The sequence below is a fragment of the Flavobacterium proteolyticum genome (assembly GCF_015223105.1).
Taxonomy (GTDB): Bacteria; Bacteroidota; Bacteroidia; order Flavobacteriales; family Flavobacteriaceae; genus Flavobacterium; species Flavobacterium proteolyticum.
Genome location: NZ_JADFTZ010000001.1, coordinates 1,211,101 through 1,265,745 on the forward strand (window position 1 = coordinate 1,211,101; position 54,645 = coordinate 1,265,745).

Here is a 54,645-nt window from a genome sequence, read left to right on the forward strand (position 1 = left end):
GTCCAAAAAGTAATGGTAGAAGGAAAAGATTTCTTTGATGGTGATACGAAATTGGCAACTAAGAATATTCCAGCAGACGCTTTAGATAAAATCCAAGTTTTACGAAATTACAATGAGGTTTCTAACTTAAAAGGTTTAGAAAATAACGAGGAAAGTATTGCTTTGAACATCAAATTGAAAGAAGGGAAAAAGAACTTCTGGTTTGGAGATATGACAGCTGGAATTGGTGTTGGGATGGATGATGCTCGTTATATCGTGAATCCTAAATTGTTTTATTATAATCCTAAATACAGTTTAAATGTTATTGGTAATGTGAATAATATTGGAGAATTACCATTAACAGCTCAAGATTATTTCAAATTTACAGGAGGTTTCAAAAATATGATGCGAAAAGGAGGTTCTTCTTTTAATGTTGTGTCTAATGATTTAGGAATTATGGGACTTCGTAATAACCAAGCAGCTAATATTGAGTCTACTTTTGGAGCGGCTAATTTTAGTTTTAATCCTTCAAAAGCTTGGACATTAAGTGGTTTTGGAATTTTATTAGGAAATAAAACGGAAATTGAAAACAGAACAGTTTCTAATCGTGTAGATAATTTACCAGATGGAACGTCTCAAACGATTACAGAAACTCGTGAAGATTTCACAAGACAAAAAAGTAATCAAGTTTTGTTTAAATTGAGTTCGAGTTATGTGCCGTCTGAAAAAAAACATTTTGATTACGATGCATTAATTAAGATTTCTGACCAAAAAGAAAATACAAGTGTTTTTTCTAGCTTGTTGTCGGATATTTATACAGCAAAAAAACAAAATCCTTTTTCAATAAATCAAAATCTTAATTACTACTATACGTTAAGTGATAAGCACGTTTTTGGTTTTGAAATGCAGCATTTGTATCAAAATGAAGATCCATTTTATAATGCTAACCTTGAAACTTTACCTTTTGCACCTTTGTTAACAGGTTACATAAATGAAGGAGCAGGAGTAAGAGACGATGTAACTCAGAAACGTTTTGTTCAAACAAATAAAGTAGATACAAAATTTGATTATTATTACATGTTGACTCCAAAAAGCAACATCAATTTAACTTTAGGAAACACCTATTCGTATCAAAATTTTGATTCGTCTATTTTTCAGATTTTGAATAATGGTACTCAGAATAATTTAACAGATGCAAGCACAGTGAATAATGTTAATTATGCATTTAACGATGTGTTTTTAGGATTACATTATAAATTCATGACCGGAAAGTTTACTTTTAATCCAGGATTTAGTGTGCATCAGTTTAATACTAATGATCAACAACTTGGAACATCAAACAAGCAGTCTTTCAATAGAATTTTACCAGATGTATATGCGTTATGGCAAATTAAAAAATCAGAAACATTGACTTATAATTATTCTTTAACAAACAATTTTACAGATATCAACAAGTTAGCTCAAGGTTACGTGTTTTCAAATTACAATAGCTTATTTAGCGGAAATAGATTCTTAGAAAACTCTACTTCTCAAGTACATTCATTACGTTATTTTAAATACAACATGTTTAACTTCGAAAATATCTTTGCTAATATTTCGTATACAAGACAATTAGAAGGTATTAAAAACAGAGCATTGTTGGTTGGAGTAAATCAAATTTCATCAGCTGTAAATATCAACTCTTCTTTCCCTGATGAAACTTTATTGGCTGCTGGGAATTACGGGCGTTCTTTTGCTAAATATTATAAAGCAAATGCGAGAGTAGGGGTAAATTGGTCAAAATTTAATAATATTAGAGTTTTTCCTGATTCGGATTCTGATCCAAATAATAATCCAACGAAAATTCAAACTACAGAATCTGTCTCACAAAGCTATGGTTTGAGTTTTTCAACAAATTATAAAACTTTGCCAAACTTAACATTAGGATATAATTTTACTGTTAATGATAATTTTTCTGATGTAATTTATGTGGATAGTCCAACAGTTACTTTGGAATATTTTTTCCTTGATGCATTTTCATTTGTTTCGGAATATTCTTATTATCACAACCGAAACAAATCAAATACTATTGATAGTGAATACGATTTCTTAACTGCAAGTTTAATGTATCAAAAGAAAGATAGTAAATGGGAATGGAAACTTTCAGGAACCAATTTATTAGATACTAAATCGTTAGACACTAACAGTTTTAGTCAGCTAGGAGGAACGAGTACTTTTTCAAGTTATAGAGTACAGCCAAGATTTGTAATTGTTAGTTTGAAATACAGATTATAAACTAAATAAAAAGTCCCGAAATATTTCGGGACTTTTTATTTAGTTAAGTTTCTCTTCAATTGCTTTTAGCCTTTTTTCTAAAGCTTCGTTTTTTTGTTTTTGGAGTTCTAATTCTAGTTTTAATGCTTCAATTGTTTTTTGTTGTTCTTGTATTGATTTTACTATTGGAACAACAAATTCAGCATAACGTAAACTATAAAAATCATTTTTGTTTTTTGGTACATCAACACCACTAAAATCATAGTTGACTTTCTTAGCCGTTTGTTCCACTTCTTGAGCTATAAATCCTGAATATCTAATGTTGTTGTTTTGACTTTTTGGGTCAATAGCTTTAAAATTATAATTATAAGTAACTGGTCTTAGATTTAAAATAAAATCTAATCCTACAACATTATTTTGTATGTTTTCTTTCAAGCGTCCATCTGATAAATTAGACCATCCAACAGCTCCGCCAATGCTGGTAATGTCAAAATTACCAAATCTAATTTGATTGTCACCTGAAACATATGTATTATATCCAATTGCGGTTGAATTGTTGTAATCTCCTGAATTATAAGCATTATAGCCAATAGCTGTATTGTAATTTCCTGAATTATTTGAAACCAACCCGTTGTTTCCGATAGTTGTATTAAAAGAACCATTGTTGTTGGATAAAGAGTTGTTTCCCAAAGAAATATTGTGGTTTCCAGAAGTATTATTTAACAACGCATTGTAGCCTAAACTTATATTGTTTTCTCCTATATTGTTGTTTTTTGAAGCATTTCTACCAATACTAGTGTTGAAACTTCCTGTTGTATTGTTTTCCAATGAATTTGCTCCAACAGCTATATTATTATTTCCAGTAGTATTTGATTTTAAAGCGAATTCTCCAAAGCCAGAATTGTAATTTCCAGTATTCGCATATAAAGATTGGTTTCCAAAAGCTGAATTTCCTATTCCAACAGTTGAGCTAAACAAAGCATTGTTTCCAAAAGCACTATTGTTGCTTCCTGATATGTTGTTGTATAAACTATTAAAACCAATAGCGGTATTATTTGAGCCAGAATCGTTATTATATAAAGAGTGGCTTCCTAATCCAGTATTCTGATTTCCTGTTTTTGATTTATATAAAGAGAAAGCACCAATAGCAGTATTCTGAAAGCCAATAGTGTTGTTGTTTAAAGAATTATTCCCAATTGAAGTGTTTTGATAACCTGTGGTGTTGAAACTTAAAGAGGCTAGTCCTACTGCAACATTGTTATTTCCTGTAGAATTAGCAGTTAAAGTGTAAGAGCCAATACCAGTGTTGTTGTTTCCACTAGTATTTGTGTAAAGTGAGTAAGTTCCGATGGCAACATTATAACTTCCATTGCTGTTGTTGTATAGACTATTAGTTCCTAAAGCAGAATTTTCATTTCCTGAAATATTCATCAACAATGAATTTGATCCAATTGAAGTGTTTGAATTTCCTGTAGTATTATTGTTTAAAGAATATATTCCTACTGCTGTGTTGGAATTCCCAACAGTATTGTTTGTCATGGTTTGAGCTCCCATTGCGCTGTTAGAATAACCTGTGGTGTTGTTTTTCAAGGTGTTAAATCCAACAGCCGTGTTTGAATTTCCATTAGTAGTACTGCTTAATGAAAAACTTCCAAAAGCAGTGTTGTTTGAACTACTCCCTACAGGTCGGTAAGAATTATTTCCAAAAGAAGTGTTGTTGATGGCTATAATTCCTGAATGATTGTTGTTTCTTCTAAAAATGAAATCTGTATTATCTTTTGTTCCGATATAATTGTTGCTTGGGTTGGTGTTTGTGTTTCCATTTATCAACCAAACATTTTTTGTGTTTGTTACAGAACTCCATGAAGTAGTATTGTTATCCCAATAATAAAAACCAGGTGCGTTATTGACAACAGTTGTTGTAAGGTAAATTAATAAACCATTTTGATCGCTTGTTGGATTAATAGCAGGGAAATTGTTAACTCTTGGAATCAGAATTCCATCCGTGTTTGAGGGTGAGTTAATATCACTAGCTACAATATCTAAGGTAGATTTTGGATTTGTAGTATTAATTCCAATTTGTGAAAAAATGGAGAAACTATTTAAAAAAATAACAAAAAAGAATATTTGTATAGGGGTTTTCATTAAAAATGAATTTTTCGCTAAAGTATAAAATCTGCAAATAAAAAACCCACTTATTTAAAAATAAATGGGTTTAACTATTTTGTATTCAGCAGATTCTTAGATATTGAAAGCAGCTTTTACTTTGTCTACGAAATCTAATTTTTCCCAAGTAAATAACTCAACTGTTACTGTTTTAGATTCACCACCTGGAGCTGTAAACGTTTTGGTTACAGTTTCAGGAGTTCTTCCCATATGTCCGTAAGCAGCAGTTTCACTATAAATTGGATTTCTTAATTTCAAACGTTGCTCGATAAAGTAAGGACGCATGTCAAAAATACTTTCTACTACTTTACTGATTTCTCCGTCTGTTAAGTTTACTTTTGCAGTTCCGTAAGTGTTTACGTTGATTGATGTTGGTTCAGCAACTCCAATTGCGTAAGAAACTTGAACTAAAATTTCATCTGCAACACCAGCAGCCACTAAGTTTTTAGCAATATGACGTGTTGCATAAGCAGCAGAACGGTCAACTTTAGATGGGTCTTTTCCAGAGAAAGCACCACCACCGTGAGCTCCTTTTCCACCATAAGTATCTACGATAATTTTTCTTCCTGTTAAACCAGTATCACCGTGAGGTCCTCCAATTACGAATTTTCCTGTTGGGTTAATGTGGTATTTAATAGCATCATTGAATAAATGTGCGTATTGAGGATTTTTAGCGATTACTCTTGGAATCAAAATTTCGATAATATCTTTTTTAATTTTAGCTAACATCGTTGGTTCATCAGCAAAATCATCGTGTTGTGTAGAAACTACAATAGCATCAATACGAACGGGTTTATTGTCATCAGAATATTCTAAAGTAACCTGAGATTTAGCATCCGGACGTAAGTAAGTGATTTCATTATTTTCTCTTCTTAAATCTGCTAATTCTTGAAGAATTTGGTGTGATAATTTCAATGCTAACGGCATGAATTCAGCAGTTTCATTAGTAGCATAACCAAACATCATTCCTTGGTCACCTGCTCCTTGTTCTTCTTTGCTTGCTCTATCAACTCCTTGGTTAATATCAGCAGATTGTTCGTGAATTGCAGATAAAACACCACAAGAATTCGCTTCGAACATATATTCGCTTTTTGTATAACCAATTTTCTTGATTACATCTCTTGCGATAGTTTGTACATCTAAATACGTGTTTGATTTAACTTCTCCAGCTAAAATTACTTGACCTGTTGTAACTAATGTCTCACAAGCTACTTTTGACTCAGGGTCAAATGCTAAAAAGTTATCAATTAATGCGTCTGAAATTTGATCCGCAACTTTGTCAGGATGTCCTTCACTCACTGATTCTGACGTAAATAAATAAGCCATAATAAATTATTTTTAAATTTTAAGCGAGGAAAAATAATTGCAGGTAGTGCCTAAAGGAGTAGTAATTACTGCTTTAGCATTTTTTAATGAGGTTGCAATCAGTTCAAATTTTTCCTCTTAGTTTTCGGATGCAAATGTATGAAATGAAATTGAATTCCAAATGATTGTTAACTTTTTTTTATTTTATTCATTTCGAAATTACAAATAGAGGTTTCTTTAGAAATATTTTTGGATTAAAATTCATTTTTAATGAAAAATATTCTAAATACTTATTATTATATAACAAAATTTAGAAAAATAATCTATTTATTTTTTTATTGTAGAAAATAAATCTAATTTTGCCCTGTCAAACTAAAAGAAATAAAAAATGAACTTTACAATGTGCAATATGTGTATGATGATGTGGAACAATCCGCAGAGGAAACCTATTGCATAATTTTAAAAGTAAATTAATTCAATATAACCTCTGTCGAAAGCAGAGGTTTTTTTTATTTCTAAAAACACATCAAATATGAAAATAGCCATTTACAATCCAAGACGATGTTGTCGAATGTGTAGCTGAATCAAACTCAGTAATATCCAAAATACAGTTAAAAACACAATAACATCAAAATAAAAATATCATGAGCACAAATAAATTCGCAACAAACGCTTTACACGCAGGACACGACACAACTAAAAACGCAGGAACAAGAGCGGTTCCAATTTACCAAACCACATCATACGTTTTCAATAATTCTGATCACGCAGCCAATCTTTTTGGTTTAGCCGAAGCTGGTTTTATTTACACAAGATTAAATAATCCAACAAACGATATCCTAGAACAACGTTTAGCTAAATTAGAAGGCGGAATTGGAGCTGTTGTAACTGCATCTGGAACCGCAGCAATTTCAACTGCTTTGTTGACGTTGTTAAAAGCTGGCGACCATATCGTAGCTTCAAACAGTTTATATGGCGGAACTTATAATTTATTAAATGTGACTTTGCCAAGATTAGGCATCACAACAACATTCGTAGATCCATCAAATCCTGACAATTTCTTAAATGCTGTGCAAGAAAATACTCGAGTGTTCTTTGCTGAAAGTTTAGGAAATCCAAAATTAGATGTACTTGATTTAAAAGCCATTTCAAAAGCCGCACAAACCTACAAAGTGCCTTTTATTGTAGATAACACAGTGGCAACACCCTTTTTGCTGAACCCAATCGAACACGGAGCCAACATCGTAATTCATTCCTTAACCAAATACATTGGTGGAAACGGAACTTCGCTTGGAGGTGTCATCATCGATGCAGGAAATTTTGATTGGAGCAACGGGAAATTCCCAGAATTCACAGAACCTTCAGCAGGTTATCACGGATTAAAATACTATGAAGTTTTAGGTGCTGCCTCGTTCATTGCAAAAGTTAGAATCGAAGGTTTACGCGATTTAGGTGCTTCTTTGAGTCCATTCAACGCATTTCAAATAATTCAAGGTTTAGAAACGTTGGCTATCCGAATCAAAAAGCACAGTGTAAATGCTTTGGAATTAGCTAAATGGTTGCAAAAACGTCCAGAAGTAGCTTGGGTAAATTATCCAGGATTGATTTCTTCAAAATATTATGATTTAGCCCAACAATATTTGCCAGAAGGACAAAGTGGTATCGTAACTTTTGGATTAAAAGGTGGTTATGAAGCAGCTAAAAAAGTAGCTGATGAAACCCAATTTTTCTCATTGTTAGCGAATATTGGCGACACAAAATCACTGATTATTCATCCAGCAAGTACAACGCACCAACAATTGTCAGAAGAACAACAAATTACAACTGGAGTAACGAAAGATTTGATTCGTTTATCCGTTGGATTAGAAGATATTGAAGACTTGAAAGCCGATTTAGAAGGTGTTTTCGAAAAATTGCCAGTTCAAAATTTAGTTTAGGTTTTTGTTTGTTTGAAGGCTGCCGATAGACCTACCTAAAGGCAGTCTTTTTTTTAAAAGAATGATGAGTACAATTCAAAAAATAGTGTTCCAAAATGTTCCGTTGCAAAATAGAGTAGTGCAATCCAAAGTGATTTTGTCCTATCAACTGTTCGGACAACCCGTTGGTTCAGCTCCTTTGGTGTTAGTGAATCATGCATTAACTGGAAATTCGCAAGTTATTGGAGAAAACGGTTGGTGGCAATCGTTGATTGGTGAGAGTAAAATTATCGACACCAAAAAATATGCGGTTTTAGCTTTCAATATTCCCGGAAACGGCTATCAAGATGTAGAAAATTTGATTGAAAACTATCAAGATTTCACCACTTATGATATTGCTAATTTGTTTTGGAAAGGAATCGATTCATTTAAAGTGAATCAAGTTTTTGCTATTATAGGCGGAAGTTTAGGCGGAGCAATTGCTTGGGAAATGGCAGCGATTCGACCAAAAGCAATTGCAAATTTAATTCCGGTTGCAACAAATTGGAAAGCTTCTGATTGGTTGATTGGAAATGTGTTAACACAAGATTTGATTCTGAATAATTCTAAAAATCCAATTCACGATGCTAGAATTCACGCCATGTTATTGTATCGAACACCTGAATCATTCCAAGAAAAATTTCACAACAAATTGCAAAATTCGGATGGATTGTTTCAAGTAGAAAGTTGGTTGTTGCATCACGGTGAAAAATTGCAAAATCGATTCCAACTTTCGGCATACAAACTCATGAATTATTTATTGAAAACTACTGATATTTTTAAAAACAAAAATAAATCGGAAGTCATTAAAGGCATCACGTCAAACATTCATCTAATCAGTGTGGATACCGATTACTTTTTTACGGCAAACGAAATTAAAACCGCTTTTCAGGAAGTCAAAAACTACAAAAACAATGCATTTTATCACGAAATCAAATCCATTCACGGACACGATGCTTTCTTGATAGAATTTGAACAACTAAACAACATACTAAAACCTATATTTAATTAAGATGAAAATATTAAAATTTGGAGGAAAATCATTAGCAAACGGAGAAGGATTGCAAAAAGTAATTCAAACAATTGCTCAAAAATATTTCAATAACGAGCCCATTGCAGTCGTAGTTTCGGCAAGAGGAAACGCAACAGACGAATTGGTAATTCTACTAAAAAAAGCACAAGCCAACATCAATTTTCAAGCGGATTTTGAGCAATTTAAAAAATACCAATTGGAAGGCTTGAAAGAAAACATATTTGAAGAAGAATTCTCAGTTTTGCAGAAATTGTTGGAAGGCGTTTCGCTTTTAGGAGATTACAGCGATAAAATTAAAGATCAAGTCATTGCGTTTGGCGAAATTTTATCCGCAAAATATGTCTCTTACGTTTTAAACGAAAACAGCATCAAAGCACAATTCACCGATTCACGTCAACTAATAAAAACTGATATTAACTTTGGAAATGCGCAACCAATAGATGCCGTTTCAAAACGAAACGTATTAGATTATTTCGAGAAAAACACCGATAAAGTCAACATCGTAACAGGTTTTATTGGTTCAACGTTACACAACGAAACTACTACTTTAGGAAGAAACGGAAGTAATTACACCGCTTCCCTATTAGCGAATTATCTAAACGCCGAAGAATTTCAAAATTACACACACGTAGACGGAATCTTTACCGCAAACCCTGATTTAGTGGCTGATGCAAAAAAAATCGAGCGATTATCGTTCAACGAAGCGAATGAGTTAGCGAATTTTGGAGCGCAAATTTTACATGCCAAAACCATCATTCCTTTGGTAGAAAAAAACATTCCATTGCGAATTTTAAACACGTTCAATCCAGAAAACGATGGCACATTAATTACTTCGGAACAAACAAATGAAGGCATAAAATCGCTTTCAGTTTTGACAAATGTGTCGCTGATTAATTTAGAAGGAAGAGGTTTGTTAGGAAAAACTGGTGTTGATGCAAGAATTTTCCGTGTGATGGCTGAAAACGATATTAGTGTTAGTATTATTTCGCAAGGTTCTTCAGAAAGAGGAATTGGTTTGGTGGTAAATTCCGATAAAGCATCAAAGGCTTTGGTTGGTTTAGAAAAAGAATTTGAAAACGATTTTTACACGAAAGATGTCAATAAAATTTCAGTTAACGATAACATTGCTGTGATTTCGATTATTGGGCAAGATTTAACGAATTTCCACAAACCCTACACGGCTTTAATCCGAAATAAAATCACGCCAATTTTGTTGAATAACACGGTTACAGGAAGAAATATCAGTTTGATAATTAGTCAAGATGAATTTAAACGTGCTTTAAATGTGATTCATGGTGAAATTTTTGGAGTAGCAAAAAAAATCAACATTGCTATTTTCGGTCACGGAACGGTTGGCGGAACTTTGATTTCCCAAATTTTAGAATCGGCAAAAAATATCGAAAAACGAAAAGGAATCAAGTTGAATGTCTTTGCGATTGCGAATTCAAAGAAAGTGTTATTCAATAAATTCGGAATTAGCGAAAATTGGAAAGCTACTTTAGAAGACAAAGGTCAAGATTATAAAGTAGAAGATGTTATCGCTTACGCCAAAGAACATCATTTAGAAAATTTAATCGCCATTGACAACACAGCAAGTTCAACTTTCATTGAAAATTACATTTCATTGGCTGAAAATAGTTTCGATTTGATTTCTTCAAATAAAGTTGCAAATACAGTAAGTTATGATTTCTATAAAAAACTACGAAAAGTATTGAAAGACAATCAAAAAGAATATCTGTACGAAACCAATGTTGGTGCAGGATTACCTTTAATTGACACAATAAAATTACTGCATTTGTCAGGTGAAAACATCACTAAAATCAAAGGTGTTTTCTCTGGGACATTAAGTTATTTGTTTAATAATTTTTCAGTTGAAAACAAGAAATTTAGCGAAGTATTACAAGAAGCTATCGATAAAGGTTTCACCGAACCCGATCCAAGAGAAGATTTAAACGGAAACGATGTGGGACGAAAATTATTAATCTTAGCGCGCGAATTAGATTTGCAAAACGAGTTTGAAGAAATCCAAATTCAAAACTTAATTCCTGAACCTTTGCGCGAAGGAAGTGCAACTGATTTTCTAAAACGTTTATCAGAATTAGACGGAATTTACCAAAACATCAAAGATGCTCAAGGTCCCAACGAAGTCTTACGTTACATTGGCGAATTATCAGGCGATTTGCATCAAGATAAAGGAAAATTAGAAGTGAAATTAATTTCGGTTCCAGCCAATTCTGCTTTAGGTTCGTTAAAAGGTTCGGATTCTATTTTCGAAATATACACCGAATCTTATGGCGAGCAACCTATCGTAATTCAAGGCGCTGGAGCCGGAGCATCCGTAACTGCAAGAGGTGTTTTTGGAGATATTTTACGCTTATCCGAAAAAAAATTATAACCACTCAAACTCAAAACCTGCAAGATGTAAAAGTCTTGTGGGTTTTACACTTAAATGAACTTAAACTATTCTTCATAAGTGAAGTAAAACTTAAATGAGTTATATGTTAAAAACAAACAAAACCATGAGTAACCAAAATTTAGGATTAGAAACCCAAGCCATCAGAACGCAATTAGAACGCACACAATATTTAGAACATTCCGTTCCGTTATATTTAACTTCCAGTTTTATTTTTGAAGATGCCGAAGATATGCGCGCTTCGTTTGCTGAGGAAAAAGAACGCAATATTTACAGCCGATTTTCCAATCCCAACACATCCGAATTTGTAGAAAAAATTTGTTTAATGGAAGGGGCAGAAGACGGTTACGCTTTCGCAACAGGAATGGCAGCGGTGTATTCAACTTTTGCCGCTTTATTGAATTCGGGTGATCATATCGTTTCAGCGAGTAGTGTTTTCGGTTCGACACATACTTTGTTTACCAAATATTTTCCAAAATGGAACATCGCCACTTCGTATTTCGATGTCAACCAACCAGAAACGATTGAAAATTTCATCCAACCAAACACGAAAATTCTTTACGCAGAATCACCAACCAATCCAGCGGTTGATATTTTAGATTTAGATTTATTGGGAAAAATCGCCAAAAAACACAATCTGATTTTGATTATCGATAATTGTTTTGCCACACCATACATCCAAAATCCAATTCAATTCGGTGCCGATTTAGTGATTCATTCCGCCACCAAATTAATCGATGGTCAAGGAAGGGTTTTAGGTGGAGTAACCGTTGGACGTTCTGATTTAATTCGTGAAATTTATTTGTTTTCCCGAAATACTGGTCCGGCCTTGTCGCCTTTCAATGCTTGGGTGTTGTCAAAAAGTTTAGAAACGTTGCCGGTTCGTATCGAAAAACATTGCGAAAACGCTTTAAAAGTGGCCGAATTTTTAGAATTTCATCCTAATGTAGCTTCAGTGAAATATCCGTTTTTGAAATCGCATCCGCAATATGATGTCGCAAAAAAGCAAATGAAATTAGGAGGAAACATCGTAGCTTTCGAAATCAAAGGCGGAATTGAATCGGGAAGAAAGTTTTTGGATAAAATCAAACTATGTTCGTTATCTGCGAATTTAGGAGACACACGTTCGATTGTTACGCATCCAGCTTCCACAACTCATAGTAAGTTGACTGAAGAAGAACGATTAGCAGTAAGTATTACTGATGGTTTGGTACGCGTTTCTGTGGGTTTGGAAACAGTTCAAGATGTAATTAACGACTTAAAACAAGCGTTAGAATAAAAGTTTTTAAGATATTTTACAGATTTATATTCTGTTTAAAATTATTAATTTAGAATGTAAATCTATAAATAATCTTTTTTTAATGAAATTTTAGAAAATATTTCATTATTTCAATTTTGTCACTACATTTGCAGTGTTCATAATTATAGTGTTTGTTATCACGAAAGCTGGAGGGAATAGACCCTGTGAAAGCTTAGCAACCCTACACTTGTAGAAGGTGCTACATTCTATTCCGATTTTATCGGAAGCAGATAACGTTAGAATTGCTCTCCAACTTTCTACGGTAACAAATTAAGTTAATCAAGAAAAATTAGGTAATTAGCCTTTGCGAGAGAATACAATGTCAAAAATTCAAGAAGAAATCAAAAAACGAATTCTCGTGCTCGATGGAGCTATGGGAACGATGTTGCAACGTTATAAATTTGAAGAAGAAGATTTTAGAGGCGAACGTTTCAAAGATTTTCCACATCCCTTAAAAGGAAACAACGATTTACTTTCCATCACCCAACCAGAAGCAGTAAAATCAGTGCATCGCGCTTATTTTGAGGCGGGTGCCGATATTGTAGAAACCAATACTTTTTCGGGAACGACTATCGGAATGGCGGATTACCACATGGAAGATTTAGTCTATGAATTGAACTTTCAATCCGCAAAAATCGCTCGTGAAGTTGCGGATGAATTTACCGATAAACCAAGATTTGTAGCAGGTTCAATCGGCCCAACAAACAGAACAGCATCAATGTCGCCAGATGTAAATGACCCTGGATTTCGAGCTGTAAATTTTGACGATTTAAAAATTGCCTACAAACAACAAGTCGAAGCGTTAATCGATGGTGGTTGCGATTTACTTTTGGTAGAAACCATTTTTGATACGTTAAATGCGAAAGCTGCTTTGTTTGCGATTGAAGAAGTAAAAGAAGAACGCAATATCGATATTTCAGTAATGGTTTCAGGCACAATTACCGATGCTTCTGGAAGAACACTTTCAGGACAAACAGTGGAAGCTTTTTTGATTTCGATTTCGCATATTCCATTGTTGAGCGTTGGGTTTAATTGCGCTTTAGGAGCCGACCAATTAAAGCCGTATTTGAAACGATTAGGAAATAACACCTCGTTAAATATTTCGGCACATCCCAATGCAGGTTTGCCCAATGCCTTCGGACAATACGATCAAACTCCGGAAGAAATGCAACAATTAATCCGTGAGTATTTACAGGAAAATTTAGTGAATATAATAGGTGGATGTTGCGGAACAACGCCAGAACACATCAAATTAATAGCTGAGGTAGCAAAAGAATTCAAACCACGCACCGTAGAGAAAACGCATGCGTTTTCTCAATAATTGATTTTTATCAATTATCAAATATGTAAAAAATGAAAAACAGTACAATAAAAATACAATTCGAAACATTTTTACAGTCGCAACGATGTTGGGTTTGCCAATACGTTAGCAACAGTAAAACCTTTTGGAAGGATGTTGCGAAACATTATAAAAGAATAAGTAATGAGTTATAATTCCGATAAATATTTAAAATTATCAGGTTTAGAACCTTTGATTGTAACTCCAGAAACCAATTTTGTAAACGTTGGAGAACGAACAAATGTTACAGGTTCTAGAAAATTTCTTCGATTAATTAAAGAAGAAAAATATGATGAAGCCTTAGATATCGCTCGTGCTCAAGTAGAAGGTGGTGCGCAAATTATCGATGTCAACATGGATGAAGGAATGTTAGATGGCGTTTATGCGATGACCAAATTCCTAAATCTAATCGCAGCCGAACCCGATATTGCACGAGTTCCAGTAATGATTGATTCTTCGAAATGGGAAATCATTGAAGCAGGGTTAAAAGTCATTCAGGGTAAAGGTGTGGTGAATTCGATTTCGTTGAAAGAAGGAGAAGCAACTTTTATTCATCATGCCAAATTAATCAAACGATACGGAGCTGCTGTAATTGTCATGGCTTTTGATGAAAACGGTCAAGCAGATACGTATGAAAGACGTATTGAAATCTGCAAAAGAAGTTACGATATTTTGGTTAACCAAGTGGGTTTTCCAGCTGAGGATATCATTTTCGATCCTAATATTTTCCCAGTGGCAACCGGAATGGAAGAGCATAAATTAAATGCTTTAGATTTCTTCCGTGCGACCAAATGGATTCGCGAAAATCTTCCTTATGTCCATGTTTCGGGTGGCGTGAGTAACGTTTCTTTTTCTTTCCGTGGCAACGATAAAGTGCGTGAAGCAATGCATTCGGCATTCTTATATCATGCCATTCAAAATGGAATGACGATGGGAATTGTAAATCCAGAAATGTTAGAGATTTATGATGAAATCGACCCCGTTTTGTTGGAACATGTGGAAGATGTTTTACTAAACAGAAGAGAAGATGCTACCGAATGTTTATTAGAATTAGCCGAACGTTTCAAAGACGATGTAAAATCCAATGAAAAAGCGATTGCTGAATGGAGAAATGGTTCGGTTCAAGAGCGATTAACTCACTCCTTAGTAAAAGGAATTGATGAGTTTATTGAAATTGATGTGGAAGAAGCACGTCAATTAGTTGAGAAGCCAATCGAAGTAATCGAAAATCAACTGATGAACGGGATGAATGTTGTAGGAGATTTGTTTGGTTCAGGAAAAATGTTCTTGCCTCAAGTAGTGAAATCCGCTCGTGTTATGAAAAAAGCAGTGGCTTATTTGCTTCCTTATATTGAAGCTTCAAAAGATGGAAAATCTTCATCGGCCGGAAAAGTATTAATGGCAACTGTAAAAGGCGATGTTCACGATATTGGTAAAAATATTGTTTCAGTAGTTTTAGCTTGTAATAATTTCGAAATCATCGATTTAGGTGTGATGGTTCCGCCAGAAAAAATCATTGAAACTGCAGTTAAAGAAAATGTAGATATTATCGGTTTGAGCGGTTTGATTACGCCTTCTCTGGATGAAATGGTGTATTTGGCTAAAGAAATGGATAAACTGAATATCAAAATTCCTGTAATGATTGGTGGTGCTACAACTTCACGAGCACATACTGCTGTAAAAATCGCACCAGAATATAAGGAAACGGTGGTTCATGTGAATGATGCTTCTCGAGCGGTAACGGTTGCAACTAATTTATTACAACCCGATACTAAGGTTACTTATGCAAAATCACTTCGTGAAGAATATGATACACTTCGAGAAGGTTATTTGAATAGAAGTCGCGAGAAAAATTTCTTATCGATTGAAGAAGCGCGTAAAAATAAATTCAAAATCGATTGGAATAATTACCAACCTGTAAAGCCAAATTTCATAGGAACAAAAACCATTGAAGTTAACCTTTCAGAATTAGTAGATTTCATCGATTGGACACCGTTTTTTCAATCATGGGAATTATACGGAAAATATCCAGCGATTTTAACCGACGATATTGTAGGTGAACAAGCAACGAATTTGTTTGAAGATGCACAAAAAATGCTTTCTCAAATTGTTTCAGAAAATTGGTTCACTGCAAAAGGGATTTTAGGAATTTTTCCAGCGAATACAATCAATCACGATGATATAGAGCTTGTCACTTCGAGCGGAGTCGAGAAGTTTTTGACTTTAAGACAGCAATCACAAAAAACGGTTGGAGCTCCAAACATTGCTTTAGCTGATTTTATTGCACCTAAAGAAATTGGAAAACAAGATTACATTGGATGTTTTTGTGTGTCAACAGGTTTTGGAGTAGATGAAAAAGCTTCGGAATTCGAAAAGCAATTAGATGATTATAATTCGATTTTGGTAAAAGCTTTGGGAGATAGATTAGCAGAAGCTTTCGCAGAATATTTGCATTTGAAAGTACGAAAAGAAATTTGGGGTTACGCTTCCGATGAGGTTTTGTCAAATGATGAGTTAATCAAAGAACAATACAAAGGAATTCGTCCAGCTCCAGGTTATCCTGCTTGTCCTGACCATTTGGAAAAACCAACGATTTGGAAATTATTAAATGTAGAACAAGAAATAGGCGTGAAGTTAACTGAAAGTATGGCGATGTGGCCAGCGTCATCGGTTTCGGGTTATTATTTTGCGAATCCGGAAAGTAAATATTTTGGTTTAGGAAAAATTAAAAAAGACCAATTAGAAGATTACGCCAAAAGAAGAAATATTAGTGTAGAATTAGCCGAAAAATGGCTCTCACCCAATTTAGCAGATTAAGATGAAAGTAACTGAACATATACAAAACGCCAACGGAAAACCTTTGTTCTCCTTCGAGATTTTACCACCTTTAAAAGGGCAAAATATTCAATCGATTTTTGATAGTATTGATCCGTTGATGGAATTCAATCCACCGTTTATTGACGTGACTTATCATCGTGAGGAATATGAATTCAAAGAGCTAGAAAATGGCTTACTTCAGAAAAAAGTAGTTAAAAAACGACCTGGAACCGTTGGGATTTGTGCTGGAATTCAAAATAAGTATGAAGTAGATGCTATTCCACATATTTTGTGTGGTGGTTTTACCAAAGAAGACACAGAGAATTTATTAATTGATTTAGATTTTTTAGGAATTGATAATGTTGTAGCACTTCGTGGTGATGCGGTTAAGAGCGAAATTTACTTCAAACCTGAAAAAGAAGGTCATGCTTATGCGTCAGAATTAGTAACACAAATCAGTAATTTAAACAAAGGAATTTATCTGGACGAAGATTTACAAAATTCTACTAAAACTGATTTTTGCATTGGAGTTGCAGGTTATCCCGAAAAACACATGGAAGCACCAAGTTTAGATAGTGACATTCATTTCGTTAAGCAAAAAATTAAAAACGGAGCTGATTATATTATTACCCAAATGTTTTTTGATAATAAAAAATTCTTCGATTTTGTTGCAAAATGCAGAGCTGCTGGAATTACCGTTCCTATTATACCAGGATTAAAACCTATTGCTACAAAGAAACAATTGAATTTAATTCCACATCGATTTAGTTTAGAGTTACCTGATGATTTAATTATGGCAGTTGTAAAAGCTAAAGATAATGATGCTGTTAAACAAATTGGAATCGAATGGTGTACCCAACAAAGTAAAGAATTGATAGCGGCTGGAATTCCGGTTTTGCATTATTATTCTATGGGAAAAGCGGAGAATGTTAAAGCAATTGCGAGAGAGATTTTTTAAATATTAGTTCTTTTAAAAGTTAGGTCTCCTAAGTATTTCGTACTTAGGAGATTTTTTTTTTAAACCAAGTTAGACTTTTATTCGTAGGTGAAGTTAGTGTTTCAAGAACGTTGTTTATTAAATTGTAATCATTTAGATTTTAAATTAACAAATTGTTATTTTAAATGAAAGATGGTTTTTGATTGCCTATTTAGCAATAAATTTATCGACGAAAAACACATAAATTCGATTAATAACATTTTGTTGTTTTTTAAAAAGTGTATTTTTTCGAATTTTTCTATTTTTTGATTGTTTTGAGAGGTTTAATTTATGTTTATACGCTTTTATGAGTTTTTATTTAAAAATAATACAATAAAAATGTTAAATATTTGTTTTAAATTTTCTTTAAAATGGTTGTGATTGAAAAAAATATATTTTTTATTCGAAAAATAATTGTAAATTTATAATAACAAAAAACCAAACCCATGAAAAAAATTATCTGTTCATTCGTAATTTTATTCATTTCCCAGTTAACCTTCGCAAATGAATTAGATTCTATCTTAACAAAAGCTAGATCGCTTACCGAGAAGAAAAATTATATTGAAGCAATTAAAGAGTATGAAAATTACATCAAATTGTCGAAAGGTGAAAATTTAAAAGACGTGTATATAGAAGTAGCAAACTGTTACTTTTATCAGAATAAAAAAGAGGTTGCCGTGAAGTACATCAAAGAGGCCATTACCAAACATGGTTTTACGGAAGAAGATTTCATTTACAATTCGTTGTTAAATGAAGATTTGTCAAGTTACGCACTTTCTGTGGTTTACGATGATTACGACAAACTCAGACAAAAGTATTTAGTGACAGTTAAGTAATAAAGGTCACAATACTTTTAAAATCTCCTTACAGTTTTAGTTGTAAGGAGATTTTTTTATTTCTTTTTTGCTGTTTTTTCTCTAAAAATTTGCTCTAAGTTTTTACTTTTCAATACAATTTGTAACGTTCTCAAATTGTTTGCTTGAGCAAAATCAAATAATGCTGGGCGCATGTCGGTAGTTGAGGTAAAAGTCAATTCCCAAACTAAATCATGCGTATTTTTTGCTGATTTCAAATTTGATAAAGCCGTAAAATCAGATTCAGAAACTTTTTTGTCAAATTCAACTTCAATAATTTGTTCGGCTTCTTCAGCTACTAAATTGTTTAGTTTTTTATCAGTAACAATTTTCCCTTTATCGATAATGATAATTCTATCGCAAATCGCTTCCACTTCTTGCATAATGTGCGTGGAAAGAAAAACGGTTTTGTCTTTTCCAATGTTTTTAATCAAATCACGAATCTCTACTAATTGATTTGGGTCTAAACCAGTTGTTGGTTCGTCAAAAATCATCACATCCGGATTGTGTAATAAAGCCGTTGCTAATCCTACACGTTGACGGTAACCTTTAGATAATTCTCCGATTTTCTTGTGACTTTCAGGTGTTAATCCTGTCAAAGCAATTACTTCATCAATCCTTGATTTCGCCACTTTATGTAAATCAGCATTAAAAGCCAAATATTCTCTCACATATAAATCCAAATATAAAGGATTGTGTTCTGGTAAATACCCAACTGATTTTTGTACTTCTTTTTGCGCCGAAGTAACATCGTGTTCGTTTACAACAGCAGTTCCGCTATCTGAAGTTAAATAAGTAGTCAAAATTTTCATTAAAGTAGATTTTCCGGCACCATTTGGACCTAAAAAACCTACAATTTCTCCTTTTTTTACTGAAAAACTAACGTTGTCTAACGCTTTTTGGTCTCCGTAATTTTTTGAAATATTTTGAACTTCTATCGACATAGCTTGTAAATTTTAGCAAAAGTAACTTTTTTTAAAAGAACTCAAATTTATTTAAAAAAGTATTTCGTTTTCATTTTTTTATTACTTTTACACAATCAAATAATAAACAGCGTAATGCTTACACATAGCACATTTTTTTATAACAATTCTTTTTATTTCTTCTGGAGACAGATGAGGGATTGTTGTGCTATTATATAAATGAAAGAAATTTATTTTATAAACATACAATCCCGATGCAAATCGGGATTTTTTTTTGCTCATAATTATGGATATTAAAGTTGCAATTCAGGGAATTCAAGGGTCGTTTCATCACCAAGTAGCACATCGTTATTTTGGTGAAGCAATTGGTTTGGATGAATGTAGTACATTCAGAGATGTGGCTAATAGTTTGAAAAACAAACAGTCAGACAAAGCTATTATGGCAATTGAAAACTCTATTGCTGGTGCTATTTTGCCGAATTATGCTTTAATTGATTCATACGATTTACATATTGTTGGAGAACATTTTTTAGATATTCACATGAATTTAATGGTGTTGCCAGGCCAAAAGATTGAAGATATTAAAGAAGTGCATTCGCATCCGATTGCTTTGTTGCAATGTGCCAATTTCTTTAGTCAATATCCGCATATTAAATTGGTCGAAAGTTCCGATACTGCAATTACAGCTAAACGAATTCAGGAAAATCAGTTAAAAGGGATTGGAGCTTTAGCAGGACCAGTGGCTTCAGAAATTTACAATTTGGAAATTATTGCCGATGGAATTCACACCATAAAAAGCAATAAAACACGTTTTGTAGTTTTAAAAGCATCCAACAAAGAAATTCCGAAAGAAATTATCAATAAAGCATCCATAAAATTTGAATTGGATGACACGCCAGGTTCGTTGGCAACGGTTTTAAATGTGATGAATAATTGCAAATTGAATCTAACAAAAATTCAATCGTTACCTATAATCGAAAAGCCTTTTACGTATGCTTTTTTTGTAGATGTGGTTTTTGAAAAATACAAACATTTTGAAAAAGCAAAAAAAGTAATGGAAATTATGACAACGCATTTCAAGGTGTTGGGCGAATATGAAAAGAGTAAACAATAATAATTTAAGAATAAGTAGTAATTTTACAATGAAATAATGGTTATGGAAAATAAAAAAGAATTACGCACTTGGTTAGATGATTTTCAATTGAATCATCCACTAGTAATTGCAGGACCTTGTAGCGCAGAAACCGAAGAACAAGTTTTGAAAATAGCACACGAATTAAAGAATTCTGATGTCTCTATTTTCCGTGCGGGAATTTGGAAACCCCGTACTCGTCCGGGTGGATTTGAAGGTGTGGGCGAAATCGGGTTGAAATGGTTGCAAAAAGCCAAAGCAGAAACCGGTTTGTTAATGGCAACGGAAGTCGCAACGGCAGCTCACGTAAAATTAGCATTGGAACACGATATTGATGTTTTATGGATTGGTGCTAGAACCACTGTAAATCCTTTCGCTGTTCAAGAAATTGCTGATGCTTTGCAAGGAACGGATAAAATCGTTTTGTTGAAAAATCCAGTAAATCCTGATTTATCTTTATGGATTGGTGGTTTAGAACGTTTGTATAACGCAAATATCAAGAAGTTAGGTGTAATTCACAGAGGATTTTCTACTTACGAAAAAACAAAATACCGCAATAATCCAGAATGGCAAATAGCTATTGATCTACAAAATCGTTTTCCAGATTTACCATTGATTTGCGATCCTTCGCACATTACAGGAAAGCGCGATATGATTCAAGAAGTCTCACAACAAGCTTTAGATTTGAATTATGACGGATTAATTATCGAAACCCACATTGATCCTGATAATGCTTGGAGTGATGCTGCTCAACAAGTAACGCCAGCAACATTAAAACAAATGTTCATCAATTTACGTGTTAGAAAAGTGTCGGATGATGAAAGCGAATACAACCAAAAAATGGCAAAACTGCGCATGCAAATTGATGAATTTGATGGTAAATTGCTAGAAATTTTGGGTAGCCGAATGAAAGTTGCTGATAAAATCGGTTTGCTTAAGAAAGAAAAAAACGTTGCGATTTTACAGAACCAACGTTGGAACGAAATCTTAGGAAAAATGATTTTAGAAGGCGAAGAAAAAGGTTTGAGTAATGAATTTGTAATGCATTTGTATAAAGCAATTCATCAAGAAAGTATTAATCATCAAGAAAAAGTGATAAATAAGTAAATTTTTATAAAAAATATTCTTACATTTTTTGTAATATCGCGCCACAAATCTTTTAATAATAAATAATGAAAAAAATTAATCTGTTTTTGTTTGCTTTTGTGCTTGGGATTCAATTTTTAGTTGCTCAAAACAAAATTGACAAAGTGTCTTTAACTTATGGAGAAGAGTTAGCGGACGATAAACAAAAAATCGTTAAAATCGTTGGAGAATCTAATAACAAAATCTTTGCTTTAGCAATAAAAGGAAAAGATGATTATTTCATAAAAATATTTGAATCGGGTTCAATGAAACTTATTTCATCTAATCCAATTGTAATTCCTCAAATTAGCGACAAAGAAGTTGATTTTGAAGAAATTTTTCTTTTAAATGATAACCTTTATGTAATTGGTAGTGTTTACAATAAAAAAGATAAAATTTTTAATTTAGTTGCTACACAGGTTTCTGACAAAGGTGTTTTAAGTAAATCTCCAGTGGTGTTATTTGATGCTGAAGTTGCAAAAAAATCAAGCAGAGGCGATTTTTATTTCAAGTTATCTCCTGATGAGGGTGCTTTATTAGTTATGCATACTTCATTGTTTTCAAAAGAAGATGCAGTAAAATATGAAGTAAAATTGTTTGATGACAAAATGGGAACTTTGTTCTCAAATACTGAAAAAGTTAAGTTTGATGACAGTAAAAAAGATTATGAATTTACAATTTCTGATTTTGAAGTTAATTTTCAAGATGATGTTTTCTTAGTAGTTAATGAAAGTTATAGAGATTCAAAAAAGAAAGAACAAATTGAAAAATTTGAAATCCATACTTTCAAAAGAAATAACGGATACAAAAAGGAAATCGTAAATATTGATATTAAAGGGAAAGAAATTATCAATTGTAAAATGATTTCTACTAATAAAAACACTTTGAAAATTGTAGGTTTTTATTCAAGCGTAAGAGAAAACGGAAAAGCAAATAAAGAACTTAAAGGAGTTTATAACGCAACGGTTGATTTAAATACGAATGCAACTAATGCAGTAAAGTTTAATGAGTTTGATTATGCAACAAAAGTTAAACTATTAGGTGAAAGAAGAGCTAAAAAAGGAAAAGACGTTAAGCCTTTCTATAATATAACAACTATTATTGAAAAAAATGATGGTGGTTTAATCGTATTATCTGAATTTCAGTATGTTTATGTAGGTCAAAGTTCTGGTATTGGGCCATTAGCGGCAACACCTGTAACATATACAAAAAACGAAATTATTATCACAAGTTTAAAAGCTGATGGTACATTTGAATGGGGTAATGTTTTACCAAAAGAGCAATCTGCAACTGTAACTACATTGTCAATTGGATTAGGATTTGCTGGAGGTAATGGAAGTTTTGCAGTTGGTGGTTCAATTCAAATTCCATTAACACAATTAGGAAAAGGTCCTGAATATTTAGGAGCAATTCCAATTTACAAAAATGGGGTACTTAATTTACTTTTTAACGATAACGTTAAAAACAAAGGTGTGACTAATATTGATGATATTAAATCCTTAGGTAATTATAACAATGCAGTTCCAGCATTATTCATTTTCGATTCTAATGGAAATATGACAAGAAAAGATCCTGAGGAAGTAATTAAAAATGAATTGGTATTGCGTCCTGGAGTGTATTATAGAAAATCAGACAAAGAATTTATTGTTTACTCTTCAAGAAAAAGTAAAGATAAGTTAGGAAGAATGATTTTAGAGGATTAATAAAAAAGGCTACCAAGAGTAGCCTTTTTTATTGCCTTAATTTTCAATAGAAACGTTATCTTTGCAAGATATAACGAAGTTGATTCAACTTTTCAAACTTCTAATTTTTACCTTTTAATGACAGGAATCGTTTATAAATCTACTGGAAGCTGGTACACCATTAAAACTGAAAATGGTGCTTTTTTAGAGTGCCGTATAAAAGGTAAATTTAGAATGAAAGGTATCAAAAGTACCAATCCTATTGCGGTGGGCGATATTGTAGATTATGATATTGAAAATACCACTGATGAAACCACTGGAGTAATCACAGCGATTCACGACAGAAAAAATTACATCGTTAGAAAGTCGGTAAATTTATCGCATCAAATGCATATTATCGCATCCAATATTGATGTCGTTTTTTTATTGGTAACCATCAATAACCCGCCAACAACCACGAGTTTTATCGACCGATTTTTAGTTACCGCTGAAGCTTATGGAATTGAAGCCGTAATTGTCTTCAATAAAATAGATACGTTTGATGACCCTACATTAGACGAACAATTATATTTACAACATGTGTATTCTTCAATAGGTTATAAATGTTTACGTGTTTCTGCTAAAGATGGAAAAGGAATTGAAGAACTTAAAGCATTAATGAAAGACAAAGTTTCTATGTTTTCAGGACATTCGGGTGTTGGAAAATCAACTTTGGTAAACACTTTAGAACCAGGATTGAATTTAAAAACCAAACAAATTTCTGAATCGCATGCACAAGGAAAGCACACCACTACGTTTGCTGAAATGTTTGATTTGTCTTTTGGAGCTAAAATTATAGATACACCAGGAATTCGTGGTTTTGGAATTGTCGATATGGAAAAACAAGAAATCGGAGATTATTTTCCTGAATTTTTCGCTTTGAAAGACCAATGTAAATTTAATAACTGTTTACATAAAGACGAGCCACATTGTGCCATTAAAAAAGCACTGGAAAATGACGAAATTTCGTGGTCGCGCTATAAAAGTTATACCCAAATTTTAGAAGGCGACGAAGAGCAATATCGCGCTGATATTTATGATGCTGAACGAAGAGCAAGCGACGAAACGAGAAAGTAAAAAAAATCAAATAAGAAGTGAAAGCTGTTATTCAAAGAGTTTCTCAATCATCAGTTACAATAAATGAAGAAATTGTAGCCCAAATTCAACAAGGTTTATTAGTTTTAGTAGGTATTGAAGACGCCGATACTCAAGAAGATATCAATTGGTTAACCTCTAAAATAGCAAATCTTAGAATTTTTGGAGATGAAAATGAAGTGATGAATTTGTCATTAAAAGACATCAATGGAGAGATGATTGTAGTTTCGCAATTTACGTTACATGCGGCTACAAAAAAAGGAAATCGACCAAGTTATATAAAAGCCTCAAAACCTGAAATTGCCATTCCGCTTTACGAATCTTTCGTAAAACAAATGGAAATTGAATTGGGTAAAAAAGTTCAAACAGGACAATTTGGAGCAGATATGAAAGTTAGTTTGGTTAATGACGGACCTGTGACGATAATAATTGATACAAAAAATAAAGAATAAATGAATCTAAAAAACTCCCAACAAGAAGTAGATAATTGGATTAAAGAACACGGTGTTCGTTATTTCAATGAATTAACTAATATGGCTCAACTTACTGAAGAAGTAGGTGAAGTAGCCCGAATTATTGCTCGAAGATACGGTGAACAATCAGAAAAAGAGTCAGATAAAAATAAAGATTTAGGTGAAGAATTGGCTGACGTAGTTTTTGTGGTTTTATGTTTAGCTAATCAAACAGGTGTAGATTTACAAGCTGCTTTTGATAAAAAAATGGATTTGAAAACCAAACGCGATCACGACCGTCATCACAACAACGATAAATTGAAATAAATTGAACTGGATTTTACTCATAATAGCTGGTTTATTTGAAGTAGGTTTTGCCACCTGTTTAGGAAAAGCAAAAGAATCAACAGGAAATACTTCCTTGCTTTGGTATGGAGGTTTTTTGCTGTGTCTTTCCATCAGTATGATATTATTAGTAAAAGCCACAAAAGAATTACCCATCGGAACCGCTTATGCCGTTTGGACTGGAATTGGCGCAGTAGGAAGTGTTTTGGTAGGAATTATTGTTTTTAAAGAACCTGCCACTTTTTGGCGCATGTTTTTCATTACTACATTAATTTTATCCATCGTTGGATTAAAAATAGTTACGAAATAATGGATTTACATTTAGAAAAGAGAAAAGGGGAAAGGGAAAAGGTAAAAGTAAAGATTACAGGGAGTAAATCTGAAACCAACAGATTATTACTGCTAAAGGCTTTATATCAAAATCTAACTTTAGAAAACACCTCCAATTCAGATGATTCGGAAGTGATGCAAAAAGCATTAAATTCACCATTCACTATTCACCATTCACAAATCATAGGCGTTCACCACGCCGGAACCGCCATGCGATTTCTTACCGCATTTTTTGCTATTCAAGAAGGAAAAGAAGTGGTTTTAACAGGTTCTTCTCGTATGAAAGAACGTCCAATAAAAATTTTGGTTGAGGCTTTAAATGAATTAGGAGCCGAAATTACTTATGAAGAAAATGAAGGTTTTCCGCCAATAAAAATCAAAGGGAAGAAGTTAACTCAAAATAAAGTTTCGCTTCCTGCGAATGTGAGTAGTCAATATATTTCAGCTTTGTTGTTAATTGCGCCTAAATTAGAAAATGGTTTAGAGTTAACACTGGAAGGAGAAATTACTTCAGTTCCTTACATTAAAATGACTTTAGCGTTATTGAATGAAATAGGAGTGACGACTTCATTTGTTGGAAATATAATTTCTGTAAAACCACAATTCACAATTCTTAATTCGCAATTCACAATTGAATCTGATTGGAGTTCTGCATCGTACTGGTATTCCATTGTTGCTTTATCTGAAATCGGTTTTCAAGTTACGCTTTCAAGTTACAAAGAAAATAGCCTTCAAGGCGATAGTGCTTTGGTTGATATTTATCAAGATTTTGGTGTAGAAACTATTTTTAATAATGATAATTCGATTACAATTTCTAAAACAAAAAAATGTCAATTGTCAATTGTCAATTACCAATTAAATAATTGTCCTGATATTGCTCAAACCATTGCGGTAACCTCTTTTGGATTAGGAATAGCTTGTGATTTAACCGGATTACATACGCTAAAAATCAAAGAAACCGACCGATTAGAAGCTTTAAAAATAGAACTAACAAAATTAGGAGCTGAAATTTCAGTAACTAATGATTCTTTACATTTGAAATCCTCTTTTGGAATTAAGCAAAACATTTCAATTTTAACTTATCAAGACCATAGAATGGCAATGGCTTTTGCCCCGTTAGCTTTGAAAGTTCCAATTACAATTAATCAAGCTGAGGTAGTTTCTAAATCGTATCCCGATTTTTGGAAAGATTTGGAACTAGTTGGAATTGAAAACTCTGAAATAAACTAACGTTTAATAATCTGAATTTGATCTAAAATAGTTTGCGATTTATCAGGAGAAACCGGAATTTGAATTTTATTTTCCAATTCAATACTTCCGCCATCTGATTTGTTGAAAGCCGTTACAAAGTTGAAGTTTACGATATACGATTTGTGAATGCGTAAAAAGCGAGAATCAGAACATAAAATATCTTCAAAATTCTTTAAGTTTCTGCTAACTAATTGTTTTGTACTATCGTTACAAAATACTTCTGAATATGCTCCTTCTCCTTTGATGTACATGATTTTATTAGTTTCTAAAAACAATAAAGTATTTCCAGATGGAACGGCAATTTTGGTTAAGGTTTCTTGTTGTAAGTTTTCTTTAAAAGCTCTAAAATTTTCAAAACGTTGTTTTTGTTTGGCAACGCGTTGAATGGCGTCTGCTAATTCTTCTGGTATTATGGGTTTTAACAAATAATCAACCGCTGAAAATTTGAATGCTTTCAAAGCATATTCGTTGTATGCTGTTGTGAAAATAATTGAAAAATTTACTTCGTTTTCATCAAAAAAGTCCAATAGTTCTAAACCGCTATGACCTGGCATTTCAATATCTAATAAAACAATATCAGGTTGTTGTTTTCTGATGGCTTTTATGCCTTCTGGTAAGTTTTCGCATTCGGCTACAATAGTAACTTCAGGACAATATTCTTGTAAAATATAAGCGAGTGAAATTCGTGCTCTTTTTTCGTCGTCTATAATAATGGCTTTCATTTTAGTATGTAATTGGAATTTCAATAATAACTTTTGTTCCTGATGACTGACCGTTTTTATTTAATTTATCTTCAAAATTAATGGCAATATTTTGCTGTTTATATTGATTGAGTAACTCAATACGATTTTGCATAGCTTCGGTTGCAAACGATAAATGGTCTTTATTTTTAATGGCTTTTAACTCAGCACTTTTTTGTCTGCCAATGCCGTTGTCGTCGATTGTGATTTTTAAGGAATCAAATATACGTTCAAAATCAATGGTTACTTTTTTTGTTCCTTTCTTGTGTAATAAACCATGTTTTACGGCATTTTCTACATAAGGTTGCAGGAGCATCGAGGGAATTTTGATGTTTTCAATATCAATGCCATAACCAATATTGATTTCGTAATTAAAATCTTCATCAAAACGTGCTTTTTCAATATCTAAATATAATCCCAATGTTTTAATCTCTTCAGAAAGTGTTATGTTTTCTTTTTCGCTCATTTCTAAAATAGTTCTGGTAAGAGTGGAAAATTTAGACAAATAGGAAACAGCTTGTTTTTTATCGTTAGTTAAAATAAAGGATTGAATAGTGTTCAATGCATTGTAAAAGAAATGCGGATTCATTTGTGATTTAATAGCTTTCAGTTTTGATTGATTCAAATTCTTTTCTAAATTGATTTTGTCTAATAAAAGTTGATTTTTCTTTTCGATTTTTTGAATCTGATATTTGTAAAAAGTATAAGCTAAAGCAATGATAATTAATCCTAAATAAATTAAGAAAAAAGTGTTTAGCCAAAATGGTTTATTAATTTTGAAATTGATTTGCTGTATAGGAGTTTTATAATTAGCATCAATTTTCAGGTATAATTTGTAATCTCCAGGAGAAACAGATGATAAAATTAGATTTCGGTTGTTAATTTCTAATCGGTTCCAATTGCCATCATTTATTTTGTATAAGACACTATTTTTCTCGTTTGGATTAAAAGAGAGTACAGAAAAATTAACAGTTATGTTGTTTTGATTGTATTCTAAATCATTTAAACTTTTTTCGTTTTGAAGAACGCTATTAACTTTTATTTCGTTTACAATTAGTTCGGGTTTTGCAAATTCTTTATTTTTGAATTTATTCTTAACGATAATTCCTTTTGAAGTAGCAAAATAAATTTCATTTTTAATTACAGCTACATCGGTAACTTCTAAATCACTTGTTAAAGGTAAAATTTTACGATACTTGTTATCGATTAAATTGTATTCAATTATACCGTTAGTAGAAAAAAGGAAAATAGAATTTTCTTGAATTTTAAACTTGGTAAAACGTTCTTTTAAGTGTTCCTCAAAAATAGAAACTTTGGTTACCTTGTTATTAACATCAATTTTGTATAATTCTTCACTTGTGGACAAAGCATAAACTACATTTTTGTAAGCTTGTAAATTGGTAATGAATAGCGGTTTATTTTGAAATTTTAATTCGTTAACGTCTTTTAAATTTACAAATTTCAATCCCATGTTGGTAGCATAATAAATGCAATTATTTTCAGAATTAAACGCAGTTGATTTCCCATTTAACCTAAAAATTGAACTTTCGTTAAATCCGTTTGGAACATTGTAATATTTTTTAAAAACAGCATCCCATTTGCTTTTTTGGTTCCCCACTTTAAATAATCCACAAACGCCACTTGCGGCTACAGCGTAATAAGTGTCATCAATTTTTTTTATGTCTTTTACAGCTGTAGACGTCTCTTTTGTAATAGTATTAGTTTGGTTTAGGATTTTGAATTTTGATGCAGTAAAGTAAATGTTTTGATTTTTTTCGTTTCCAATAATTTGGTTAATAGGGTGGTTGCTATTGTTTTTGTAAACCGTTTTTATTGATAAATCATTTAATTGGAGACCATATATTAAATCGTTTTCTGTTCCTATTAATAGTTGATCGTTATAAGGAGAAAAAATAGTTGGTTTTGGATCTAATGGGATGAAATTGTTTTTGAAATCTTGAATAAAAAGCAATCCGTTATTTAACGTAGAAATCCAATAGTTTTGCTGTTTATCTTTAAAAATATAGGATACGTTATATTCAGAAAAGTAATATGTTGCTTTGTTGTTTTCATATTTAATTATCCCATTTGGGGTGCAAAGCCAAGGCGCATTATCTGTTAAAGCAACGTTTTGTATAAAATCAAATGAGTTACTAAATTCTTTTCTTGTCAGTTTATTTTCTTTGTATGTGTAATAATAATTTGAATATTTTGAAACGATGAAAAGTTCGTCTTTTATTACTTGAACAATAGGAACTTCTAGATTTTTTTTAAAATCCTCCGAAAGCTCGTGTTTTTTTATTTTTTTAGGATAATCAATTTCGTATATGTAATCACCAACAATATAAAATTTTGATCCAACGGAATATGTTGAGCGAATGTTTATATCTGTTAAAGGGTAGAAATAAATAGGTTTTAAACTTTTTAAATCATAAACTATTACTCCATTGAGTTGCATTAAAAATAGTTTGTCTTTAATAATACTGTATTTGATATATCCTCTCGATTCTTTTTGTGGCAAACTTTTTAATTCACCATTTTCAACATAGTATAAATAACCATCAAAATTGCAATACCAAATTCTTCCAAAGCTGTCTTCGCTGATACATGATCCTGATTTTGAAGTTTGATTGTCTGATGTATACGTTTTAAAAGTGGTCCCATCATAACGGCATAACCCCTTGCCAGTTGCAAACCACATAAAACCTTTACTGTCTTGAAAAATGTCATATACACTATTAGATGGTAAACCGTTTGTTCGGTCTATATTATAATAATAAGGATTTTGCCCAAAAGTAAATTGGGAAAAAAGACACAGTAATATGAATTTCAGAAACTTCAATTAGATTTCATTTATAACAAATATAAGAAATATTAAGGTGTAGATTAAAACTCAGTTTGTGAAACCTGCTTTTTAATTTACGAAATCTGTATGTATTCTTTTTTCGTTAACTGAAAATAGTATTTGGTAAACTCGTTAAAAATTAGCGACTTGATAAAAATAATTTTACATCGAAATTCTAAATCAATATTTATGAAAACAAAATTATTCTCTTTTTTATTCTTTATAACTTGTGCCTTTACTTTTTCGCAAATTACTTTAAATGAAAGTTTTGAATCAGGTTTGCCAGCGGGTTGGAGTAATTCTAATTATTCGCTAACAACAGCAGCTAGTTGTTCCGGTTCCCAATCATTGACCGCTTCTTTATTTACCAGTGGCAGCAATGCTAATCTTCAAACAACAAGTTACATTTCGAATGGAAATGCAATCACATTTTCTTATGGATATAAAGCACAAAGTTCAAGTACTGGTTATTTAATTGCAAGGTTATACTATGAAGTTAACAATACAAATACTTGGACTCAAGTAAATACAAGTGATGTTTTTTCTACAAATTGTCAAACTCTATCAGCAACTTTGTCTGCAGGTGTTGTACCAGCAGGGACTCCAATTCGTTTTAGAGCACAAATAAATTTTATTGTAAGTGGTGGTGTTGTTTATATTGATAATGTTCAGGCAACTCAAGCTATTTTAGCTAACTCTTCAACAGAATACAATTTCGACGGAACTTATGTTAATACATCAGGTTCTAATCCTTTTATTCCAACTGTTTATACTTCTTTTACATCAGATAGAAATGGAAACGCAAACAGAGCATTAAATATAACCAGCAATTCTGGAGTTTCGGCAACCATTCCAGGATTACCTTATGGGAATTCAGCAAGAACAATTTCATTTTGGGCTAAATTGAACATGATTCAAACACCTTATAATATGACTTTTTCATATGGGCAAGGTAGTATGAATAATGCAATAGGAGGGTCTTTCAATTCAACTACGGTTGATTATTTTGGCTATGCTAATAATTTAAGTGCTAGTAGTAGTAGTAATGCTTCTACATGGTATCATTTTGCTTATGTTTATGATGGTACTACAGCTAAAATTTACAAAAACGGAATACTTTTAAGTTCTCAAGCAAAATCTTGGAATACTTTGAATAATAATGATTTATTTAAACTTGGTGTTGGAGTAGGTGGTGAATTAAATTTTGTTGGTGCGATAGATGATTTAAAGATTTATAATTATGCATTAAATGATAGTCAAATTTCAAGTTTATATGCTAATAATGCTTTAATGGGTAATTCTCTAGTGTGTCAATTTAATTTTGATAATAGCTATTATGATATAACAGGAAATAAAAACTTTGCAACAACGGGTGCTTTTACTGTAGATAGAAATGGAAATCCGAATAATGCTTTAAGGTTTACAAATACAGGAACAACCGTTAATTTAGAAAATTTACCTGTTGGAAATTCCTCTCGTTCTATTTCTATTTGGTTAAAAATGCAATACTATTGGGGCGATAATTATTTATTTGGTTATGGGACTCAATCAGCTAATCAGTATTATGGTTTTTCGTTAACTTCTAGTCAAATTAACAATTATGCATGGGCTAATGATTTAACTAGTGCTACAAGTATTCCGTTAAATACATGGAAGCATTTGGTAGTTACTTTTAATAGTGTAACTGATGTAGCATCAATATATCTTGATGGTGTATTAATTACAAGTGCAGTTAAATCTGCATGGAATACCGCAAATAACACAACGTTTAATTTGTCTTCAGGCTCATTTGAAGGAACTGTAGACGATTTAAAAATTTACAATTACGAATTATCTCCAACAGAAATTTCAAATTTGTATAATTACAACGTATTGTCATCTTCAGATTTCAACCAAAACAATTTAGAAGTTTCTTTGTATCCAAATCCAGTTCGTGATATTTTAAACATTGAAATCGATAACGATATTCAATCCATAGAAATTTACAACATTCAAGGTCAAAAAGTACTTTCTTCTAATCAAAAGCAAATCAATGTTTCCGATTTAGCTTCTGGAATGTATTTGGTAAGAATTCAAGACATCGATAACAATATCGCAACTAAGAAAATCGCAATTAAATAGTTAGTTTTTAGGTTTTAAAATTTGGGCGTTGTCAAGTAAAACAAGGGTTTTGTAAAATAAACCGCATTTTACTTGACAACGCCTATTTCATAATCGTATATTTGCAAACTGAATTTTAGTGTTTTGAGTTAGAAAACTATTAAACACATAAACTTTTAAACTCTTAAATATTTTTAAATGAAATTATCTCATTTCAATTTCAATTTACCAGAAGAATTATTAGCTGAATTTCCTACCGAAAACAGAGATGAATCTCGCTTAATGGTGGTTAACAGAAAAACAAATACTATCGAGCACAAATTATTCAAAGACGTTATTGATTATTTTGATGATGGCGATGTAATGGTGTTGAACAATACCAAAGTTTTTCCAGCACGTTTATATGGAAATAAAGAAAAAACTGGAGCTCGTATTGAAGTTTTCTTGTTGAGAGAATTAAATGCAGAGCAACGTTTGTGGGATGTTTTAGTAGATCCAGCGCGTAAAATTCGTATTGGAAATAAATTATACTTTGGTGATGATGATTCATTAGTAGCTGAAGTAATTGATAATACCACTTCTCGTGGAAGAACATTACGTTTCTTATACGATGGTTCTTACGAAGAATTCAGAGAAAAATTAGTAGAACTTGGTGAAACACCAATTCCTAAATATATCAATCGTGAAGTTACTCCAGAAGACGCGGAGCGTTACCAAACCATTTATGCAAAAGAAGAAGGTGCTGTTGCAGCTCCAACTGCAGGTTTACACTTTTCTAAGCATTTATTAAAGCGTTTAGAAATTAAAGGTGTTGATTTTGCAGAAGTAACTTTACACGTTGGTTTAGGAACTTTTAATCCAGTTGAGGTAGAAGATTTATCGAAACACAAAATGGATTCAGAAGAAATGATTATTACGCAAGAAGCTTGTGATATTGTTAATAATGCAAAAGCTAAAAAGAAAAAGATTTGTTGCGTAGGAACAACTTCTATGAGAGCAATGGAAAGCTCTGTTTCTTCTCAAAGAACATTAAATCCTTACACTGGTTGGACAAATAAATTCATTTATCCTCCTTACGATTTTAGTATCGCAGATTGTATGATCACTAATTTCCATACGCCAAAATCAACGTTATTAATGATGATTTCTGCTTTTTGTGGTCACGATTTAATGAAGAAAGCTTACGAAGAAGCAATTAAAGAAAAATATCGTTTTTACTCATACGGAGACGCGATGTTAATCATATAATTTTTAAAAATCTCAATCGAAAGGTTGGGATTTTTTATTTTAACAGGTTTCGCTTTTTGTTGCTTTGAAACTTTTACCTAATTTTACCCTTCAAACAAAACTACCTAATGACTTTTCAAAATACGCGCGAATTCGCACAAAGTTTAGATGCTCAAGACGAATTGAGAAAATACAGAGATGAATTTCATTTTCCACACGTAAACGGAAAACAAGTAATTTATTTTACAGGAAATTCTCTTGGACTTCAGCCTAAAAGAACCAAAACTTACGTTGATGAGGTAATGAATGATTGGGCAAATTTAGCTGTTGAAGGTCATTTTTATGCAGATAAACCGTGGTGGGATTATCAAGAACGATTCGCAGCACCTTTAAGTGATATCGTTGGAGCAAAACCTTCTGAAGTTGGAGTAATGAATACGTTAACCGTGAATCTTCACTTATTAATGGTGTCTTTTTATAATCCAACACCACAGAAATACAAAATTATTTGTGAAGAAAAAGCGTTTCCAAGTGACCAATACATGTTTCAAAGTCAAGTGAAATTTCACGGCTATGATCCAAAAGATGCTATTGTAGAAATCAAGCGTAGAGAAGGAGAAGCAAATATTCGTTTAGAAGATGTTTTAGCTAAAATTGATGAGGTAGGAGATGAATTAGCGTTAGTCTTAATTGGTGGAGTTAATTATTATACAGGACAAGTTTTTGATATGAAAACCATTACGGCAGCTGGTCAAAAACATGGCGCTTATGTGGGTTGGGATTTAGCACACGCTGCCGGAAATATCAAATTAGAATTACACGATTGGAATGTTGACTTCGCCGCATGGTGTAGTTATAAGTATATGAATTCTGGGCCAGGAAATGCTTCGGGATTCTTTGTGCATGAAAAACATCATAACGATAAAGAATTAAAACGTTTTGCAGGTTGGTACGGTCATAACAAAGAGCGCCGTTTTAAAATGGAACCTGATTTCGATCCAGTTCACGGAGCAGATGGATGGCAAATTAGTAATCTTCCAATTTTATCTTTAGCACCTTATTTAGCATCTGTAGAAATGTTTGCTGAAGTTGGGATGGATAAACTAATTACAAAACGAAATTTAATAACTTCTTATTTAGAATTCATTCTTCACGAAATTGACAAAGAATTAGAAGGTGCGGATTTCGAAATTTTAACCCCATCTAATCAAGAAGAGCGTGGTTGTCAATTATCAGTTTACCTTCACGGACAAGGAAGGGAGTTATTCGATCGATTAATGAAAAATGGTGTAATTACAGATTGGAGAGAACCAAATGTAATTCGTTTAGCACCAGCACCATTCTATTGTTCTTTTGAAGATATGTATGAGTTTGGTCAAATCTTGAAACAATTGATTTTAAATAAATAGTAATTTTTTTAACATTTTTTTGTGTTTTGTTATATTTTTTCGGTTTATTTGTAACAACCTTAAAATCAAACTCATAAAAAATGAAGAAAACATTACTTGCTTTGGCGTTCTGTCTAATTGGAACCCTGCAGTTGTTGGTTGCGCAAGTTTCTGAAAAAGAAGCTGTTGCAAGACAATGGATTAAATCCAATTTAAAAGAATTAAAAATTAACTCAGATTCTGATATTAGTTTACGTTTTGTGCGTAAAAGTATATCTGGTGAAACATTACGTTTCCAACAAATGGTGAATGATATTCCTGTTTTTGATACAGAAATAGTTGTACATTTTGATCTTAATGGTCAAGTTTCTTATGCAGATCACAACATTACAAAAGATATAGTTCAAATTAATACGACACCTCAAATTTCCAAAGAACGTGCGATTGAAATTTCCGATAAAGAAATTGGAGTTTCAGGAATGGTGACTTTTCAAGAATCTAAATTATTCGTTTATAATAAATTAGACAATACAAAATTGGTTTACAGAACGGTAACTAGTTTTGAAGAAAAGTCAGGAGCATGGGAAGTTATTATGGATGCAATAGATGGAACTATTTTAAGTGTAAAAGATATTGCTATTTACTGTGGTGCAGAATGTACTTCAAACCATCATAATGCTACCAACACTTCTGGAGCTGCAAAATATTTTATGCCAAAAGAAGCAACTTCAACTTTAGCATTTCAACCTGGTACCGCTATGGTATTTTTATCAGACCCTTTATCTTCTGCAAGAGTAGCTTATGGTGGAAATTATTCTGACGGAGCTGGAGCTGGTGATGTTGATACAGCAGAGTTAAATGCACAAAGAGTTTTGGTGAATTTGCCAGAAATAGATAATACAGCAGGAACTTATAAATTAAAAAGTTCTTATGTTGAAATTAAAAATTTAGAAAATCCTAATAAAGGATTATTCACACAAGCAAATGCTAATTTTTTATTTACTAGAAATGCTGACGGTTTTGAAGCAGCAAATGCTTTTTATCATACAGATAATAGTTTAAGATATATTAACGAAACACTTGGTGTAACTTGTCGTCCTTTAACTAATGGAGGTGTTTTATGGTTCGATCCTTCAGGAGAAAATGGAGCAGATAATTCTCATTATGTAAGTGGTACTTTAGTTTTTGGTGAAGGATGCGTTGATGATGCTGAAGATGGCGATGTTATTTGGCATGAGCTTGGACATGGTTTACACGACTGGTTAACAGGAGGTTCATTGTCTCAAGTAAATGGATTAAGTGAAGGTAGTGGCGATTATTGGGCGCAATCTCATAGTAGAGCCTTGTCAGGTCAATGGACATCTGCTGATGCAGCTTATCACTGGATGTTTAACTGGGATGGACATAATGTATGTTGGGGAGGAAGAACTACTAATTATGGTGCTTTGTATCCAGGAGGTTTAGTAAATCAAATTCATACTGATGGCCAAATTTGGTCAACTGTTAATATGAAAATTTGGGATGTTTTAGGAAGAACCAAAACAGATAAAGCTTTCTTAGAAGGATTAGCTTTAACGAACAGTTCAACAAATCAACAAAATGCTGCAATTGCTGTAAGACAAGCTGCAATAAATATGAATTACAGTTGTGCAGATATTAAAGTAATGACTGAAAAATATACAGCAGCAGGTTATGTAATGCCAGCAATTGCTTTAAGAATCAATTGCCCAGGGACTCAAACAGTAACTGCAGATGGTTTAGGAAATTATACGGTTCCAAGTTTTGCAAGTTTAGCAAATGCCATCAATTCAAATTGTGATGCAGTAGTAACTCAAAGTCCTGCTGCTGGAACTGTTGTACCAGTTGGAACTCACGTTATTACAATGACGGCTACAAGTGGAACTTCTGTAAACTGTAATTTTAACTTAGTGGTTCAAGCAAGTTTAGGTGTTGAGGATGTAGTGAAAAATACATTCAGTATTTATCCAAATCCAGCATCAACAACAATTACAATTAAAGGAGATAATTTCGAAAATGAAGAAATTGAAGTATATAATATGTTAGGACAAAAAGTAATAGGTAAAAATCTTATTACTAATGAATCAACAATTGATATTTCAAATTTAGCGAATGGTGTTTACATCGTTTATTTTATGAATTCAAAAGCATCTCACAAATTTGTGAAGCAATAATAAATTTCTAATAAATAACAAAAGCCGGACATTCTTGTTCGGCTTTTGTTGTTAAAATGAATTATCTTTGCATGGTATAACCGAATTACATGAAATCATGACTAAAGAACAAATTTTAGAAAACTTTGATCCATCCCAACCAGGATTGGCAGATGCTACTATTTTTGGTTTGCCTTTTTCGGCAGAGCAAAGTGAAATTATTGTAATTCCAGTGCCTTGGGAAGTTACAGTGAGTTATGGTTCGGGAGCTTCTAAAGGTCCAGATGCGGTTTTAGACGCTTCTTTTCAAGTAGATTTGAATCACCAAGAATTTCCAGAATTATGGAAATTAGGAATTTATATAGATAAACCCGCTAAAGAGTTAAAAAAGAAATCTAAAAAGTTCAAAAAACAAGCTGCTCCAATTATCAAAGCTTTAGAAAGCGGAATGATTTTAGACCATCATCCTTCATTAATGAAAGATTTAGAAGAAATCAATTATGCATGTTCTGATATGGTGGAAGCCGTTCGTGAACAAACGCTAAATTGGATGAACAAAGGTAAAAAAGTAGTGCTTTTAGGAGGAGACCATTCAACACCATTAGGCTATTATCAAGCTTTAGCAACCAAATATGACAACTTCGGAATTTTACATTTAGATGCACACATGGATTTACGAATCGCTTATGAAGGATTTACCTATTCGCACGCTTCTATCATGTACAATACATTACAAATTCCTCAAGTTTCAAAAATTGTGCAAGTAGGAATTCGCGATTTCTGTGAGCAAGAAGTAGAAGTAGCTTTAAAAGATAGAGTTTTAGTACACACCGATAGCGATTTAAAACAAGAAGCTTTCGAAGGAAAAACGTGGCAACAACAATGTGATCATATCATCGCTTCATTACCAGAAAAAGTTTGTATTTCGTTTGATATTGATGGAATGTACCCTTGGTATTGTCCAAACACAGGAACTCCGGTTCCGGGTGGATTTTCATTTGAGCAAGCTGCTTATTTATTTAGCCGCTTAGCTGAAACAAATAAAGAAATTATCGGATTTGATTTAGTTGAAGTAGCACCAGGCGATGATGATTGGGATGGGAATGTTGGAGCAAGAATGTTATTTCACATGTGTGGTGCTTTTGCAAAATCTCAAAAAATGAATGTTGGGAACAAAATCAAGTTTAACAAATAATTTATATCTTGCAATAAGTCAGACGAAAGTCTTAAATAATACGCCCCTTAATTTATTTAAAGACAAAAACATGAGTCATTTTGTAATTGAACAATGGAGAGAATATCCAATTGAAGTTCCAGGTAAGGTTAGATATGCTGTTTCTAATTATGGTAGACTTAAGAGTTTTACCGATAAAATTGAAAACGGTAAAATTCTAAAAGGAGCTCCAACTGAAGGTTTTCTATTTTTACGTTATGTGAGATCGGTTAACGGGAAAAAAAGTTATTATTCTCATGCCATTCATAAAATGGTGGCTGAGCTTTTTATTCCAAGAGTAAGTGAAGACCAAGAATATGTTTTACATCTTGATTATGATAAAATGAACAATCAGTTGTGCAATTTAAAATGGGCAACTTATAATGAGATGCGAGCTCATGGTCATAAAAGTCCAGCTGTAAAAGCCGCTTTTAAGAAGTTTCAAGAAGATAACATTAAACGTGATGGTAGAAAATTAACCTCTACTCAAGTAATGCGAATAAAGTTAAAAATGAAGCGACAAGGTGAAAAGTTCAGCGTTAGAAAAACCGCAAAAGAATTTAATGTTTCCGAAATGCAAATTTATCGCATTAAATGGGGTCAAAATTGGGGACATATACAAGTTTAATAATTTTTTTGTCAAACTGAACTTGTTTCAGTTTCTTAAAGTTTTTTGTTTTGTAATATGAGAAAAGTATTAATATTGATATTTGGAATAATAATTTTGCAACTGAGTTTCTCTTGTAAATCTCAATATTCAACAGTTGAACTAGAGAATAACTTTTCCACTGATCAAATCTCTGACTTGAATAAAATAAGAGACTTTTTTAAAAACCAAATATCTGAAAATAAAAAATCTGATTTTAAAGTCTGTTTTTCTAAAATATTACCAGGATTATTAGAAAATGGTTGGCACCCGATTTTAGAGAAAGTGGATTTTGAAAAACAAAAAGAACTTTACAATTCTATTTCGAAATCTACGTTTGATGAAATATGGGAGTTTGGAAAAGCGACTTATCCAGATACTGGTTTGGAATTAAAAAATTTAGGTTCAAAATATAATGGGAAATATCAAAAATTTTTGACTGAATTTGGAAAAAATAATCCAGAAGTTAAAAATTATGCGGATAGACTTATTGAAGCTGGAGATTTTGAATCAGTAGGCTGGTTACAACAAAGTATTTATAAAAATCCGAAAAAATTCGATTTAGACGATCCTAATATTCAGTTGTTAATTGCTATTCATTATTTAACTTTAAATGACCAACAAAAAAGAACTGATAAGTGGGAATGATGTTAATCTAATAAATAAATTTATAACCGAAGTTTTAAAATCTTCGGTTTTTTTATAAGTTATTGATATCCTCCAAAATCGAAATCGCTTTTTCTTTCGTTGCTGCTAATTCTTCAGGTTTCATTTTTCTAAGTAAGGCCAACATCATGCTCATTCTTTGATTATTGGCAAAATGCTGCTTTTTCTCATCTAAAAAATGCCAATACAAACTGTTAAACGGACAGCCTTTTTCGCCTAATTTTTCTTTTACTTTGTAATGACAGCTGCTACAATAATTACTCATTTTATTAATGTAACTTCCCGAAGAAACATAAGGTTTAGTAGCTACAATTCCACCATCAGCATATTGACTCATGCCTCGAGTGTTAGGCATTTCAACCCATTCAATCGCATCGATGTAAACCCCTAAATACCAAGCGTCAACTTCGTCAGGATTTAGTTGTGCCAACAAAGAAAAATTACCAATAACCATCAATCGTTGAATATGATGTGCATACGCTTCCGATAAACTTTGAGAAATTGAATGTTGCATGCATTTCATTTTGGTTTTTCCGGTCCAAAAGAATTCAGGTAGCGGATTGTAGTTTTCTAAGGCGTTCATTTGGGCATAATTCGGCATTTCTTTCCAATAAATTCCTCTGACATATTCACGCCAACCAATAATTTGTCGCACAAAACCTTCTACTTGCGCTAATTGAATGGTTTCTTGATTTTGATAATAATGTGAAATCACCGCTTCCACCACTTCTTTCGGACTTATCATTTTAGAATTCATCGCAAAAGACAAACGCGAGTGAAACAGAAATTTATGTCCAGAAAACAATGAATCTTGATACGTTCCAAAATACGCCAACAAATGTTCACAGAAATAGTCAATCAATTGCAAACTTTCATTTCTGGAAGTGGGCCAATTGAATTTTTCTAAATCAATACCTCCAAAAGTGGTGATATTTTGACTTTCAATTTCGGCAACAATTTCACTCACTTTTTTATGAAATTCCAAAGGAAACGGAATCGGCACTTCGTTTTTATATTGATTGCGATTGTTGTGGTCAAAGTTCCATTTTCCGTCTAACGGTTGATTACCTACCATCAAAACATCGTATTTTTTTCGCATCATACGATAGAAACTTTCCATCAAAAGCTGCTTTTTCCCTTTAAAAAAATCAGCCAATTCATTTCTAGATGTATAAAAATGTTCGGAATCTACTGCTTTTGTTGGAATAGCAAGTTTTTCGCAAATGGATTTCAGTTGTTCATCCAAGCGATATTCATCTGGAAATTGATATTCAAAATGCTCTGTTTTATTTTCTTCAACTAAACCCAAAATTAATTGTTCCAAATTATGTGGATTATTCGCATCCGAAATTTTATAATAAACCACTTGATGACCTCGTTTTGTCAATTCTTCCGAGAAATTGCGCATCGAAAGAAAAAACGCCACGACTTTTTGAATGTGATGTTTCACATAATCGGTTTCCTGTCGCATTTCTGCCATTACATAAACCACTTCGGAATTGACTTCATCAAACCAAGAATGTTCCGAATTGAGTTGGTCGCCCAAAAGTAATCGAAGTGTTCTCATTTAAAATAATTCAGGAATTAACCACATTTTTTGAAATTTTCCATCGCTATCGTACATATCTGCTTGGCGTTTGATGTTGAATTTTCTATCTCTTGGATCGTTGCCAACACCAGCATTGTACATCCAATTGCCATAATTGCTATGCACATCGTAATCAATCAACATGCTTTCAAAATAAGCCGCCCCAATGCGCCAATCTTGTTCCCATTCTTTTGCCCAATAACTCGCCACATTTTGACGGCCGCGATTGCTCATCCAACCTGTTCTTTGTAGTTCAATCATGTTGGCATTCACGAAATGTTCAGGTGTAGTTCCGTTTATCCATTGATTAAAAGCTTTGGTGTTTTGGTTCCAATGGTATTCTTTTTGTAAAATACCGTTCAATTGAAAAATTTTGTTGCCGTGTTTTAGCGAAATGTATTTGAAATAGTCGCGCCAAATCAACTCGAAAATCAACCAATACGTATCTTCGTTTTTGACAACCTTTTTTTCAAATTGTTGCACTTCCCAATAAATCATCCGTGCTGAAATACTCCCATTTGCTAACCAAGCTGAAAGTTTTGAACTGTAATCTTTTCCCACCAAACCATTACGGGTTTTCTTGTAAACCGCTAGTTTTTTAGTGTCCCAAAAGTAGTCTTTGATTCTTTTTTTAGCTTGATTTTCGCCGCCTTTAAATGGAAAAGCAGTTTTATTTGGTTGTTTAAACTCATCAAATCCTAAATCTTCTAAAGTTGGAATATTAGTTTTTTCTTCAATTAGATTAGAAGTTGGTTTTGCTGAGATGGAAACGGTTGGTCGCACTCGAATTTTCTTTTCCAATTGCTTTCTGAACTCCGTAAAAACTTCTGGAATTTTTTCCCAATCCTCAAATGGAACATCATCAGGATGAAATAAGAATTGGTCGTAATACGTTTTCCAATTGACGGCTGGAATGAGATTTCGAACTTCAGTTTCAACATCTACTTCTTCCTGCGTCCATTCGTTTTGGATGTAAATCGTATCAATTTGATATTTTGCCGCTACTTCTGGTATTAATTGTTCGGGATAACCGTAATAAACTAATAAGGAGATATTCTTCTCCGCTAAATTTTGTTGTAATTCGTCTAAAGTTTCTAAAAGAAATTGGGTTCTAAATTTTTCTGTTTTTTTGAAACCATATTGGGTTGTTTCGAAATGTCTCGGATCTAAGCAATAAATACCAATTACTTTTTCATTTTCCCTGCAAGCATTGTACAACGAATGATTGTCAATCGTGCGCAAATCGTTTCTAAACCATATTAGTCCGTTCATGCTATTTGTTTTTATTCATTCTACATTTATCACTACAATACATAACTTCTTCCCAATTTTTCTCCCATTTTTTTCGCCATGAAAACGGACGTTGACAGGTTTTACATATTTTTTCGGGAAGATTTATTTTTTTATGCGCCATTATAACATAGAAGTTGATGGTTTATCTGGTCGCGCATAATGAAATCTGTCTGCTAATTTTGGAACAGCATAACCATCTAAACCGTTTATGGCGATTACATTTCCTCTGTCCAATTGCATCCAATTGTCTTCATGAAATAGTTTTTCATCAGCATAAATGGTTTCAATAGATGCGATGATATGAATACAATCGTTTTCTTCAATTTTGTATTCGTTCACATATTTACAAAGCAATTGTACCGGACTTCCTTTTACGAAAGGAACTTTCAAGTTGTCAATAAATTCGGGTTCTAAGTTCGTTTTGTCGAATTCTGAAATGTGTTCGTCATAACTTGAAGACGTATGATGCGCATCAGCAATCATTTCTTCAGTAATATGATTTACTGTAAAATATCCCATTTCTTTTAGATTTTTGTATGTATCTCTTGGAACCGTTGTTGGTCTTAAAATAAATCCTAATAAAGGTGGTTCGCTCCCTAAGTGAGTTACACTGCTAAAAACAGCAACATTCAAAATGCCTTCAGTTGAAACGGTACCAATTAAATTTGCTGATTTGTAACCCGTAACGCAGTTAACTAAATTCAGTCTAGGAACTTTTGACATTTGGGATAAATGTTTTTTCGTAATTTTTTTCATGGCAATTTTTATTCAAAGATACATTTTGTTTAACTAAAAATAAAAATAATTAAACAAAAAATAAGTAATACAATGAAAAATATGATAAAAGTCAGCTATTAAATTTTATTATTCCGTATTTTTGCAGTCCAAATTTTTACAAAAATCTTCATGCAAACGCCACAAAAAATTGCTGTTGTAGGTTCTGGATTAGTAGGAACTTTATTGGCAATCTATTTAAAAAGAGCCGGACATACAGTACATGTTTATGACCGAAGTCCTGATATTAGAACGGTTGAGTTTTCAGGTCGTTCCATTAATTTGGTGATGTCAAATCGCGGTTGGAAAGCATTGGAGGATGTAGGCTTAGATGAAGAAATTAGAAAAATCGGAATTCCTGTTGATAAAAGAGCCATCCATTTACAAGATGGAAAGCTGAATTATCAATATTACGGAAAAGAAGGTGAAGCTATTTTTTCTCTATCAAGAGGCGTTTTGAATAGAAAAATGGTCGATTTAGCAGAAGCTGAAGGTGTAGAATTTTTCTTCGAACGTAAAATTTGGGATGTAACTTTAGCCACCGCAACTTTGTGGGAAGGCGAAACGGAACAAGGCGAGTGGACCGAGTTAAAATATGATAAAGTTTTCGGAGCCGATGGCGCTTTTTCGAGAATTCGACACAGAATGCAACGTCAATCGATGTTTGATTATTCGCAAGAATTCATGAAAATTGGTTACAAAGAATTACACATTCCAGCTAATGCGGATGGTTCTCCAAAAATTGATATTCATTCCTTACACATTTGGCCAAGAGGAAATTTCATGTTGATGGGATTAGCTAATTTGGACAACTCATTTACTTGTACTTTGTTTATGCCAATTGAAGGCGAAAATTCGTTTGAATCGTTAACCAACGAAGAAAAGTTAGTTTCGTTTTTTGCGACTTATTTTCCTGATACAAAAGATGTAATTCCAGATTTAGTTCGCGATTTTTTTAGAAATCCGAATAGTTATTTGGCGATTATGAAATGTTTCCCTTGGACATTTAATGATAAAATTGCTTTAATTGGCGATTCAGCGCATGCGATTGTACCTTTCTACGGTCACGGAATGAATGCAGGTTTTGAAGATATCACCATTCTGAATGAATTAATGCAACAATATGGTGATGATTGGGATCGAATTTTTAAAGCATACGAAATTTCAAGAAAGCCAAATGCAGACGCCATTGCCGAACTTTCCAGAAGAAATTTTGAAGAAATGAGTGCAAAAACTGCGGATGCTAATTTCTTACTACAAAAGAAAATCGAAAAATGGTTTTCCGATAAACATCCAGAAAAATGGATGCCTTTGTATAGTAGAGTAACATTCAGTTTACAACCTTATTCTGAAGCTATGGCAATTGGTGATTTTCAAAATGAAATTATGCAAGAAGTTTTGAAAATGGATAATATTCAAGAAAATTGGAATTCAGAAGAAGTAGAAAATAAGATTTTAGAATTATTAAAATAAATAAAAAGAGGCAATTGCCTCTTTTTTTATTCTTCTCTATTTACAGCATCCATACTAAAAGCTGGTGTACAAATAGCTAAATATTCACAAGCTTCATCAAACGGATTGGAATATTGAACTCGTATGTTTTTCTCAATTTTAATGGATTGACCCGCTTCTAAAACTACCACTTCATCTTCAATGATAAATTGCTTTTTCCCTTTTATGATATAGGTGTATTCATCAAATTCTGGTGTTTGAAAAGGTTCGCTCCAACCAGGTGGCGCAATCATGTGCGCAATTGAAATTGCTGAATTGTTGGTAGTTGCCAATCCGTGATGTTCTTCAATTAATTTTCCATCAGTGGTTGGAACTACGAATGGTGCTTTTTGAATAAAATATTTTTTCATTTTGTTACTTCTTAAATATAAAATAAACCGCCAATACTAAAAAACAAAAACCTACTGCGTGATTCCATCTAAAAGTTTCGTTCTTAAAGAAAACCATTGAGAAAATCACAAAGATTACTAAAGTTATGACTTCTTGAATTACTTTTAATTGCATTAATGAAAAGGGTCCGCCATTGCCTTCATAACCAATTTTATTAGCTGGAACTTGAAAAAAATATTCAAACAAAGCCAATCCCCAACTGATTAATACAACGGTTATTAATCCGGCGTTTTCGAACCATTTTAATTCTTTAAATTTTAGATGACCATACCACGCCAACGTCATGAAAACATTGGAAAGGATAAGTAATCCAATTGTGATAAATCCTTTCATTATTTCTTAAACATCTTCATTAATAGACCAAAAGCGCCACGAATAAAACTCGCACTTGTAACTACTTTAGTAATTGATTTCCCAACTACTTCAGCCGTACTTGATTCTTCTTTTGCTTTTCGGGTTGGTTTTTCAACTTCTTGTTCGGCTGCGACTTCTTGCGCTTCGGCAATTTTTTTGTTTAGCATTTCGTAAGCGCTATCTCTATCTACTACTTCGTTATATTTCTTAGCTAATTTCGATTTTGCAATACTCGCTTCAATTTCACTTTCAGTTAAAACATCCATTCTACTCATTGGTGCGCGCATCATGGTAGCTACTAGTGGTGTCGGAGTTCCTTTTTCGCTTAATGCGGTTACAAAAGCTTCTCCAATTCCTAACGAAGTTAACACTTCATCCGTTTCATAAAAATCAGTATCGGGATAATTTTCAGCAGTCATTTTAATTGCTTTTCTGTCATTTGCCGTGAAAGCTCTCAAAGCATGCTGAATTTTCAAGCCTAATTGTGCCAAAACGCCTGTTGGAACATCCATCGGATTTTGGGTAATAAAATACACTCCAATTCCTTTCGAACGAATTAATTTCACAATCGTTTCAATTTGATTTAATAAAGCCTTACTTGCTTCGTCAAAAATCAAATGGGCTTCGTCTATAAAAATTACTAATTCTGGTCGTCCCGCATCGCCTTGTTCGGGCATGGTATTATAAATTTCGGCTAACAAACTCAACATGAAAGTCGAAAATAATTTCGGTTTGTCTTGAATATCGGTCAAACGCATGATGTTAACGTAACCATTTCCGTTTTCGTCAATTCGCATTAAATCTTGAATATCGAATGATTTTTCGCCAAAGAATAATTCCGCACCTTGTTGTTCTAATTCGATAACTTTTCTCAAAATGGAACCGGTTGAACTGGTTGAAATTCTTCCGTATTCGGCTTCAAACTCTGCTTTTCCTTCTTCGGTTGCGTAATTAAGTACTTTTTTGAAATCTTTTAAATCTAATAAAGGCAAACTATTATCATCGCAATATTTAAAAATAATAGAAACTACACCCGATTGCGTGTCGTTTAAATCTAAAATTCGAGAAAATAAAACAGGTCCAAATTCAAAAACCGTTGCTCTTAATCGAACTCCGTTTTGTTCCGAAATAGTCATTAATTCCACAGGAAAAGCTTTTGTTTCGTATGGAATCGAAATTTTAGCATGGCGTTCTGTAATAAATGATTTTTCTTCACCAGGCATTGCAATTCCCGAAAAATCACCTTTTATATCCATCATCAAAACTGGAATTCCATTTTGTGATAATTGTTCTGATAATACTTGAATGGTTTTGGTTTTTCCAGTTCCAGTTGCTCCTGCAATTAATCCGTGACGGTTTAAGGTTTTCAAAGGAATATTTACGTGGGTATTTGGAATCGCTTCGCCATCTAAAATTCCGCCACCTAATGTGATGAATTCGCCTTTACAAGCGTAGCCTTCGTTTATATATTTGCTAAAATCTTCTGTCTTGCTCATTTTGATGTATTTTGAATTTCAAATGTAGTTAAAATCAGAGGAAATTTCAAGGACAATGACAAGTACAATTTCAAAATTCTGAGGGCTAACTTCTAAATTCTAACTTCCAAGTCGTATCTTTGCCCACTATTTTTATTTAAGATGTTACAAAAAGAAGTACAATTAGCGGTTGAAAAAGGCGAAATGTTGCCTTTAATGGAGGAGTTTTACACGATTCAAGGCGAAGGATATCATACAGGAACAGCAGCTTATTTCATTAGAATTGGCGGTTGCGATGTAGGTTGCCATTGGTGCGATGTAAAAGAAAGTTGGAATGCGGAATTGCATCCACCAACGAATACCGATGTGATTGTTGCCAATGCCAAAAAATACGCCGACACAGTTGTGGTAACAGGAGGAGAACCTTTAACTTGGGATATGACATTACTGACTTCTAAACTAAAATCACAAAATTTAAAAGTACATATTGAAACTTCTGGAGCTTATGAAGTTTCTGGAACTTGGGATTGGTTTTGTTTGTCGCCAAAGAAAAATAAATTGCCAGTTCAAAGTGCTTATGATATTGCCAATGAATTAAAAGTAATCATCTACAACAAACACGATTTTATTTTTGCCGAAGAACAAGCGGCTAAAGTAAATCCAAACGCCATTTTATTTTTACAACCTGAATGGAGCAAAAAAGAAGAAATGACACCTTTAATAGTTGATTATGTGATGAATAATCCAAAATGGAGAGTTTCGTTACAAACGCATAAATATTTGAATATCCCATAACGGAAAAATCAAATTCATTTTTTGGAACACAGATTAAAGAAATTTTAAAAATTCATTTAATTTCTTTAATCTGTGTTTCTATATTAAGTCTCACTATTGATTGCTATGTAAAGTGAAACGCCTTTATAGTATAAAGAAAATCTAATGTGGCTATGTGTTTCGAATTAAAGTTTACTAAGCTTCGCTAAGTAATCAAAATGTTTCCCTTCCAAAATCAATTTACATTCCAAACCATTTGCAATTGCGGCGTTTTGTAACGTGTTGTAATCCAAATATAGCCAATCAAAAGTGTCTTCGGTTTCTCCTTTATATTGAATAGAGAAAGTTAATTCGCCATAATAACCATTCGCTGGAACTTCATAAGCACCATCTTCGTCTTGGTCGTACATATAAATTAAGTCCGAACTATCAATTAAAATTTGTCCGCCTTCGTTTAAAAGCGATTTTAATTTTTGCAAGAACTTCGAAATCTGATTCATTTTTCCGAAAATCCCGGTTCCGTTCATTAAAAGTAATATGGTGTCGAATTTTTCTGGAGAATCAAAATCCAAAACATCCGAAACCTGACAGTTTTTCAAACCTCTCAATTCACAAGCTTTGATTGCGTTTTCCGAAATATCTATTGCGGTAATATCAAAACCCTTTTCCTGCAAATACAAAGCATGACTTCCTGCGCCACATCCTACATCTAACACTTTTCCTTTGGCTAATTGCAATGCCTTTTGTTCCAGTTTTGGCATCTCTTTAAAATCACGAAACAAATAGGCAACACTCATTTCATCGGCTTCCGAAATAGAAGTTTCGGTGATTAAATCTTCAGGAGAATTATTGGTTTGATAGTCTAAAATGGCTTTTCCGAAAAGGTCTTTCATGGTTTATATTTCAAAATTCAACATTCGTTATTCTAAATTCGAAATTCAAAATTGTAACTTTGCAGAAGAAAATCTATAAAATGCTAAAGCCAAATTTAAACGAACTCGGAAAACTTGCCAAAGATACGCATAACGAAACCAAAAAGTATTTTGACAAGCTAAAAAAGAAAACACCTAAGAATTTGGATTATGTAATGCAAGATTTACACGAAGCCGAATTCAAAAAAACGGATTGTTTGAAGTGTGCCAATTGTTGCAAGACAACTGGACCGTTATTTACTTCGGCTGATATTGAACGAATTTCAAAGAGTTTTCGTCAAAAACCACAGCAGTTTATCGAACAATATCTTCGCATTGATGAAGATAACGATTATGTGTTGAAAAGTGTTCCGTGTACGTTTTTAGATAGTGACAACAAATGCTTCATCTACGATGTCCGCCCAAAAGCCTGCCGAGAATTCCCTCACACGGATAGAAAAAAGTTCAACCAAATCACCGATTTAACGTTACTAAACGTAGCGATTTGTCCAGCTGCGTATAATATTGTGGAGAAAATGAAGGAGAAGTTGCCTTTGTAAGGTATTTTTTTTAAATTATTTAACAACAACTTTTTCAATAAAAAAACCTTCCGTTGTAGTGATTTTGAACAAATAAACACCTTTTTGAAGAACTTCTGTATTAATAATGTTAGTTTTTTGTAATTTTTGTTGTTGTATTAAGCGCCCATTTATATCGATTATATGTAACATAGCATTATTTAATTTTTCTATTTCAATGGTTAAATAGTTTTGTGAAGGGTTGGGATAAATGAGGAAGTTGTTTTTAATAGAAAAACTAACATCGTTTAGGAGAGATTCGCAATTAACATCTAATGAATCTCCAGAAATTGTCCAACCTTTACCACTTGATGATATAGATGTAGTTAAGATAGATCTTGCGTTTTGTCCTGCATTACTAGAGTATATTAACTGGTTAGAACCTAAATTTCTTCCGTTTGGACATGCTGGGTTGTTTGCCCAGCCTATAAGAGTAATGTCATAATTTATGCAATCTATACCGGAGTTATTGAACATTCCTATTAAATTTACATTGTTATTTAATGACCAATTTTCTATACTTTGGTTAAATTCTACAGCATTTTCAAACATGTATGACATGTTGGTTACAGAACTTGTGCTCCAATTTCCGATTGGCTGGTTAAAATTAGAAGCATCTTTGAACATGAATTTCAATTGGGTGGTTGAGCTTGTATTCCAATTTCCAATAAATTGATTAAAATTCGTAGCACTTTGAAACATTGCAGACATATTTGTAACTGAACTTGTATCCCAATTCCCGATTGGTTGATTGAAATTCGTAGCACTTTGAAACATTGCTGACATATCTGTAATTGAACTTGTATCCCAATCCCCGATTGGTTGATTGAAATTCGTAGCGCTTTGAAACATTTGTGAGATATCTGTAACAGAACTTGTGTTCCAATTTCCGAGTGGTTGATTAAAGTTAATTGCAAACATGAACATATACTGCATACTAGTACAGGAACTTATATCCCAGTTCTCAATAGATTGATTAAAGTTAGTTGCTCTATAAAACATCCCATCCATTGTTGTCGCAGAGCTTGTGTTCCAATTCCCAATAGGTTGATTAAAATCTGGGGCTTGATAAAATACACCCCTAAAATCCGTGACTTTACTTACGTCCCAATTGTTAATATTTTGATTAAAAATAGTTCCAGCAAACAAATTCATCATGTTCGTAACATTGCTTGTATCCCAATTACTTATATCTTGATTAAAATATAACGCACTATGAAACATACTCATCATATTTGTAATGTTACTTGTATTCCAATTATTGAAGCTATTATTTCCTGATAAAATTGTGCAACCATAAAACATTTCTGATAAATCATTAACGTTGTTTAAGTTTGGTATATCTGTAGCAATTACATTTAAATTGACACAACCTCTAAATGCTCTGAAAAAAGTTGTCCAGGCATTATTTCCCCATTTTGTTATAGTTAGTAACTTAAATCTATCGCCATAAAATGAATTGGCTGATGGATTATTTGAAAATTGTAAGGTGTTAAAATTACCTGATATTTTTATTTCGTAAAGTGTATTAGCTATCACAGGATTTATTTGAGGGCCAAAATCAATAGTTATCATACCTGTTTGATTTGATAAAGTACCATTATGTGTTGGATAGCCAACTTCTTCCCAGCTAATATTATAAGGTCCGCCAATAATAGGAATTCTAATTTGAGTATTAGTAGTAGCTGGCAAAACACTACTGGCGTTTGAGGGTTTCCAAATTGTTGTAAATTCATTTTGTGAAAAAAGAACGTTACAAATTAGAAAAAAATAAATTATTAATATTTTTCTCATGATAAATTAAATTTGATTTCGAGTTAAATATAGAGAATATATTATTAACATATTGAAGGAATCACTCATAAATCAAATACTTCTTTCTCACTTCCTTAAATTGTTCCAAACCTTCTTGCCAAGTTTTTCTAATTTCTTTTTCGGTCATTCCGGCTTCAATTTGTTCGCGGAGTTTTTTGGTTCCTGCTAATTTGGTGAAGAAATCATTAAAAAAAACAGTTTTGTCTGCTGTGTTTTCGTAAGCTTTCAACAACCATTTTAATTCCAATCTGTGTACTTTTCTTATTTCGGTTAAATCTTCGCCAAAACATAATTTTCCATTATGAACTGGATCTTTAGCGCCAAAATTCGGTTTCGGAGTAAAACTAAAATCAAACTCACTTTCAGGTAAAAAGGGCGAACCATATATTTGGAATTGCTTTTCAGTACCGCGACCTAAACTTACATTCGTGCCTTCAAAAAAGCACAAACTCGCATATAAATTAATCGATTGATCGTTTGGTAAGTTTGGCGAAGGCTTCGCAGGTAAGCTGTATTTCATATCGTGCGAATAGTTCAAACAAGGCGCAACTTTCAAATCACATTGCAAACTATCTTTCAACCATTTTTCTCCGTTAATCATTTTCGCATATTCGCCAATTGTCATGCCATGTAAAACCGGAATTTCATGCATCCCAACAAAACTCTTGTGTTCCTTTTCTAAAATTGGACCATCAATAATAGTTCCATTCGGATTTGGTCGGTCTAAAACCAAAAGCGGAATGTTATTTTCCGCACAAGCTTCCATCACATAATGCAACGAAGATATATAAGTGTAAAATCGCGCGCCCACATCTTGTAAATCAAAAACCAAGATATCAATTCCTTCCAATTGCTCTGGTTTTGGCTTTTTGTTGTTTCCGTAAAGGGAAATAATCGGCAAATTTGTTTTCGTATCTTTTCCATCTACAATTAATTCGCCAGCATCAGCGGTTCCTCTAAAGCCGTGTTCAGGCGCATAAATTTTCTGAAGATTGATGTTTTGTTCGATTAAAAAATCAACCAAATGTTTTTCTTTCGAAAGAATTCCTGTCTGATTCGTGACTATTCCTGCGCGTTTGTCTTTTAATAAAGGCAAATAACTTTCAAAGTTTTCGGCACCCGTTTTAAAAGTAACATCTGTTGATGTAGAAGTCAAAGTTACATTATCAGCATTCGGTTTTAGCTGCGGAATAGTCTTTTTACTACTTCCACACGAAACGATTAGTAAAGAAAAAAATAATAATGTACTTTTGAAAAATAATTTAGATGTCATAAAAACCTTGAATTTAGAATATTTCATAGCCAAAAGACTAATTGCTGCTAAAAGTTATAAAAGTAGTATTTCTTCGCCAATTATAAAAATTGCGATTACGGCAATTGCCATCGGAATTGTTATGATGATTATGGCGGTGGCTACGGGTGTTGGGCTTCAAGATAAAATTCGTGAGAAAGTTTCGGCTTTCAACGGACACATTATTATTTCTAATTTCGATGATAATCAATCGCAAGTCACCACCGAACCGATTTCTATCAATCAAAGTTTTTATCCCAAATTCAAAAATGTAGAAGGTATTAGTCATGTGCAAGCAGTAGCAAGCAAAGCCGGAATTATACGTACAGAAAAAGCTTTCGAAGGAATCATATATAAAGGTGTTGGCAAAGATTATAATTTCACCAATCTAGAAGAATATTTAGTCGATGGTAAAATCCCAAATCTAAAATCCGAGTTAAATACCGAAGTTTTGATTTCGGAATACTTAGCCAAGCGTCTTCATTTAAAAGTAGGCGATAAGTTCTTAACTTTCTTCATGAAAGACAACGGAAAACTTCCAAATAAAAGAAACTTCTTAATTACTGGAATTTTCAACTCAGGTTTTCAAGAATTCGACGCTACTTATATAATGGGTGATATTCGCCACGTTCAACTCATCAATAAATGGCAACCAACCGAAGTCGGAGCATTCGAAGTTTTCGTAGATGATTTCTCAAAAATTAAAGAAAAAGGAGAGGAAGTCTACAAAGAAATTCCGCCCACTTATAATAGTATCACCATCGAAGAAAAGTATTACAGCATTTTCGAATGGTTAAAATTATTCGATTTCAATATTTTAGTAATTCTAATCGTAATGATTGTCGTAGCCACCATCAATATGGTAGTCGCATTATTGGTGCTAATTCTAGAACGCACCCAAATGATCGGAATCCTAAAAGCCATGGGTGCCAACAATTGGAATGTTCGAAAAATATTCCTGTACAACGCTTTCTATTTAATCGCTCGCGGACTATTTTGGGGAAATCTAATCGCTATTTCTTTATTAGTAATTCAAAAATTCTTCGGCGTAATCCAACTTAATCCCGAAAACTATTACGTAAACGAAGCGCCAGTAAGTATCAATTTACTTCACATCGCATTATTAAATATCGGAACCGTAATCGTTTGTTTGTTGGTATTATTAATTCCATCTTATATTATCACCAAGATTTCACCAGTAAAAGCAATACGTTTCGATTAATTTTTTTAGAAGCAGATATTCTGCATTCCATAAAGACTCTTAGTTCCGCTGTCCGCTACAATTTTTTTCTTTTTTGTTGCCTGAGGTTTTCTTTTTTGTTGCCTGAGGCACTCGAAGGCAACAAAAAAGAAAAAAGATTTCCCCTCCCATCGGGGCTAGATAAGACGTTCAGTATTCCAGATTACTATTCCATTGGCTCGCGAAGCGAGCAATTGTCATTCCGCCGAAGTAGGAATCTCCTACGAAGTAGGCTATTGCTTAACGCAGTTAAGCCATCACAACTGAATACGTAATTACACTATATATATGTATAAGAATTCCCCCTTTGAAGGGGGGGGGAGGGGTATGTTATGTCCAGTTCATCTATCCATCAACCCACTTTTATGAACTTTTTGCACACTATATATAAGTAAAAAACTTATATGACTTATATGTTTAATAATCCTCTTCGCGACCATTGCGCCATCTTTGCGTTCCTTGCGGTTAAACCCTAAAAAAAACTTTCCTATATTAAATCCTTGTTATCAGAGAGTTAAGAAAAACATGAAAAAAAACACAAAAAAAAGAAGCTAAAAGCCTTGTGGGAACAAAAAAGATTTCTACTTTTGCACCCGCATTAGAGCAGAAGTTCACACACAAACTGAGAGATTAAACAAATCAAAAAAACTTTAAAAAAAGTTGAAAAAAGATTTGGATAATAAAAAGTAAAGGTAGTATCTTTGCCGACCCGAAACGAAAGAATCGGAGCGTACAAGTTCTTAAAAATATTGGGTAAGTGGTCAAGAAAAAATAATCAAAAAATTTTTTCAAAAAAGCTTGCCAGATTAAAAAAGAGTTGTACTTTTGCACCCGCTAACTGAAACAGTAGCGAACAAAAAAAGAATGACACGTTCATAGACATATTGAAT

At 32.8% G+C, this 54,645-nt stretch carries 43 protein-coding genes and 1 riboswitch (1 of these 44 only partly in view); of the genes, 28 read left to right on the top strand and 15 right to left on the bottom strand.

Features of this window, described 5'->3' with window-relative positions; translation table 11 throughout:
• Nucleotides 1-2,253: the 3' portion of a carboxypeptidase-like regulatory domain-containing protein gene (locus tag IM755_RS05265; protein ID WP_194094320.1), read on the top strand. The gene continues 492 nt to the left of window position 1, outside the view; the window shows 2,253 of its 2,745 coding nt (coding positions 493-2,745); its start codon lies off the left edge, out of view; its stop codon occupies nucleotides 2,251-2,253.
• A gap of 39 nt (nucleotides 2,254-2,292) precedes the next feature.
• On the opposite strand, the gene IM755_RS05270 is transcribed toward IM755_RS05265, so the two are convergent.
• Together IM755_RS05270 and metK are read right to left on the bottom strand one after the other, a co-directional pair.
• Nucleotides 2,293-4,377, bottom strand: coding sequence for a tail fiber domain-containing protein (locus IM755_RS05270; protein ID WP_194094323.1), 2,085 nt, complete (start codon nucleotides 4,375-4,377; stop codon nucleotides 2,293-2,295).
• 96 nt (nucleotides 4,378-4,473) lie between these two features.
• Complete coding sequence (gene metK / locus IM755_RS05275) at nucleotides 4,474-5,724, bottom strand: methionine adenosyltransferase (RefSeq protein ID WP_194094325.1); 1,251 nt, start codon at nucleotides 5,722-5,724, stop codon at nucleotides 4,474-4,476.
• A 623-nt stretch (nucleotides 5,725-6,347) separates the two neighbouring features.
• Here metK and IM755_RS05280 point away from each other — a divergent pair.
• The 8 genes from IM755_RS05280 (at nucleotide 6,348) to IM755_RS05315 (ending at nucleotide 18,372) form a co-directional block, all read left to right on the top strand.
• On the top strand, nucleotides 6,348-7,640 hold the full coding sequence (locus IM755_RS05280; protein WP_194094327.1) for an O-acetylhomoserine aminocarboxypropyltransferase/cysteine synthase family protein: 1,293 nt from the start codon (nucleotides 6,348-6,350) through the stop codon (nucleotides 7,638-7,640).
• Between the two features lie 64 nt (nucleotides 7,641-7,704).
• The gene (locus IM755_RS05285; protein WP_194094329.1) at nucleotides 7,705-8,670 is read left to right on the top strand and encodes an alpha/beta fold hydrolase; all 966 of its coding nucleotides are present in this window, start codon (nucleotides 7,705-7,707) and stop codon (nucleotides 8,668-8,670) included.
• A 1-nt stretch (nucleotide 8,671) separates the two neighbouring features.
• Entirely contained in the window at nucleotides 8,672-11,086 is a 2,415-nt protein-coding gene (gene thrA, locus IM755_RS05290) for a bifunctional aspartate kinase/homoserine dehydrogenase I (RefSeq protein ID WP_194094331.1), read from the top strand.
• Nucleotides 11,087-11,189: 103 nt separating this feature from the next.
• Nucleotides 11,190-12,383 (top strand): trans-sulfuration enzyme family protein, encoded by a 1,194-nt coding sequence (locus tag IM755_RS05295; protein ID WP_394368298.1) that lies wholly within the window; start codon nucleotides 11,190-11,192, stop codon nucleotides 12,381-12,383.
• A gap of 152 nt (nucleotides 12,384-12,535) precedes the next feature.
• Nucleotides 12,536-12,641: riboswitch (SAM riboswitch) on the top strand.
• Nucleotides 12,642-12,723: 82 nt separating this feature from the next.
• Nucleotides 12,724-13,725, top strand: coding sequence for a homocysteine S-methyltransferase family protein (locus tag IM755_RS05300; protein ID WP_194094333.1), 1,002 nt, complete (start codon nucleotides 12,724-12,726; stop codon nucleotides 13,723-13,725).
• A gap of 162 nt (nucleotides 13,726-13,887) precedes the next feature.
• On the top strand, nucleotides 13,888-16,560 hold the full coding sequence (gene metH, locus IM755_RS05305) for a methionine synthase (RefSeq protein ID WP_194094342.1): 2,673 nt from the start codon (nucleotides 13,888-13,890) through the stop codon (nucleotides 16,558-16,560).
• 1 nt (nucleotide 16,561) lies between these two features.
• Nucleotides 16,562-17,518 (top strand): methylenetetrahydrofolate reductase [NAD(P)H], encoded by a 957-nt coding sequence (metF, locus tag IM755_RS05310; protein ID WP_194094344.1) that lies wholly within the window; start codon nucleotides 16,562-16,564, stop codon nucleotides 17,516-17,518.
• Nucleotides 17,519-17,982: 464 nt separating this feature from the next.
• Complete coding sequence (locus IM755_RS05315; RefSeq protein ID WP_194094346.1) at nucleotides 17,983-18,372, top strand: tetratricopeptide repeat protein; 390 nt, start codon at nucleotides 17,983-17,985, stop codon at nucleotides 18,370-18,372.
• Nucleotides 18,373-18,428: 56 nt separating this feature from the next.
• On the opposite strand, the gene gldA is transcribed toward IM755_RS05315, so the two are convergent.
• The gene (gene gldA / locus IM755_RS05320; RefSeq protein WP_194094348.1) at nucleotides 18,429-19,334 is read right to left on the bottom strand and encodes a gliding motility-associated ABC transporter ATP-binding subunit GldA; all 906 of its coding nucleotides are present in this window, start codon (nucleotides 19,332-19,334) and stop codon (nucleotides 18,429-18,431) included.
• Nucleotides 19,335-19,599: 265 nt separating this feature from the next.
• Between gldA and IM755_RS05325 the strand changes: the two genes are divergently transcribed.
• From IM755_RS05325 to aroA, 8 genes are all read left to right on the top strand, one after another.
• Nucleotides 19,600-20,427 (top strand): prephenate dehydratase, encoded by an 828-nt coding sequence (locus IM755_RS05325; RefSeq protein WP_194094350.1) that lies wholly within the window; start codon nucleotides 19,600-19,602, stop codon nucleotides 20,425-20,427.
• Between the two features lie 42 nt (nucleotides 20,428-20,469).
• Nucleotides 20,470-21,552, top strand: coding sequence for a bifunctional 3-deoxy-7-phosphoheptulonate synthase/chorismate mutase type II (locus IM755_RS05330; protein WP_194094352.1), 1,083 nt, complete (start codon nucleotides 20,470-20,472; stop codon nucleotides 21,550-21,552).
• Between the two features lie 65 nt (nucleotides 21,553-21,617).
• A complete protein-coding gene (locus tag IM755_RS05335) occupies nucleotides 21,618-23,273 on the top strand; it encodes a hypothetical protein (RefSeq protein ID WP_194094354.1) in 1,656 nt (551 codons plus the stop codon).
• 117 nt (nucleotides 23,274-23,390) lie between these two features.
• Nucleotides 23,391-24,368 carry a ribosome small subunit-dependent GTPase A gene (gene rsgA / locus IM755_RS05340; protein ID WP_194094364.1) on the top strand — a complete coding sequence of 326 codons (978 nt, stop codon included), beginning with the start codon at nucleotides 23,391-23,393 and terminating at the stop codon, nucleotides 24,366-24,368.
• Nucleotides 24,369-24,385: 17 nt separating this feature from the next.
• On the top strand, nucleotides 24,386-24,838 hold the full coding sequence (gene dtd, locus IM755_RS05345) for a D-aminoacyl-tRNA deacylase (protein WP_194094366.1): 453 nt from the start codon (nucleotides 24,386-24,388) through the stop codon (nucleotides 24,836-24,838).
• The gene (locus IM755_RS05350) at nucleotides 24,839-25,165 is read left to right on the top strand and encodes a nucleotide pyrophosphohydrolase (protein ID WP_133610418.1); all 327 of its coding nucleotides are present in this window, start codon (nucleotides 24,839-24,841) and stop codon (nucleotides 25,163-25,165) included.
• A gap of 1 nt (nucleotide 25,166) precedes the next feature.
• A complete protein-coding gene (locus tag IM755_RS05355; protein ID WP_194094368.1) occupies nucleotides 25,167-25,493 on the top strand; it encodes a DMT family transporter in 327 nt (108 codons plus the stop codon).
• On the top strand, nucleotides 25,493-26,743 hold the full coding sequence (gene aroA, locus IM755_RS05360) for a 3-phosphoshikimate 1-carboxyvinyltransferase (RefSeq protein ID WP_194094370.1): 1,251 nt from the start codon (nucleotides 25,493-25,495) through the stop codon (nucleotides 26,741-26,743). The genes IM755_RS05355 and aroA overlap by 1 nt, the downstream gene beginning before the upstream one ends.
• On the opposite strand, the gene IM755_RS05365 is transcribed toward aroA, so the two are convergent.
• A complete protein-coding gene (locus tag IM755_RS05365; protein ID WP_194094372.1) occupies nucleotides 26,740-27,486 on the bottom strand; it encodes a LytR/AlgR family response regulator transcription factor in 747 nt (248 codons plus the stop codon). The two genes, aroA and IM755_RS05365, sit on opposite strands and share 4 nt — an antisense overlap.
• 1 nt (nucleotide 27,487) lies before the next feature.
• Nucleotides 27,488-30,346, bottom strand: coding sequence for a sensor histidine kinase (locus tag IM755_RS05370; RefSeq protein WP_194094374.1), 2,859 nt, complete (start codon nucleotides 30,344-30,346; stop codon nucleotides 27,488-27,490).
• Nucleotides 30,347-30,538: 192 nt separating this feature from the next.
• Here IM755_RS05370 and IM755_RS05375 point away from each other — a divergent pair, with 192 nt between their 5' ends.
• From IM755_RS05375 to IM755_RS05405, 7 genes are all read left to right on the top strand, one after another.
• A complete protein-coding gene (locus tag IM755_RS05375; RefSeq protein ID WP_194094376.1) occupies nucleotides 30,539-32,470 on the top strand; it encodes a LamG-like jellyroll fold domain-containing protein in 1,932 nt (643 codons plus the stop codon).
• Between the two features lie 177 nt (nucleotides 32,471-32,647).
• On the top strand, nucleotides 32,648-33,697 hold the full coding sequence (gene queA, locus IM755_RS05380) for a tRNA preQ1(34) S-adenosylmethionine ribosyltransferase-isomerase QueA (RefSeq protein ID WP_194094378.1): 1,050 nt from the start codon (nucleotides 32,648-32,650) through the stop codon (nucleotides 33,695-33,697).
• A gap of 107 nt (nucleotides 33,698-33,804) precedes the next feature.
• Nucleotides 33,805-35,085, top strand: a complete 1,281-nt coding sequence (gene kynU / locus IM755_RS05385; RefSeq protein ID WP_194094380.1) for a kynureninase — start codon at nucleotides 33,805-33,807, stop codon at nucleotides 35,083-35,085.
• A gap of 80 nt (nucleotides 35,086-35,165) precedes the next feature.
• The gene (locus tag IM755_RS05390) at nucleotides 35,166-37,256 is read left to right on the top strand and encodes a T9SS type A sorting domain-containing protein (protein ID WP_194094382.1); all 2,091 of its coding nucleotides are present in this window, start codon (nucleotides 35,166-35,168) and stop codon (nucleotides 37,254-37,256) included.
• 97 nt (nucleotides 37,257-37,353) lie between these two features.
• Complete coding sequence (locus IM755_RS05395; protein ID WP_194094503.1) at nucleotides 37,354-38,430, top strand: agmatinase family protein; 1,077 nt, start codon at nucleotides 37,354-37,356, stop codon at nucleotides 38,428-38,430.
• 70 nt (nucleotides 38,431-38,500) lie between these two features.
• Nucleotides 38,501-39,076, top strand: a complete 576-nt coding sequence (locus tag IM755_RS05400) for an NUMOD4 domain-containing protein (RefSeq protein WP_194094384.1) — start codon at nucleotides 38,501-38,503, stop codon at nucleotides 39,074-39,076.
• A gap of 57 nt (nucleotides 39,077-39,133) precedes the next feature.
• On the top strand, nucleotides 39,134-39,742 hold the full coding sequence (locus IM755_RS05405) for a hypothetical protein (RefSeq protein WP_228063895.1): 609 nt from the start codon (nucleotides 39,134-39,136) through the stop codon (nucleotides 39,740-39,742).
• Between the two features lie 52 nt (nucleotides 39,743-39,794).
• Here the strand turns inward: IM755_RS05405 and IM755_RS05410 are convergent, their stop codons facing one another.
• The 4 genes from IM755_RS05410 to IM755_RS05425 are packed head-to-tail and all read right to left on the bottom strand — an operon-like array spanning nucleotide 39,795 to nucleotide 43,397.
• Nucleotides 39,795-41,327 carry a cryptochrome/photolyase family protein gene (locus IM755_RS05410; RefSeq protein ID WP_194094386.1) on the bottom strand — a complete coding sequence of 511 codons (1,533 nt, stop codon included), beginning with the start codon at nucleotides 41,325-41,327 and terminating at the stop codon, nucleotides 39,795-39,797.
• Nucleotides 41,328-42,620 (bottom strand): DASH family cryptochrome, encoded by a 1,293-nt coding sequence (locus IM755_RS05415; RefSeq protein ID WP_194094388.1) that lies wholly within the window; start codon nucleotides 42,618-42,620, stop codon nucleotides 41,328-41,330.
• 1 nt (nucleotide 42,621) lies between these two features.
• On the bottom strand, nucleotides 42,622-42,762 hold the full coding sequence (locus IM755_RS05420) for a DUF2256 domain-containing protein (protein WP_194094390.1): 141 nt from the start codon (nucleotides 42,760-42,762) through the stop codon (nucleotides 42,622-42,624).
• A complete protein-coding gene (locus tag IM755_RS05425) occupies nucleotides 42,762-43,397 on the bottom strand; it encodes a flavin reductase family protein (RefSeq protein WP_194094392.1) in 636 nt (211 codons plus the stop codon). The genes IM755_RS05420 and IM755_RS05425 overlap by 1 nt, the downstream gene beginning before the upstream one ends.
• A gap of 150 nt (nucleotides 43,398-43,547) precedes the next feature.
• On the opposite strand from IM755_RS05425, the gene IM755_RS05430 reads away from it, so the two are divergent.
• On the top strand, nucleotides 43,548-44,888 hold the full coding sequence (locus IM755_RS05430) for an FAD-dependent oxidoreductase (protein ID WP_194094394.1): 1,341 nt from the start codon (nucleotides 43,548-43,550) through the stop codon (nucleotides 44,886-44,888).
• Between the two features lie 26 nt (nucleotides 44,889-44,914).
• Here the strand turns inward: IM755_RS05430 and IM755_RS05435 are convergent, their stop codons facing one another.
• From IM755_RS05435 to IM755_RS05445, 3 genes are read right to left on the bottom strand one after another with little or no spacing between them, the layout of a single operon-like run.
• Entirely contained in the window at nucleotides 44,915-45,277 is a 363-nt protein-coding gene (locus IM755_RS05435; protein WP_194094396.1) for a cupin domain-containing protein, read from the bottom strand.
• Between the two features lie 4 nt (nucleotides 45,278-45,281).
• A complete protein-coding gene (locus IM755_RS05440; protein WP_194094398.1) occupies nucleotides 45,282-45,650 on the bottom strand; it encodes a DMT family protein in 369 nt (122 codons plus the stop codon).
• Nucleotides 45,650-47,167: a helicase HerA-like domain-containing protein gene (locus IM755_RS05445; protein WP_194094399.1), complete on the bottom strand. Its 1,518-nt coding sequence runs from the start codon at nucleotides 47,165-47,167 to the stop codon at nucleotides 45,650-45,652. The genes IM755_RS05440 and IM755_RS05445 overlap by 1 nt, the downstream gene beginning before the upstream one ends.
• 141 nt (nucleotides 47,168-47,308) lie before the next feature.
• Here IM755_RS05445 and IM755_RS05450 point away from each other — a divergent pair, with 141 nt between their 5' ends.
• A complete protein-coding gene (locus IM755_RS05450; protein ID WP_194094401.1) occupies nucleotides 47,309-47,941 on the top strand; it encodes a 7-carboxy-7-deazaguanine synthase QueE in 633 nt (210 codons plus the stop codon).
• Between the two features lie 164 nt (nucleotides 47,942-48,105).
• Here the strand turns inward: IM755_RS05450 and IM755_RS05455 are convergent, their stop codons facing one another.
• Entirely contained in the window at nucleotides 48,106-48,813 is a 708-nt protein-coding gene (locus tag IM755_RS05455) for a class I SAM-dependent methyltransferase (RefSeq protein ID WP_194094403.1), read from the bottom strand.
• 80 nt (nucleotides 48,814-48,893) lie between these two features.
• Here IM755_RS05455 and IM755_RS05460 point away from each other — a divergent pair, with 80 nt between their 5' ends.
• Nucleotides 48,894-49,391: a YkgJ family cysteine cluster protein gene (locus IM755_RS05460; RefSeq protein WP_194094405.1), complete on the top strand. Its 498-nt coding sequence runs from the start codon at nucleotides 48,894-48,896 to the stop codon at nucleotides 49,389-49,391.
• A gap of 15 nt (nucleotides 49,392-49,406) precedes the next feature.
• Here IM755_RS05460 and IM755_RS05465 read toward each other — a convergent pair whose 3' ends face one another.
• Together IM755_RS05465 and IM755_RS05470 are read right to left on the bottom strand one after the other, a co-directional pair.
• Nucleotides 49,407-51,203 (bottom strand): BspA family leucine-rich repeat surface protein, encoded by a 1,797-nt coding sequence (locus tag IM755_RS05465; RefSeq protein WP_194094407.1) that lies wholly within the window; start codon nucleotides 51,201-51,203, stop codon nucleotides 49,407-49,409.
• A 61-nt stretch (nucleotides 51,204-51,264) separates the two neighbouring features.
• Nucleotides 51,265-52,497 carry an exo-beta-N-acetylmuramidase NamZ family protein gene (locus IM755_RS05470; RefSeq protein WP_194094409.1) on the bottom strand — a complete coding sequence of 411 codons (1,233 nt, stop codon included), beginning with the start codon at nucleotides 52,495-52,497 and terminating at the stop codon, nucleotides 51,265-51,267.
• A gap of 7 nt (nucleotides 52,498-52,504) precedes the next feature.
• Here IM755_RS05470 and IM755_RS05475 point away from each other — a divergent pair, with 7 nt between their 5' ends.
• Nucleotides 52,505-53,737 (top strand): ABC transporter permease, encoded by a 1,233-nt coding sequence (locus IM755_RS05475; RefSeq protein ID WP_194094507.1) that lies wholly within the window; start codon nucleotides 52,505-52,507, stop codon nucleotides 53,735-53,737.
• Nucleotides 53,738-54,645 lie beyond the last annotated feature (908 nt).

Excerpts from the sequence above, each read along its gene's own strand:
- IM755_RS05270 (WP_194094323.1), bottom strand. The coding sequence starts at position 4,377 with ATGAAAACCCCTATACAAATATTCTTTTTTGTTATTTTTTTAAATAGT.
- metK (WP_194094325.1), bottom strand. The coding sequence starts at position 5,724 with ATGGCTTATTTATTTACGTCAGAATCAGTGAGTGAAGGACATCCTGAC.
- IM755_RS05280 (WP_194094327.1), top strand. The coding sequence starts at position 6,348 with ATGAGCACAAATAAATTCGCAACAAACGCTTTACACGCAGGACACGAC.
- IM755_RS05285 (WP_194094329.1), top strand. The coding sequence starts at position 7,705 with ATGAGTACAATTCAAAAAATAGTGTTCCAAAATGTTCCGTTGCAAAAT.
- thrA (WP_194094331.1), top strand. The coding sequence starts at position 8,672 with ATGAAAATATTAAAATTTGGAGGAAAATCATTAGCAAACGGAGAAGGA.
- IM755_RS05295 (WP_394368298.1), top strand. The coding sequence starts at position 11,190 with ATGTTAAAAACAAACAAAACCATGAGTAACCAAAATTTAGGATTAGAA.
- IM755_RS05300 (WP_194094333.1), top strand. The coding sequence starts at position 12,724 with ATGTCAAAAATTCAAGAAGAAATCAAAAAACGAATTCTCGTGCTCGAT.
- metH (WP_194094342.1), top strand. The coding sequence starts at position 13,888 with ATGAGTTATAATTCCGATAAATATTTAAAATTATCAGGTTTAGAACCT.
- metF (WP_194094344.1), top strand. The coding sequence starts at position 16,562 with ATGAAAGTAACTGAACATATACAAAACGCCAACGGAAAACCTTTGTTC.
- IM755_RS05315 (WP_194094346.1), top strand. The coding sequence starts at position 17,983 with ATGAAAAAAATTATCTGTTCATTCGTAATTTTATTCATTTCCCAGTTA.
- gldA (WP_194094348.1), bottom strand. The coding sequence starts at position 19,334 with ATGTCGATAGAAGTTCAAAATATTTCAAAAAATTACGGAGACCAAAAA.
- IM755_RS05325 (WP_194094350.1), top strand. The coding sequence starts at position 19,600 with ATGGATATTAAAGTTGCAATTCAGGGAATTCAAGGGTCGTTTCATCAC.
- IM755_RS05330 (WP_194094352.1), top strand. The coding sequence starts at position 20,470 with ATGGAAAATAAAAAAGAATTACGCACTTGGTTAGATGATTTTCAATTG.
- IM755_RS05335 (WP_194094354.1), top strand. The coding sequence starts at position 21,618 with ATGAAAAAAATTAATCTGTTTTTGTTTGCTTTTGTGCTTGGGATTCAA.
- rsgA (WP_194094364.1), top strand. The coding sequence starts at position 23,391 with ATGACAGGAATCGTTTATAAATCTACTGGAAGCTGGTACACCATTAAA.
- IM755_RS05350 (WP_133610418.1), top strand. The coding sequence starts at position 24,839 with ATGAATCTAAAAAACTCCCAACAAGAAGTAGATAATTGGATTAAAGAA.
- aroA (WP_194094370.1), top strand. The coding sequence starts at position 25,493 with ATGGATTTACATTTAGAAAAGAGAAAAGGGGAAAGGGAAAAGGTAAAA.
- IM755_RS05365 (WP_194094372.1), bottom strand. The coding sequence starts at position 27,486 with ATGAAAGCCATTATTATAGACGACGAAAAAAGAGCACGAATTTCACTC.
- IM755_RS05375 (WP_194094376.1), top strand. The coding sequence starts at position 30,539 with ATGAAAACAAAATTATTCTCTTTTTTATTCTTTATAACTTGTGCCTTT.
- queA (WP_194094378.1), top strand. The coding sequence starts at position 32,648 with ATGAAATTATCTCATTTCAATTTCAATTTACCAGAAGAATTATTAGCT.
- kynU (WP_194094380.1), top strand. The coding sequence starts at position 33,805 with ATGACTTTTCAAAATACGCGCGAATTCGCACAAAGTTTAGATGCTCAA.
- IM755_RS05390 (WP_194094382.1), top strand. The coding sequence starts at position 35,166 with ATGAAGAAAACATTACTTGCTTTGGCGTTCTGTCTAATTGGAACCCTG.
- IM755_RS05395 (WP_194094503.1), top strand. The coding sequence starts at position 37,354 with ATGACTAAAGAACAAATTTTAGAAAACTTTGATCCATCCCAACCAGGA.
- IM755_RS05400 (WP_194094384.1), top strand. The coding sequence starts at position 38,501 with ATGAGTCATTTTGTAATTGAACAATGGAGAGAATATCCAATTGAAGTT.
- IM755_RS05405 (WP_228063895.1), top strand. The coding sequence starts at position 39,134 with ATGAGAAAAGTATTAATATTGATATTTGGAATAATAATTTTGCAACTG.
- IM755_RS05410 (WP_194094386.1), bottom strand. The coding sequence starts at position 41,327 with ATGAGAACACTTCGATTACTTTTGGGCGACCAACTCAATTCGGAACAT.
- IM755_RS05415 (WP_194094388.1), bottom strand. The coding sequence starts at position 42,620 with ATGAACGGACTAATATGGTTTAGAAACGATTTGCGCACGATTGACAAT.
- IM755_RS05420 (WP_194094390.1), bottom strand. The coding sequence starts at position 42,762 with ATGGCGCATAAAAAAATAAATCTTCCCGAAAAAATATGTAAAACCTGT.
- IM755_RS05425 (WP_194094392.1), bottom strand. The coding sequence starts at position 43,397 with ATGAAAAAAATTACGAAAAAACATTTATCCCAAATGTCAAAAGTTCCT.
- IM755_RS05430 (WP_194094394.1), top strand. The coding sequence starts at position 43,548 with ATGCAAACGCCACAAAAAATTGCTGTTGTAGGTTCTGGATTAGTAGGA.
- IM755_RS05435 (WP_194094396.1), bottom strand. The coding sequence starts at position 45,277 with ATGAAAAAATATTTTATTCAAAAAGCACCATTCGTAGTTCCAACCACT.
- IM755_RS05440 (WP_194094398.1), bottom strand. The coding sequence starts at position 45,650 with ATGAAAGGATTTATCACAATTGGATTACTTATCCTTTCCAATGTTTTC.
- IM755_RS05445 (WP_194094399.1), bottom strand. The coding sequence starts at position 47,167 with ATGAGCAAGACAGAAGATTTTAGCAAATATATAAACGAAGGCTACGCT.
- IM755_RS05450 (WP_194094401.1), top strand. The coding sequence starts at position 47,309 with ATGTTACAAAAAGAAGTACAATTAGCGGTTGAAAAAGGCGAAATGTTG.
- IM755_RS05455 (WP_194094403.1), bottom strand. The coding sequence starts at position 48,813 with ATGAAAGACCTTTTCGGAAAAGCCATTTTAGACTATCAAACCAATAAT.
- IM755_RS05460 (WP_194094405.1), top strand. The coding sequence starts at position 48,894 with ATGCTAAAGCCAAATTTAAACGAACTCGGAAAACTTGCCAAAGATACG.
- IM755_RS05465 (WP_194094407.1), bottom strand. The coding sequence starts at position 51,203 with ATGAGAAAAATATTAATAATTTATTTTTTTCTAATTTGTAACGTTCTT.
- IM755_RS05470 (WP_194094409.1), bottom strand. The coding sequence starts at position 52,497 with ATGACATCTAAATTATTTTTCAAAAGTACATTATTATTTTTTTCTTTA.